Here is a 55,257-nt window from a genome sequence, read left to right as displayed (position 1 = left end):
CACTTCCGGACGCAGGATGTAGTTGATGAAGGCATGGGCTTCTTCAACGTTCTGCGCGTCGCCCGGAATCGCCATCATGTCGAACCATACCGGTGCGCCTTCCTTCGGCAGGCGCCAGTCCACGGTGACCCGGCCGCCGGCCTGCTGGGCGCTGTTGGAAGCCTGCAGGAAGGTGCCCGAATAACCCACCGAGACGCAGACGTCGCCGTTGGCGATGTCGGTCATGTACTTGGAGGAATGGAAGTAGCTGATGTAGGGGCGGATCTTCAGCATCAGCGCCTCGGCCTTGGCGTAGTCGCCCGGCTCGGGACTGTTCGGCGGCAAGCCCAGGTAGTGCAGTGCCAGCGGCAGGATCTCCGATGGCGAGTCGAGCAGGGTCACCCCGCACTGGGCCAGCTTGCTGATGTTTTCCTCGTTGAAGATCAGCTCCCAGCTGTCCAGCGGCGCCGCCTCGCCCAGCGCCTCGCGGACCTTGTCCGGGTTGTAGCCGATGAGGATGGTGCCGAACATGTAGGGCACCGCGTGCTCGTTGCCCGGGTCGTTGGCCTGCAGAGTCTTCATCAGTTGCTCGTCGAGGTGCTTCCAGTTCGGCAGCAGCGAGCGGTCGAGCTTCTGGAACACTCCGGCCTGGACCTGACGGGCGAGAAACATGTTCGAAGGCACCACCAGGTCATAGCCGGAATTGCCTGACAGCAGCTTGGCTTCCAGCGCTTCGTTGGTGTCGAAGATGTCGTAGGTGAGGCTGATGCCCGTCTCGTCCTGGAAATTCTTCAGGGTTTCCGGGGTGATGTAGTCGTACCAGTTGTAGACGCGCAGCTGACGCTCCTGGGCCTGGAGGCTGCCACCGAGCAGGGACGCGCCGCAGATCGCGGCCCCCAGCAGGTATTTCAACTTCTTCATGAGTCTCTCCGTTGCGACGCGAAGGCGCCTTGAAATCCTTCCAGCACGTTCACCGCGTTGACGCCGATTTCCGCCACCGCATAGCCCCCCTCCATGACAAACAAAGTGGGCGCACCGAGTCGGGCGATACGTTCGCCCATGCGCAGGTAGTCAGGGCTATCGAGCCTGAATTGCGAGATCGGGTCGTCCTTGAAGGTGTCGACGCCGAGCGACACCACCAGGACATCCGGGGCGTAGCGCTCGATCTGCCGGCAGGCAGCCTCCAGCGCCGCGCTCCAGACGTCCCAGGCGCTACCGGCCGGTAGCGGCAGGTTGAAGTTGTGGCCCTCTCCTGCACCCTCGCCGGTCTCGTCGGTATAGCCGAGAAAAAACGGGAACTCGGCGCGCGGATCGCCGTGGATGGAGGTGAACAGCACATCGTCGCGACGGTAGAAGATCGACTGGGTGCCGTTGCCGTGGTGGTAGTCGACATCAAGGATGGCGACCCGTGCGCAGCCCTGGTCGAGAAAGGCCTGGGCCGCAATGGCGGCGTTGTTCAGGTAGCAGTAGCCGCCCATCAGGTCGGCACCGGCGTGATGGCCCGGAGGGCGACAGAGGGCGAAGGCGCTGGTGGCGCCGTCGGCGATCGCCTGCTGGCCGCTGAGGGCAACCTGCGCGGCGCCATAGACGGCCTGCCAGGTGCCGGCTGTGATGGGGGCGCCCGCATCGAAACTGTAATAGCCGAGTTGGCCGTGCAGGCTCTCCGGGCGCACGCCCCTGAGACTGCGCGCCGGCCAGGTGAAGGGCAGCAGATCGGCGCTGTTGCCGGCCGCTGACCAGCGCGCCCAGGCGCCCTTCAGAAAGGCCAGGTAATCGTCGGTGTGGCTTCGCAGCAGCGGGGCCAGGCCGAAGTCGGCCGGCTCGCGCACCTCTCCAAGACGCCGCTGACGAACCCGCGCCAGTACCTGGTCGGCTCGCGCCGGCATCTCGAAGCAGGGTTTGAGCTCGCCGTCGATCAGCTCGCAGCGGCCATGGTGCAGACGATGCTCCTCACTGTAGAAGGTCAGCATGCACCGATGCTCCGCAGGTTGCGGTAGCGCTCATCGCAGGGGGCTGGGGCGCTGCGCCCGGGATGGGTCGGACGAGAGGGCGCCGGGTAGGTGCGCCGGCGGGACAGGGCGGCATGAATCGTCATCAACAGGGTCGGCATCGAAACGGCTCGCGAGACGGAAAATTCCTCTAAAGCAAGATAAATGCCTGACACGCAAAGCCCGGCATCGCCTACTTTGCGCCGTTGGTCCCTCTCACAACGCCCCTCACTGGTGCTCCCGTGCCTCGAACCTGCCGGCTGGCAGACATTTCAGTGCAGCCTTGGCGAGATTCGACGGGTCTGTTTATGCTGGGGTATCAGACAGTTTCGGGAGTGCAATCATGGCGTCGCAAGTACGTATCGCGCTGGTTCAGATGGCCATCGACGAGGGCGACTGCGGGCTCAATCTGGCGAGGATCGAGGCGGAGATCGCTGCGCTGGGCCCGCTGCACGACCTGCTGGTGTTTCCGGAGACGAGCACCAGCGGCTTCGCCAGCCGCGCCGAGGTGGAGGCCTGCGCCGAGCCTCTGGACGGTCCGCTGGTACAACGCCTGCGCGAACTGGCCCAGCTGTACTGCACCAGCCTGGCCATCGGTCTGCCGATCTGCGAGGGCGGGGCGCTGTACAATTGCGCGGTGCTGATCGATCCGGAGGGGGTGCGCCTGGTCTATCGCAAGACCCACCTGTGGGGCGACGATCGCGCCATCTTCGAGCCGGGCCATGAACTGCGAGTCTGCCAGTGGCGCGGGATCGGTGTCGGCCTGCTGATCTGCTTCGATATCGAGTTTCCCGAGCCGGCACGTGCCCTGGCGGAGATGGGTGCGCAACTGCTGCTGGTCTGCAACGGCAACATGGCGCCCTACGGTTATGTGCACCGCACCGCCGGCAGCGCCCGGGCCCAGGAAAACCAGGTGTTCGTGGCCATGTGCAACCGGGCCGGACAGGGCCGCCGTGATCGCTTCGACGGGGAAAGCATGGTGATCGACCCCTTCGGCAAGGTGCTGGGCTGTCTCCAGGATCAGCCCGGCCACCTGTCGCTGTGCCTGGACCTGGACGATCTGCAGCGCAGCCGGGCAACCTACGACTACCTGAAGGAACGCCGCCTGAGCCTGGCCGAGCCAAACCTGCAAGGCTGTCTGCGCCTTCCCGGCTCACCGGTGTGACCCAGGCGGGCGGGCGGTTGTCATCTACTTCATCGCCTTGAATGGCCCGTAGAGATCTTCATCATGACCGACCCCAAGCCCCCCCACCCGGCCGACGAGGCCCTCGACAGCATCGTCGCCGGCTTCAAGCGTTTCCGCAGCGAAGTCTTTCCCGCCCAGATCGAGCTGTTCAAGAAGCTCGCCACCGCGCAGAACCCGCGCGCCATGTTCATCACCTGCGCGGATTCGCGCATCGTGCCCGAGCTCATCACCCAGAGCTCGCCGGGCGACCTCTTCGTGACCCGCAACGTGGGCAACGTGGTGCCACCCTATGGCCAGATGAACGGCGGCGTATCCACCGCCATCGAGTACGCCGTGGTGGCCCTGGGCGTGCGCCACATCATTGTCTGCGGTCATTCCGACTGCGGCGCGATGAAAGCGGTGCTCGACCCGCAGTCGCTGGAGGGCATGCCCACGGTCAAGGGCTGGCTGCGCCATGCCGAAGTGGCGCGCACCGTGGTGGCGGCGAACTACGATACCTGCCATTGCGGTGGCAGCCACCTGGAACTGCTCACCGAGGAAAACGTGGTCGCGCAGCTCAATCACCTGCTCACCCACCCCTCGGTCGCCGCGCGGGTCGCCAGCGGCCTGCTGTTCATCCATGGCTGGGTCTACAACATCGAAACGAGCGAGATCAACGCCTACGACGCCGAGCGCGGGCGCTTCCTGCCCCTGGACGGGGACATCATCGCCATGGCCACCCCGCGCGCCCGTTATGGGCAATCGGCGGGCTGAGCACCCTTGCAGCGCTGTCGTTGGCACAGGCGTTATCGATGAAAGGAATTTTGGATTTCCTAGTTTGTCTATCGCATCGACATGCTAGAGCCATCGCTCTACGACCGCGCCAAGGAAGCTTAACGATATGCGCCTTCTCGTCACCGGCGGAGCCGGGTTCATCGGCTCCGCACTGATTCGCCACCTCATCGGGAATACCGATCATCAGGTTCTCAACCTGGACAAACTGACCTACGCCGGCAACCTCGAATCGCTCCGCGAGATCGAGGACAGCCCCCGGTATCGTTTCGTGCAAGCCGATATCGGCGACCGCGAACGGGTCAGCGAGGCGCTGTCGGAATTCGAGCCCGACGCGATCATGCACCTGGCGGCCGAATCCCATGTGGACCGCTCGATCGACGGGCCAGCCGAGTTCATCCAGACGAACATCCTTGGCACCTATCAGCTGCTCGAAGCCGCGCGAACCTACTGGCAGAACCTGCCGGCCGAGCGCAAGGCCGCCTTTCGCTTCCATCATATATCCACCGACGAGGTGTATGGGGACCTGCACGGCGTCGACGACCTCTTCACCGAGACCACGCCCTACGCGCCGAGCTCGCCCTATTCGGCCAGCAAGGCGTCGTCCGATCATCTGGTTCGCGCCTGGCACCGCACCTACGGCCTGCCGGTGCTGGTGACCAACTGCTCGAACAACTACGGACCCTACCACTTCCCGGAAAAACTGATTCCGCTGGTGATCCTCAATGCCCTGGAAGGCAAGCCACTGCCGGTGTACGGCGATGGCCTGCAAGTGCGCGACTGGCTGTTCGTCGAGGACCATGCCCGCGCGCTGCTGAAGGTCTGCAGCGAGGGCGCCGTGGGTGAGACCTACAACATCGGTGGCCACAACGAGCAGAAGAACATCGACGTGGTGCGCGGAATCTGTTCGCTGCTCGAAGACCTGGCACCGCAGAAGCCTGCCGGGGTCGACCGTTACGAGGACCTGATCACCTTTGTCCGTGATCGCCCGGGCCACGACCTGCGCTACGCCATCGACGCCGGCAAGATCCAGCGCGAGCTGGGCTGGGTGCCGGAAGAAACCTTCCAGAGCGGGCTGCGCAAGACCGTGCGGTGGTATCTGGAAAACCTCGAGTGGTGCCGCCGGGTTCAGGACGGTAGTTATCAACGTGAACGCCTGGGCGCGCTGGAGGCACTGGCATGAAGGGAATCATTCTCGCCGGAGGATCCGGCACCCGCCTGCACCCCATTACCCTCGGCGTTTCCAAGCAGCTCCTGCCGATCTACGACAAGCCGATGATCTACTACCCGGTGTCCGTGCTGATGCTCGCCGGCATTCGCGACATCCTGGTCATCTCGACCCCGACCGATCTGCCGCAGTACAAGAGCCTGCTGGGTGACGGCAGTCAGTTCGGGGTGAACCTGAGCTACGCCGAGCAGCCCTCGCCGGATGGTCTCGCCCAGGCCTTTCTCATCGGTGAAGACTTCATCGGCGACGACTCGGTGTGCCTGATCCTCGGCGACAACATTTTCCATGGCCAGCACTTCACCGAGAAACTGCAACGCGCCGCCTGCCAGGACAGTGGTGCCACGGTGTTCGGCTACTGGGTCCGCGACCCCGAGCGCTTCGGCGTGATCGACTTCGACGAACAGGGCACGGCGCTGTCCATCGAGGAAAAGCCAAAGAACCCGAAGTCCAGCTATGCCGTGACCGGGCTGTACTTCTACGACAACGATGTGGTGGAGATCGCCAAGTCGATCAAGCCCTCGCCACGTGGCGAGCTGGAGATCACCGACGTCAACATGGCCTACCTCCGGCGCGGCGACCTGCGCGTCGAGCGCTTCGGCCGCGGCTTCGCCTGGCTCGACACCGGGACCCACGACAGCCTGCTGGAAGCCTCCCAGTATGTTCAGACCATCGAGCACCGCCAGGGGCTGAAGGTCGCCTGCCTGGAGGAGATCGCCTTCCAGAACGGCTGGATCAGCCGCGAGCAGGTGCTGCGCTGCGCCGACGCGCTGGGCAAGACCGGCTACGGCCAGTATCTGTTCAAGATTGCGGGTGAGCACGCATGAATATCATCGAAACCGGCATTCCGGACGTGCTGATCATCGAACCGAAGGTGTTCGGTGACGAGCGCGGCTTCTTCTTTGAGAGCTTCAACGCCGCCGCCTTCGAAGAGGCGACCGGCCTCGAGCGGCAGTTCGTGCAGGACAACCACTCCAGGTCCCAGCGCGGGGTACTGCGCGGCCTGCACTACCAGATCGGCCAACCACAGGGGAAACTGGTGCGTGCGGTGGTGGGCGAGGTGTTCGACGTCGCCGTCGACCTGCGCCAGAGCTCGCCCAGCTTTGGCCGCTGGGTCGGCGTTCACCTGACTGCCGACAACCACCGCATGCTCTGGGTACCCGAAGGATTCGCCCATGGCTTCCTGGTGCTCAGCGAATACGCCGAGTTTCTCTACAAGACCACCGACTACTACGCGCCTTCGCAGGAGCGCTCGCTCTTGTGGAACGACCCGGCGCTGGGCATCGACTGGCCAATCAGCAGCCCGCCCAGGCTCTCGGCAAAAGACGAAGCGGGCGTTCTCCTGAGCGATGCGGAGCTCTATCCATGAGAATCCTCATCACCGGCAGTCACGGTCAGTTGTCAAGGGAACTGCAACTGGAGCTTGCCGGGGATGGGCAAATCGTCGTACTGGGCAGCCAGGAGCTGAATCTCCTCTACCCTGATCGCATCCGCCAGCAGGTGCGCCAGCTGAAACCGGATCTGATCATCAATGCTGCCGCCTACACAGCGGTGGACAAGGCCGAAAGCGAGGTGGAGCAGGCCATCGCGATCAACGGACACGCCCCCGGCATCCTCGCCGAGGAAGCCAGGCGCCTGGGCGTGCCCCTGATCCATTACTCCACCGATTACGTCTTCGACGGCAACAAGCGCACGCCCTACTGCGAAGACGACCAGCCCTCCCCGCTGAGTGTCTATGGCAGCAGCAAGCTCGCCGGCGAGCGGGCGATCCAGGCAGTCGGGGGCCAGGGCCTGATCCTGCGGACCAGCTGGGTCTATTCGCTGCACGGCCGCAACTTCCTGCTCACCATGCGCAGGCTGATGCAGGAACGAAAGCACCTGACGGTGGTGGACGATGAAATAGGCGCGCCTACCTGGGCCGGCACCATCGCCAGCGTCACTGCAAGCATGATCCGCACCTGGCGCCGCGAGGGGCGCCCGCTGAGCGGGCTCTACCACCTCACCGCCGCCGGCTACACCTCCTGGTACGGCTTCGCCTCGCTGATCGGCAAGACGCTGGACCAGCAGTTGGGGCCGCTGGATCTCGAACTCGGGCCGATCGCCTCGGCGGACTACCCCACCGCCGCGCGCCGGCCGCTCAATTCCCGGTTGAACTGCGACAAGCTCCAGCGGGAGTGGGGCGTGCAGTTGCCGGAATGGGAGGTCGGCCTGGCGCTATGCCTGGGGACACCGCGTGACAACGGCAGCTCGCTGTTCAGTGGAATGACCTGCAGCGCCTGACGTCGGCGCTGCGGCTCGCCCACCCCGCTTGCAGGCATAATGCGCCATCCACAGGCGCATCCCATGACTCGACCGAAGCTTTCCCGCCGTCAACCCTGGCGCACCCTCGCCCTGCTGTCGCTGTTGCTGCTGCCGCTGCTGTGGCCGCTCAAGCACCTGGCCGAACGCTACTACACCGACCAGTTGCTGGAGCAGAACCGCCAGACCCTCGACCTCTACGTTGCCAACCTGCTCGGCACGCTGCACCGCTACGAGGTGCTGCCGGCCATCCTCGGCGACCTGCCAGTGCTGCGACGCGCCCTTGAGGCACCGCACCCCGGGGCGGTCGACCAGGCCAACCGACTGCTCGAAGAGCTGCGCGCGCGAACCGGCGCTGACGTGCTCTATCTGATGAGTCCGCAAGGCATCACCCTGGCAGCGTCCAACTGGCAGGACGCCGACAGCTTCGTCAATCGTGACTTCGCCTTTCGCCCCTATTTTCGCCAGGCCATGCGCGGCGAACTGGGTCGTTTCTTCGGCCTCGGGACCACCTCGGGAAAACGCGGCTACTACTTCAGCGCGGCGGTTCGCGACGGCCAGGCGGTGCTCGGGGCGATCGTGGTCAAGGTCGATCTGGACCACACCGAAACGCTCTGGGGCAACACGCCCGAGCAGCTGCTGGTCACCGACGCGAACGGCGTGGTGATCCTGACCTCGCATCCGGAATGGCGCTATCACGCCGTTCGCGAACTCGACAGCGAGGAGCGTGAGCGCATCATCCAGGACCGCCCCTACACCACCACGTCGCCGCGACGCCTTTCGCTGGACCTGCGCAGCTGGCTGATCCAGAGCCGCGAACTGCGCGAGACGGACTGGACGGTACGCATCCTGGCGCCCACGATACTGGTCGAACGCCCGGTGCGCACGGTGCTGGCCATCGGTGGCGCTACCCTGCTGGTGCTGCTGCTGTGGCTCGGCCTGCTCCTGCAACGACGGCGCCACCTGATCGAACGCATGGCCCTGGATGCCCGCGCCCGGGAAGAACTCGAAGGCCGGGTGCAAGCCCGAACCCACGAGCTGGAAACCCTCAACAGCCGCCTCAAGGGCGCGGTGCTCGAACGCGAGCAGGCCCAGCAGGAACTGGTCCGCGCCCAGGACGAATTGCTCCAGGCCGGCAAGTTGTCGGTGCTGGGAACCATGTCGGCAAGCATCAGCCATGAACTGAACCAGCCCCTGGCGGCGATGCGCAGCTACGCCGACAACGCTGGCGTGCTGCTCGATCACAACCGCCTCAAAGAGGCCCGCGGCAACTTACAGCAGATCAGCGCACTGACCACCCGCATGGCCTCGATCATCAGTCACCTTCGCGCCTTCGCCCGTCGAGACCAGCGTGGCGCCGAGCGGGTGGCGCTGCAGCCGGCGCTGGAAGACGCCCTGTCGCTGATTGCCCGGCGCCGCCAGGCGATGGGCGTGGAACTGATCCGCGATGTCCCGGAGGCGACCCTCTGGGTGCAGGCCGGCGAAACCCGCCTGCGCCAGATTCTCACCAACCTCTTGAGCAACGCCCTGGACGCGCTGGGCGACATCGCCTCGCCGAGGCGACTGCACATCGCCGCCGGACTGTTCGAGGACGGCGTGCGGGTGAGCCTGCGCGACAACGGCCCAGGCTTCGGCAGAGATGCCCTGGGCCGCGCCCGCGAGCCCTTCTTCACCACCAAGGCTTCCGCCGAGGGTCTGGGACTGGGGCTGGCCATCTGCGATACCCTTGTCAGCGCCCTGGGCGGCGAACTACGGCTGGGCAACCATCCCGAGGGCGGCGCCTGCGTCGAACTGCTGCTGCAAGGCGCGGCGCCCGGCACCGCCTACCCCAACGAGGACTACCTGCCATGACCCGGCCGCTCGACCACCAGACCCAGGTGCTGTTGATCGACGACGACCCCCACCTGCGCCGGGCGCTGGCCCAGACGCTGGACCTGGCTGGCCTCAAGGTCACCGACCTGGGCGATGCCCGGGGTGTGGCCGAGCGTCTGACGCCCGATTGGCCGGGAGTGGTGGTCAGCGATATCCGCATGCCAGGTCTCGACGGGCTGGAGCTGCTCGCAGAGATCCGCGCGCGCGATACCGAGCTGCCGGTCATGCTGATCACCGGTCATGGCGATGTACCCCTGGCGGTACAGGCAATGCGCGCCGGGGCCTACGACTTCCTGGAAAAACCCTTTGCCAGCGACGCCCTGCTGGACAGCGTGCGCCGCGCACTGGAGGTCCGCCGACTGGTAGTGGAGAACCGCAGCCTGCGCCTGGCGCTGGCGGACCGCCAGCAACTGGCATCGCGGCTGCTCGGGCAATCGCCCGGCGCGGGCCGTCTGCGCGATCAGATCGCCGCCCTCGCGGCGACCCAGGCCGATGTGCTGATCCTCGGCGAAACGGGCGCTGGCAAGGAGGTGGTCGCACGCGCCCTGCATGATCTTTCCAGCCGGCGCAATGGTCCCTTCGTGGCGATCAATGCCGGTGCCCTGGCCGAGTCGGTGGTGGAGAGCGAGTTGTTCGGGCACGAGCCGGGCGCCTTTACCGGCGCGCAGAAACGCCGCATCGGCAAGTTCGAATACGCCAGTGGCGGCACCCTGTTCCTCGACGAGATCGAGAGCATGAGCCTCGACGTGCAGGTCAAGCTGCTGCGCCTGCTGCAGGAGCGCGTGGTCGAACGCCTGGGCGGAAACGGCCTGATTCCGCTGGATATCCGCGTCGTCGCCGCGACCAAGGAAGATCTGCGCCAGGCCGCCGACCAGGGGCGCTTTCGCGCCGACCTCTACTACCGCCTGAACGTCGCCCCCCTGCGTATTCCGCCCCTGCGCGAACGCAGCGAGGACATCCTGCCGCTGTTCCAGCATTTCGCCGAGGCGGGCGCCGCACGCCATGGCCTGCCGCCACGGGCCAGCACCGCCGTGGAGCGGGCATCGCTGCTCAGGCACAACTGGCCGGGTAACGTGCGCGAACTGCAGAACGCGGCCGAGCGCTTCGCCCTGGGCCTGGAACTCGGCCTGGACGTCGCGCTCGGGGCGCCGGTCGCCGGCATGCCTGCCAGCGCCAACGCCGGTTCGCTGAGCGAACAGGTCGAAGCCTACGAACGAGCGCTCATCGCAGCCGCCCTGGACGGCCCTCGCAGTTCGGTGCGCAGCGTGGCCGAAGCGCTTGGGCTGCCCCGGCGGACACTGCACGACAAGCTGCGCAAGTACGGTCTGGCCCTCCCAGATGGCGGATGCTCGCCAGACGAAGCGGAATAACTGGCGAACCTTCGCCAGCCTCGCTCGCGAACAGCGGCAGGGCCTGGCATTTCCGCGCCCTCCGCGCCTCCGGTCCGCAAGGCCTGCCGCTCTGGCATGGCGTCCACGGCCTGCCCCGGTGATCCGCAAGCGGCTCCTCTACGACCTTCGTCTTAGCCCCCGCAATAGCTGGCATAGCGCTTGCTCTCTCGAAAGCAGCACAAGCGAATTGGGCACTGCCGTCTTTTATGCCCGCCTCTCCTGTGCCTCTCTGCCGATCGCCGCGCGATCCATTCAAAACAAGAGGAACACCGCATGTTCAAGCTGACTGCCAAGGCCATCGCCTGCGCGCTCTCCCTCAGTATTGCCGGGCTGGCCCATGCCGCCGAGTCTGCGACTGCCCCGATTGTCATCAAGTTCGCCCACGTGGTCGCCGAGAACACGCCCAAGGGCCAGGGCGCGCTGATGTTCAAGCAGCTTGCCGAAGAGCGCCTGCCCGGCCAGGTGCGGGTGGAGGTCTACCCGAACTCCTCGCTGTTCGGTGACGGCAAGGAGATGGAAGCACTGCTGCTCGGTGATGTGCAGCTGATCGCCCCCTCGCTGGCCAAGTTCGAGCACTACGCCAAGGCCATCCAGGTCTTCGACTTGCCATTCCTGTTCGACGACATGGCGGCGGTCGACCGCTTCCAGCAAGCCGAAGCCGGCCAGAAGCTGCTGCGCTCGATGGAAGACAAGAACATCACCGGCCTCGCCTACTGGCACAACGGCCTGAAGCAGCTGTCGGCCAACAAGCCGCTGCTCGAGCCCAAGGACGCACGTGGCCTGAAGTTCCGCGTGCAGGCCTCGGCCGTACTCGAAGAGCAGTTCAAGGCCGTGCGCGCCAACCCGCGCAAGATGAGCTTCGCCGAGGTCTATCAGGGCCTGCAGACCGGCGTGGTCAACGGTGCCGAGAACCCCTACTCGAACATCTACTCGCAGAAGATGCACGAGGTTCAGAGCCACATCACCGAGTCCAACCACGGCCTCCTGGATTACATGGTGATCACCAACACCAAATTCTGGAACGGCCTGCCGACTGACGTGCGCACCGAGCTGAAAACCATCCTCGACGAAGTCACCGTATCGGTGAACCAACAGGCCGACGCCCTCAACGAAGAGGCCAAGCAGGCCATCCTCGCCGACGGCAAGACCGAAATCCTCAACCTGTCGGCCGAGCAACGCGGTCTGTGGCGCGAAGCGATGCAGCCGGTCTGGAGGAAGTTCGAAGGCGAGATCGGCGCCGACGTGATCAAGGCCGCCGAAGCCGCCAACCAGGGTAACTAACGCCTCCGCAGGCCTTCGGGGCAGCCCCGGAGGCCTGCGAGCCCGGGCCAGCACACGCCCGGTTCGGTCCGCCGGCCGCCAGCTCGGTTCGTGGCCAGGACGCTGTCCTCACCGCCCCGTCTTTCAAGCTCTACCCTCGGGAGAATCCAACCATGAACGCCTTCCGGCGCGTCTGGGAGCATTTCGAGGAGGCCTTCATCGCCTTCCTCCTGGCTGCCATGACGCTGGTGACCTTTGTCTACGTCATTCTCAATAACGCCTACACGATGTTCTACGCGCTTGGCGATCGTTTCGAAGGCGCCAGCGGCCTGTTCTTCTCCATTGGCGACTTCATCATCGATCTGGCGCATGCCATGACCTGGAGCAACGCCCTGACCAAGGCGCTGTTCGCCTGGCTGCTGTTCTTCGGCATCGCCTATGGCGTGCGCACCGCCGGTCACATCGGCGTCGACGCCTTGGTCAAGCTTGCCCCGCGCTCGGTGCAGAAGGCCATCGGCATCATTGCCGTGCTCTGCTGCCTGGCCTATGCCGGCCTGATGGGCGTGGCCAGCTTCGACTGGATGAAGACGCTGTTGATCGTCGACATCGGCGCCGAAGACCTCGGTCACCTGGGCATCAAGCAATGGCACATCGCAGTGATCGTGCCCTTCGGCTTCGCCATGGTGTTCATCCGTTTCCTGGAAATTCTCGTGCGCATCCTGCGCAACCAGCAAACCGGCCTCGGCCTGGCCGATGAAGCCGGCGAAGCCATGAAGCTGACCGAGCACGAGGAGAAAAAATAAAATGACGATCCTTTTCCTCTTTCTTGCCCTGTTCGTGCTGATGTTCATCGGCGTGCCCATCGCCGTATCCCTCGGTCTGGCCGGCTCGCTGACCATCATGCTGTTCAGCCCCGACTCGGTGCGCTCGCTGGCGATCAAGCTGTTCGAGACCTCCGAGCACTACACCCTGTTGGCGATTCCGTTCTTCCTGCTCGCCGGCGCCTTCATGACCACCGGTGGCGTGGCCCGCCGTCTGATCGACTTTGCCAACGCCTGCGTCGGCCATATCCGTGGCGGTCTGGCGATCGGCGCGGTGCTGGCGTGCATGCTGTTCGCCGCGCTGTCCGGATCGTCGCCAGCCACCGTGGCCGCGGTCGGCTCGATCGCCATCGCCGGCATGGTCCGCTCCGGCTATCCGCAGGCCTTCGGCGCCGGCATCGTCTGTAACGCCGGCACCCTGGGCATCCTGATACCGCCTTCGGTGGTCATGGTGGTGTACGCCGCGGCGACCGAGACCTCGGTGGGCAAGCTGTTCATGGCCGGGGTGATACCGGGCCTGATGCTGGGCACCGCGCTGATGATCGGCATCTACATCTATGCGGTGAAAAAGAACCTGCCGGCCATGCCACGCGCGTCCTTTCGCGAGTGGCTGTCCGCGGCACGCAAGGCGCTCTGGGGCCTTCTGCTGATGGTGATCATCCTCGGCGGCATCTACTCCGGCATGTTCACGCCCACCGAGGCGGCGGCCGTGGCGGCGGTGTACTCCGGGGCGATCGCGCTGTTCGTCTACAAGGACCTGACCTGGCGCGAATGTCCGAAGGTGCTGCTGGAGTCGTCGAAGCTCTCCATCATGCTGATGTTCATCATCGCCAACGCCATGCTCTTCGCCCATGTGCTGACCACCGAACAGATCCCGCAGCAGATCACCGCCTGGGTCATCGAGGCCGGCCTGCAGCCCTGGATGTTCCTGCTGGTGGTGAACATCGTGCTGTTGATTGCCGGCGCCTTCATGGAGCCTTCGGCGATCATCCTGATCCTGGCGCCGATCCTCTTCCCCATCGCCATCCAGCTCGGCATCGACCCGATCCACCTGGGCGTGATCATGGTGGTGAACATGGAGATCGGGCTGATCACGCCACCGGTGGGCCTGAATCTGTTCGTCACCTCGGCGGTGACCGGCATGTCGGTGCCCCAGGTGATCCGCGCGGCACTGCCCTGGCTGCTGATGCTGCTCAGCTTCCTGATGGTCATCACCTACGTACCGGCCGTGTCCCTGGCGCTGCCGAACTGGCTCGGCATGTAACCATCATCTAGTGTCCTTTACCCGGCTTCGGCCGGGTTTTTTTTGTTTCACGATGACTCCAGCCCGGCACTTCGCTGGACTACGCCAAGGCTCGATACAGCAGGTTTATCAATAGCTTAGGCGAGTTCAACATATGCCGGTGCTTTCCGAAACTTGACCCGGCTTCCCCTCGCGTGGCTCCCATGCGGCTCTTGGAAACCGGGGTTTCTGAGGAGTCATCATGGCAAGAATCAAACTCACCAAGTCTGCAGTCGATGCGGCAAAGCCCCAGGCGCAGGCCGTCGAACTCCGGGACACCGTGGTGCCCGGCTTCCTGTGCAAGATCACCCCGGCGGGCCGCAAGGTGTTCATGCTCCAATACCGCACGAATGCCGGCGAGCGCCGCAAGCCCGCCCTGGGCCAGTACGGGGAGCTGACCGTCGAGCAGGCCCGCGTCATGGCGCAGGAGTGGCTGGCTGAGGTTCGCCGAGGCGGCGATCCGAGCGCGGCCAAGAACGCTGCTCGTAAGGCACCTACCATGAAGGAGTATTGCCACACCTTCATGGAAGACTATTCCAAGCAACGCAACAAGCCCAGCACCCAGCGCGGCTACTGGGGCGTCATCAACCGCTGCATCATCCCTATCCTAGGCCGGATGAAGGTGCAGGACGTGAAGCGCCCGGACATCGCGGCGCTGATGAAGAAGCTGGCCTACAAGCCGGCCGAAGCGAACCGAACCTTCGGCGTGCTGCGCAAGATGTTCAACTTGGCTGAAGTGTGGGGCTACCGGCCTGACGGCACCAACCCGTGCCGGCACGTCCCGATGTTTCCGGCCGGCAAGGTGACCCGCCTCATCAACGACGAGGAAATGGTGCGCCTGTTCCGTCACCTTGAGCATTTGGAGGCTGAAGGGCTTGAGAACTACGCCATCCCGCTGGCGATCCGCCTGCAATTCGAGTTCGCCGCCCGCCGTTCCGAAATTGTCTCGCTCGAATGGGAATGGATTGATCTGGAGAAGCGGCGCGTGGTCTGGCCCGATAGCAAGACTGGCGGCATCTCCAAGCCCATGAGCGAGGAAGCCTATCGTCTGTTCTCGACGGCACCCCGCCGGGAACGCTGCCCCTATGTCCTGCCGTCGCCCAACGACTCGGACAAGCACATGACTTATGGCGAGTATTACGGCGGCTGGAAGCGTGCGCTCAAGGCGGCTAGCGTGCCGCACGTCGGCACGCACGGCATCCGGCACCGCTCGACCACGGACATTGCCAACTCGGGCATTCCGGTCAAGGTCGGCATGGCACTGACGGCGCACAAGACCGTGGCGATGTTCATGCGCTACGTCCATACCGAGGATGACCCCGTGCGCAAGGCCGCCGAACTAGTGGCGAGCCGCCGCAAGTCGATTATCGGCACCCGCCAGGAACCGGAACAGGTGGCCACATGACCGGCGGCGAGCATCCTTCCCTGTCGGCTCCGATTGTCGTGACGGCGACACGACAATCGAGTGGGCTACCCCTTCAGCCTTGGCGCCATATCTGGGACTGGAAAACTATACCCGTATCGGGTATAGTTTGGAGGTCAAGATGACGCGCATCCTCAAACGAAAGGACTTTGCGCGGTGGCAAGCGGGCGAGAAGTTACCCGATGACGCTTTGTGCAAGGCGGTCAAGGAGATGGAAAGCGGTCTAATCGACGCGGACTTGGGTGGCTTCCTCTACAAGAAGCGGGTGGCCCGCCCCGGTGGTGGCAAAAGCGGCGGCTACCGCACACTGGTATCGGCCAGGATCGGCAGCCGCTACGTGTTCCTGCATGGGTTCCCGAAGAACGACAAGGCGAATATCACGCAGGACGAGAAGAAGGCGCTGCAATTCGCCGGCAAGGCGTTCTTGCAACTGTCCGGGGAAACGTTATCGAAGGCGTTGCAGTCGGGCGTGTTACTGGAGGTGCATTGTGAGCAAGATCATTGAATCCCTGCGTGACGACCTGACCACGCTTCATGAAGTGGGTGCGATTAGCAAGGTGACGATGCGCGAGTTCGACGCGATCTGCCCGCTGCCAGTGCGGGAGTTTGGCGCCGAGGACATTAGGCGCCTACGGGAGAAGCTGAAATTCAGCCAGCCGGTGTTCGCGCATCACCTGCACACCTCGGCCTCGACCGTGCGCAAGTGGGAGCAAGGTGAAACCCGACCCGCTGGCCCGGCGCTGAAGCTGCTCAACATCATCGCCGACAAGGGGCTCCGGGCGATCCTTTGATTGATCTGCGTTTTCTGCCATAACCACGCAATTTCAGTTACGATCTTTTACGCTATCAAAACGTCGATGGAGGTGACAGATGGCAGAGAAAAGGAACGTGTTTATCAGCCATGTACATAAGGACGATCATGGGCTCCAAAAGCTCAAAGATCTGCTGGCTCCGAAAGGGATGGATGTAAGGGACTCCTCCATCCATACAGGGAAGTTCAACAACGCCACGGATGAGCACTACATCAAGACGCAGATTCTGGCCCCAGCGATAAACTGGGCGGGCATATTTATTTGCTACGTCTCACCCCAGACGAAAGATAGCGACTGGGTGACCTGGGAAATCGAATATGCAGCCAAGCAAGGCAAACGTATTGTTGGCATCTGGGAGCATGGTGAGAAGGAATGCGACATTCCTGAGGCACTGAAAGAATACGCCGATGCCTTGGTCGGCTGGAATGGTGACTCAATCATTGATGCGATCAACGGAAAAGATACATGGGAAAAACCCGACGGTGGCGCCTGTGATCCGGTTCCTCTGAAAAGGCATCCCTGCTGATGGCACGTATCCACTCTTACGTGGTGCGGTACGACAGTGGTTTCGCACCCAATCCCTTTTACGAATACTGCACGCTTGCAACCTGCAAGCCAAATATCCGCAAGGGCGCTGACATCGGTGATTGGGTGGTAGGCAGTGGCAGCAATGATCGAAGTGTTCGGCGAGGCGGGTATCTGGTTTATGCAATGCAAGTCACCGAAACGATGACATTTGATGAATATGGGGCAGATCCACGGTTTGAATCTAAAAAGCCCTATCGCAGCGGTAGTCGGAAACAAAGTTGCGGGGACAATATCTACTTCAGAGCCGCACCAGCGGCCGCCTGGCAGCAACGAGATTCCTTTCACTCTCGCCCCGATGGTTCACTTAATCCCGATCACGTCACTCGCGACACGGGTGTAAACAGGGTTCTCATCAGCAATGACTTCGTGTACTTCGGAGGAGAGGGGCCGGAGTTCCCGGAAGAGCTAAAAGACCAGCAAGGCCGGTCTCTATGCAAAACAGGAATAGGCCTAACTACTTTTGACGATCCAAAACTGATTGCGAACCTAGAGCAATGGGTTCGTAGCTTTGGGCTGAATGGATATCAGGGCGCTCCATTCGAATGGCTGACGCTTCGGAGGTAACCGATGCACAAGGAAGGTTCTCTGCTGCTTTCGGACTACGCTTCGGAAATTGCAGCTACGGATGTACTCAGTCCAACCGATTTCAATCCTGTCCTTCAAGGGCTTTATGGGGAAGTCGGTGGAATAATGTCTACTGCCAAAAAACATGTCCGGGAAAAATCTGCGTACCCTGGTTTCAGAAGGGCGGCGGAAGAAGAATTCGGCGATACGCTTTGGTATTTGGCTGCGATCTGCCGGCGCATGCAAGCTCCACTTGAAGATATCTTTGCCGAGGCGGCGAATCACGGGAACTTCAAGAACATAGGGGCAGCAAGCGACATAGCCGAAGGTGCATTGGCTTACATCGCCATGCCTGTGGCGGCCCCTGCGTCGTTGGACATTACCTTGGTACGCTTGGGGCAAGCTGCCGCAGCTCTGCTCGGAAGTGGGCCTGCGCGCAATGACGTGGTCACCTTCGCGCGAGCCTATCTCGATGCAATCCATGCCGCAGAGTTGGCGTTCTCGGACGTAGCGCGGGGTAACCTCCGGAAAGCTAGGGGTGCATTCTTGGAGCCACAGGCGGTTGACCTGATTGGCCTTGATTTCGATAGCGAGTTTGGAATCGAGGAGCAACTTCCTAGAGAATTCAAGATCCGAGTCAATCAACGCGGTAGCGGCAAAAGCTATCTCCAATGGAATGGCGTATTCATAGGTGATCCCCTGACCGACAACATCGCTGACCGAGATGGCTACCGATTTCATGATGTTTTCCATTTTGCATATGCAGCCATCTTGCATTGGTCACCTGTAATACGGGCATTGATCAAGCACAAGCGAAAGAGCCAGTCCAAATATGATGAAGAGCAAGACAGTGGTCGGGCAATCGTCGTTGAAGAAGGGCTTACGGCTTGGATTTTTTCCAGAGCCAAGGAATTGAACTTCTTCGAGAACCAAGAGAAGGTTTCCCTTGGGATTCTAAAAACCATTGATCAGTTCGTGAGTGGCTACGAGGTGGAGAAGTGTCCGCTGAAGCTCTGGGAAAAAGCCATCTTGGACGGATACACTGTTTTCCGTCAAGTAAAGGAAAATCAAGGTGGCTGGATCATTGGCAATCGAGAACAACGCACCATCAAATATTTGCCACTTGAGTCTACAAAATGAAACTACACCCTTTTGTCGAGGCAGTTTCTTCGCTGCAATTCGACGACTGCTTCAATCCCTATTCAGATCGATGTGAAGTTCATGATCGTCGAGACGCGCCGCACCGGCGCGCTGCCGCGCTTTCCGCTTTGCTGCGTTGTGCCACAGAGGAGCCTGTAGACGCGATATGGATCGGGCGAGATCTAGGATATCGTGGAGGGCGTCGAACCGGACTAGCCCTGACTGACGATGTTCACATGAACCAGCACGCCAGGCGTTGGAATGTTGATCTGGCCGCAGAGCGGCCGACCGTAGGGAATGCTGTAGCCGAGCGAACCGCGGCGGTCATATGGGGCATGCTGGAGCACATTGATGCTCGCATCTTTCTCTGGAATGTTTTCCCACTTCATCCTCATGAATCAGGGGATCCGTTCACCAACCGGCAGCACAATGCCCGTGAAAGGCGAGCTGGTGAAGAACTGTTGCAACAGCTCATTGCGCTGCTCCATCCCTCGCGCATCGTCGCCATCGGAAACGATGCTGCCGCAGCCGCTCATCGCGTCACAGATTGCGTACCCGTAATCTGCGTGAGGCATCCGAGCTACGGGGGGCAGACGCAGTTTCAAGGGCAAATCTCTGAACTCTATGGACACCCCATGAAGACTGGAGCGCTGTTCTGACGGAATGGCGGCTTAGCGAGCGGCTACCGCCCCTTCTATCCAACTCGCCAGGTTTTCACTGATGTAGTTATAGACTGCGCTACTGGTGACGCCCTGTGGATCGTAGGTGCGCACGACGCTGGATAGCTTTCTACCATCATTTAGAGTGAACAACTCGAAAGGATTGGCCCCAGCGACTGACGATTGCTGATTGTGATCCAGTAGCCTGTGGATTCTTATCCCCAAAAGCCCCTTTCCGCTGTTCCAAGACTGTTCAATCTCATACCGAATCCAGGGGCGATTTGCCGTTTCAGCACCGACTAGAACGATTGTGCAGCTTCGGCCCTGAAGTTGGCCGTCGATCCAGCGCTTGATCGCTGCATCACCGCCTCGCTTTACTTCTTCCCACTTGTTGTCGCTTGCAGGCTGGTTTCCCTCCACCATGCCAATGTTGCGAATCTTGGAGGCGCGCCAGCTATCGCGCTGATAGTGGAAACTGTAGAAAACTTTCCGCGGCATTGTAGTTCCGTGATTTAGCTTTATGGCAGAGCTATGGGCAGCGAACTAGTTAGAAATGCCATTCGTAGCTGCAGTCAAGTGAGCATGGAAGAGTCGCGCGAAATCTACGTCGACAAGGTCGGCGTCGGAGAAATAGCCGTGCTCCTTGGCGAGATTCAGTGCAGCTCCTCCTGGTGAGGGCACTGGCAGCACTTTGGAGGTGGGATGGAATCGCCTAAAAATATCATGCTCGATTTCTACCCCCTCCATCCCGCCGATGAATACAGCAGCGACCAAGTCCTCACGTGAAAGCATTGTTTCTCGCATGAACAGCAAGCTTGCATCCCTGTCATCAGGCACCGCATCGGTGAAGACGACGTTCTGAAAACGCTTGTTTTCTTCGGGGTAACGATCCTCAAAAAACTTGCTCTGGTACAGCACCACGGATTGCGAGTAATCCATCCCCAAGTCTTCGCAAATGCTCCAAATCATAGGTGTGATCGCCGGATGGCCGCCCCACACGATCTTGTGCTGCCGAACGACAGCCACAACCAACTCTCGCACCGCACATTGGATGAGAAATGGATTGGCGGTCTCGTGATACGTGCCCCGGTCAACAAGTGGGACGCTGGCAGAGAGAAAAATTGCGCTCATGCTTCAGGCCTCCCAATCTGCAAATTGCCAACCAGCCTCGCTGGCCTTGACCCATCGAGCCGAGTGGATATGCTGCCCCAGCCAGTCCAAATGCCCCAGCCAGCGAGGATGCAAACCGACGTGATCGTATACAACGGCAACCGATTGATCCGGCGAATTGCTGGATGCGTCATGCAGTGTTGTCGATGTGGGAACACCGACCGTCGGGTAGACGACCACGTTCCGGCCATCGGGTAGCTGGATATGAACAGCCTTGTTGGCTCCCACTCCGATGACCTGGCCACCGATCGTTTGAACCGCATTGCGTATATTGCTCACGAGATTGACGGAGCGAACCGCATGGCTTTGACTACGAACTTCCTCAAGTTGCAGGCAGATGCGTTCCACAGCGTCTTCAGCGATGTGCCCAGTAGCCTGATCAACTTCTTCTGGTAACAGTTCTGCTCGACTGGCTGTTGCCGTGCGGGCAGAAGGCGTGGCGTCTGGCCAGCCTACCCGCAAGACGCTTATACCTTTTGCCAGAGCCCTTCCGAACTCTGCGCTAGTCCAGCGGCTTTCAAAGTAACCTGGCGTATCGAGCATCAAGAGAACATCGGAATCGCAAAGGCGATGCCACAGCATTGTCTGAAAGTCCTCCGCAGGAGGAATACCGTGTGTATCGAGGAACACATCGAAGAGTCGCGCAGATAGAGCGTCGAACAGTTGCAAGGCCGCTTCTCGGGCTTCTCCTCGGCGATAGCTGACAAATACCCGGCGCTGCCGGGGCAGCAACCCGGCGCATTCCAATAGCGCGGTCGCGACACGTTGCGCCCCGCCGGAGGTGTATGCCAGGCAATTGAGTGGCTGCAAAGTTTGTGGGATCTCTGCGCTGACCCGATTGACTTCAGAGGCAACTGGCAACAGCGGAATGCCGCGCTCCAACAGCTTTGCCACATTGGCAAGGGGCGGATGTTCGCCCCCGAAGAAGACCGCAGCGGACGACCGTTGCTGATCTGGGTCGAATACTTCGGGACAAACCTCCCATCCGACCTCATGACCCAATCGCAAGTTGAACATGCCCACAGCGCTTCCAACGATCGCTTCAAGCTCAGACACTTGAGCACCGGTTGGAGAACCAAGGATCGCAAGTTGATAAAGGGCAGGCATGCTCTTCCTTGTAATTTCAACTATGGCAATGAAATTTGTGTGCCTTGCTATAGGCGCAAAGAACAATTCCCAACATTTACCTTTCCATCTTAATGATTGCAGCCGCTCATGTCTGCCAACGGACGCCGATCCTCCATTCTAGGATTTTCCGGTCGGCTCATTCTGCTGTTCTCGCGGATGAGGGCATAGCAATTCTCCGGAAAGAGTAGCCGATTTCGAGCGTCCCCCGGCCAAGAAGGCATCGCCGGGTCGCGCTGTCGTGCTTCGCATCGAGCCTCGCTGCGCGAGTCTCGCCCCTTCGGGCTTCCATCGCTGACGCCTTCGGCCCGGCTTCCAGCTTCGGGCCTGCGCGCTTCGCTTGCGTGCGGTCGGCACGCAGGGATGGCCGTTGCCTTGTCCAGCCGTCTCCCCTGACTTCATCACCTTACCCGCGACCGTAGCCCGCTCCCGTGTGCCGTCAAGGCGCGCTGGGCCGTGTCCTCGGCTGCGCCTGCGGGCCGCACCAACCCTGCGCTTGGCTCCTTGACGGCCCCCGTCCGCGCGCTCCTTTGGCCGCGGGCGATGAACTCAGGAAAGACGGTGGCAACAGGGCCAACCGGGTTCCTCGTGCCGACCGCACCGAACAGCCGAAAGGCTGGGCTCCGAATCTAGGAATCCGGTGTGCGGTTTGAACAGCAAACCCTTTTCGTCAGGAGAAATGCAATGCAACTCGCATCCCGATTCGCTTCCCGTTCCCCGTCGCTGCGCAGCGATTACCCGCTGTCCGATGACCAAATCCGCCGTGTGGCCCCGTCCATCTTCGCGGACGCCCCGCACGAAAGCCGTTCCGAACGGTATGCCTATATCCCGACCGCTGCCGTGCTGGCGGAACTGCGCAAGGAAGGGTTTGAACCCTTTATGGCAGCACAGACCCGCGTGCGCCACGACGACCGCCGCGACTACACCAAGCACATGCTGCGCCTGCGCCACGCCAGCCAGATCAACGGCGCGGAAGCCTATGAAATCGTGCTGCTGAACTCGCATGACGGCACGAGCAGCTATCAGATGCTGGCCGGGATGTTCCGGTTTGTGTGCAGCAATGGCCTTGTCTGCGGCGACACGGTGGCCGATGTGCGCGTGCCCCACAAAGGCGACGTGGCCGGACACGTCATCGAAGGCGCTTACGAAGTGTTGAGCGGCTTCGCCCGGGTGAAGGAATCCCGCGATGCCATGCGCGCCCTCACCTTGAACGATGGCGAATCCGAAGTGTTCGCCCGTGCCGCGCTGGCCCTCAAGTACGACGACCCCGACAAGCCCGCGCCCATCACGGAATCGCAAATCCTGATGCCGCGCCGCCACGACGACCGCCGCCCGGACTTGTGGAGCGTGTTCAACCGCACGCAAGAAAACCTGATCCAAGGCGGCCTGCGCGGGCGCAGCGCCAACGGACGCCGCCAGCAGACCCGTCCGGTGCAGGGCATCGACCAAAACATCCGACTGAATCGCGCGCTTTGGCTGCTGGCCGATGGCCTGCGCCAGTTGAAAGCCTGAATCCCCACGCGGCAGGGGCAGGCAGCAGCCCTTGCCGCTTCCTTCGCTGCTGCATCCCAACCGCTAGGAGTTATCACCATGAACGCCGTTACCCAAATCGAAACCCGTGTCATCGAAACCGCCGCGCCGCTGGAAGTGGCCGACCCGACCAAGAACCTGATTTTGGTTCCGCTCTCGCAGTTGCTGCCGCGCCGCTCCAAGCGTAACGCGCGCACGACCCCGCGCCTGTCCATTCCCGAACTGGCCGCGAGCATCGCCCGCATCGGTCTGCTGCAAAACCTCATCGTCATTCTGTCCGCCGGTGGCGAGCAATACGAAGTGGTGGCGGGCGACCGCCGACTGACCGCCTTGAAACTGCTGGCGAAGAAAAATCGCATCGCCACCGACTATGAAGTGCCGTGCCTGCTGGTGCCCGATGCTTCAGCCCGTACCGTCAGCCTCGCAGAAAACCTGCTGCGCGAGCAGATGCACCCCGCCGACCAGTTTGAGGCGTTCGCCGCACTGGTCAAGGAAGGCCGCCCCATCGAAGACATTGCCGCCGACTTCGGCGTGTCCCCGCTGGTGGTGCAGCGCCGCTTGAAGCTTGCCCACATCGCGCCGCGCCTGATGGCCGACTACCGGGCCGGAGCCGTCACGCTGGAACAGTTGATGGCCCTGACCATCTCCGACGACCATGCCGCGCAGGAAGCTGCGTTCTACGGTGCGCCCGAATGGCAGCGTGGCGCGTCCGCGCTGCGCGAACGCCTGACCGAACGCGAAATCGATGCCACGCATCCGCTGGTGCGCTTCGCCGGGCTGGACACCTACACGGCGGCGGGCGGTGGCATCCGCCGCGACCTGTTCGCGGAAGGCGATGCCGGAACCTACCTGACCGATGCCGCGCTGCTGGAAACGCTGGTGCGCGGCAAGCTGGATGCGCTGGCCGGGGACGTGCGCGCCGAGGGTTGGGCGTGGGTGGAAGCCGTGCCGCACATGAGCTACGCCGAACGGCAGGCGTTCCAGAACGCACCGCGCCAGCGCCGCGAACCGAACGCCCGCGAAGCCCGCCGCATCGCCTCGCTGCAAACCCGCCTCGACAAGATCGACGCCGAACTGGAAGACGCCTACGACGCCGAGGACGAGGACAAGACCGAAGCGCTGGAACCGCGCCGCGAACAGGTTGCCGGGGAACTGCAAGCCGTGGAGGAAGCCTTGCAGGGCTACGCCCAGGACGTGCGCGCCGTGGCCGGTGCCATCGTCACCCTCGACCGCAGCGGCGAATCCGTGATTCATCGCGGGCTGCTGCGCGAAGCCGAAGCCAAGGCGCTGCGCACGCTGGAACGCTTGCGGCGGGGGTTCGGCAGTGCGGAAGGTGAAGCCGGGAACGACGACGAAGGCGAGGACACCGAGCAGCCCAAGGCCGCGAGCCTGTCCGACCGGTTGGCGCAGCGCTTGAGCGCGCACCGCACCGCCGCGCTGCAAATCGAAGTGGCCCGGCATCCGCACGTCGCGCTGGCCGCGCTGGTGCATGGCATGGTGCAGACCGTCTTGCAGGACAGCCACTACGGCCACGACCTGCCGCTAGGCGTGAGCCTGAAAGTGCAAGACCGGCTGGAAGGCATGGCCCCCGACTGGCCCGAATCGCCTGCCGCCGTAGCCCTGCGCGAGTTGCAGCAGGTCGCGGGTGAAGCGCTGCCGCAGGACGGCGCCGAACTGTTCGCCGCGCTGCTGGCGATGGAGCAAGGCGAACTAGTGCGTCTGCTGGCGGTATGCGTGGCGGCGACCGTGGACGTGGTGACGCCTCGCGCCACGGCGCACCAGGCGGGCGCGGAACTGGCGCAGGCCGTGGGGCTGGATATGGCCGCATGGTGGCAGCCGACCGCCGAGGGCTATTTCCGCCACATCGCCAAGCCGGTGATTCTGGAAGCTGTGGGCGAGTTCGCGCCGTCGCACGCTACCCGGCTGGCGAAGTTGAAGAAGGCCGACATTGCCAGCGAGGCGGAACGGCTGGCCGATGGCACGGGCTGGATGCCCGCCGTGTTCAAGAGCGGACACGACACGGAGCCGCAGGAAGACGCGCAGGACGTGGATGCGTCGGAAGATGCCGCCGACGAAGTGGAGGCCCACGCACTCGCCGCGTGAGGGTGCAGCATGGCCCCGGCGTAATGCGCCGGGGCTTCTGCCCAAAAATCTGGCGCGGCAGGTTTGCCACGCCAGATGACACGTCCAGAACAACTCGTCGCACCCCGCCGCCTTCGACTAGGCGGCGGTGCGGGCTTGGCCTCCCGGCTGCCGAGCGCTATGATGAAAAACACAGCCGCGTCACGCTGAACCTACTGCCGGGTTAAACGACGTTCTTTCAGCTTTACCTAGTTTATTGACCGTGCCCATTCCTTCGGTCGATGCGTAATCGGCAGACATCGGCCATGCACACAGGAATTTGGCATGTCTGTATCTACTTACTTTGTTTCCGAAGCCGCTGTCCGCAACCTCAAACAGCGGGCCGAGCGTCGCGTGAGTGGCGTCCGTTCCGCGCACATGAGCGAGGTCGTGGCCGCTGCGCTTGGGTTCAGGACTCATGCGGCGCTGCGCGCAGCACTCGACGGTCGCGCAACCGCCGAGGCCAGCAAACCGAGCAACGCGCGTGCGGTACAGCGGCTGCGACAACTGGGCTACAACCCGCCCGAGGATCTGCACCTGTTGCCGGAGTTGGATCGCTCCTACTCGCCGTTCAAGACCTATCCGTTGCGCAAGCAGCGTGGGGGGCGCTGGAATGGTTGGCGCAACCTGATGGTTGCGGCGATCAACGCCGGCTTGGAACAGCGCATGTTCGGACTGTCGCCAGGCGAGGACTGGTGGCCGGGCGCCGATCCGAAGAACAACGGCGGCGAGCGCGGCCAGTATCGCTTCACCTTCGACGGAGACTTGTCTGCGGTGGCCGTGGTATCGGCGATCAGCGGCGACGAGTTGTCGATCCACGTGTTGCTCGACCCCCGCAACGAGGAGGTCGAGGCCGACTTTAATGACGGTCTCAATGATGGTACGGCGTGCGCGCACGGCTGGCTGGAACGCCGGCTCGGTGCGTGGATACAGGATGGCGGCGAGGAGTTCTCGTGCAAGCGCGCCATGCAGGCGCGGGTGGCTGCGGTGAAGATCAAACCGCACGGCTATGCCGACCAGGGCAGCTTCATCATGTAGCTGGATGGTTCTGGCCGGCCGGTTTGGGTGGCAGGTATAGGGCGTGGCGGTGCTTACGCGCCGCAGGGCTCTCGGGCTGCGCCCCATGCCGGCGATGCCGTCACGGCCATTCGGCTTCAATTCCTCACGTCTACGCGCCTACGTCGCTGCGCGCTCCGCTTGCGGTGAAGATGGAGCCCGCCGCAATGGACGTGGCGCGGGCTGCTATGCCCTGGCTTGCTGCGGCAGGTTGTGCCAAAGCGTGCCGTCCTCGACGCTGGCGGTTCGCGCCTGTACGTCACGAAGGACGGCTCACCGACACGCCACCCGGCTTCGCTATGGAGCATCCACGCCACGCCTCAACCACGTCGTCGCAATCTGCGGCAAGGAGCGTTCTCGCTCGTCGTTGGGGTATTGGCCTTGCCAGTGTCAGGGCGCAAGCCGGTGAAGCCGTCATGCGGGGATGCCGAGTCGGCCACGTCTCCATTCGGGAGCGGGCGGCCTGTGCGTCCTTGGCTTGTCGTGAATCCTGGCGAGGGAACGGCTGTGCCTTGGGCTTCATGGCCGCAACCTTCCAGCGAAAACAATTTCCCCTGCGCTGCGCGCATTCCTCGCGGGACAAATTCTTTTCGCTTCCAGGCTCTTCACGGTGTTGCGACCGCTGCGCGGTGCGGCCAGCCCATCCCCCGCCGGCCGGATCACAACAAGGACGCACTGGCGCGACCTTGTTCAACCCGAAAGGAGAAACATCATGGCTAACATCGGCACCTTCACCGCAGAGAAAGACGGCTTCACCGGCCAGCTCCGCACCCTGACCCTGAACGTCAAGGTCAAGCTGATTCCCAACGACAAGGGCGACACCGAGAACGCCCCCGACTTCCGCCTTCAGGCGGCCGGCCACGACATCGGCGCGGCGTGGAAGAAGACAAGCGAAGCCGGGCGGCCCTACGTGTCCGTATCCCTCGACGATCCTTCGTTCCCGGCGACGGTCTATGCCCGCCTGATCGAGAACGAGGACGGCACGCACGACCTGATCTGGTCGCGCAACAAGCCCAAGGCGGCCTGACGGCCGCCCACCGCGCCCCGCCCATCGCGGCGGGGTGCTTACGTTGACATCATGCGCAGTATTCGATCAATCGGTGAGATAGCTTTCGTCCATCTCGGGATCAACCTCAAATCTCTCCGTTCCGAGATAGATAAGACCCACTTCTTTTGGAAGGGCATCTAGTCTGTCGATCACTGCATTGATCCGAGCACATTGCTCGGCATTGATATAGAAGCGATGGTCGTCTAACCAATTCCGAGAGTCATGATAGTTGTCGAGCGTTGCTGCCTCAAGCGCTGCGACACGTTGTTCGATTCTTGAACGACTGGCCAATCGTTTAATTGGCGGAATGATATCGATCGTTCGATCGTCCGACACGACGATCGCAAGCCTTCGAGTGCTGCCCGTCTGTACGTAGCGCACGCCCGAGTTATACCGAGACCCCCTTGATGGCGTGCATTGATCGGTCGCTTCACCGTCAAGAATGATCCCGATAGCGTGACAAAATCCAGCGGGATCGAGCAATATTGTTCCGTCGATACCACTGACACATCGAAGTAGCGATTCGGTGAGCCTGATTGGCACGATGTTGGTACCCTGTTTACGGAGCCGGTGCGCCTCATTGGCCGCGTCTTCCGCAACGACAATCATGCTGCCATGCTCTTGATTTATCTGGGTCAGCAATAGGTTCCACAAGTGCAGGCCGTTCTCTTGCGATGACAGCGGAAATAACCTCGCATAGTTTGCGAGGAAGGCAGTCTTGTCGAAGGGTTCCTGCGGAAGTTTGGGCACCGCATAGTGACTGCGAAGCAGTGCCTGGCTACCGCAGTACAACTCCCAATGATAGTGATCTATAAAGGCAACCGTGAACGCATCTTGTGCACTGGAATCATGCGAATCCTTCAATCGCCCAAGTCCGAATATGTACTGACTATTTGCGATGATTCCGACACCTGTGGTCGCCATCTGCAAGACTTTCCGAACCCATCGTGGCTCACGAAAGGGGACCGGCTCAACGAACTTTGCCAGGAACTCAACCGCGTCGTTGTCAGGATCAACGAGAATGAGCTGCCCAATGCCTTTCACCCCCTCGTACATGAGAGAGGAGACAAGATTCAAGGCATCGAAAAGATCGGTGTGAATGTACCGTTGCTCGATCGATAGCCCAGGCGTGTGCAGAAAGTCCTTGGCAGCAATCCGGGCGATTTCCTCAGCATCTCTCATGCTGCGATGGGTAAATCGCCCGGGGTCTGGGTTATGCAACTCCTCAGTAGCCTCATGAAGAACTGCATACATCGCTGCATGTATCAGGCTGCGAAATCCATTTCCTTGTTGCCCCTTGTCGATAGGCTTTGAGAGCAAGGGAGGGAACTGCGTGAAAGTGGTGTTTGGAATCTGTATGACTGGGGTGACGTAATAGTCGTCTATGCGCCTGACCTCCCCGCAAAACGATGTCACGTTGTGTTCTGTATCAAAAGCTTCGAGTGCCTTGCCAACCGATGTCCGTACTGAGTCGCGGCGCATCCACTCTGGCTTGTCGCGCATGCTTGGCTCATCGCCAAAAAACATGTTCTGCAACCGATGACTCTGGTAATTCGATTCAACCGAATCCAGCAAGCCTTCAAATAAAGATAGTTGCCACTTACCGTCTTCTGGCTCTACGCATACCTGGTTCGCATTTTCGCTACCAGGGCGGCGTGCCCCAACAAGCAGCACTTCTGCATCAGCCGGAGCACCCAATTTCTTCAGCACATTTCGCGCCAGAATCTGGATGTGAACCCTGTAGCTTGCTTGATATCCCCACATGAAAAGGTAAATGATACTACCTGCCACCTCAATTCCTCCTGCCCGCTGACCGTCGTGCCCCAAGACTGATGTTTTCGACCTACTTCACCATTCATTCCACATCTTGATGGCAGCCCCGATAAACGCTTCCGCGTCAGCTTTCTCCCATGAGGTATGCGTACCTTCCCAAAGCAAGTAATACTGCTCATTGGCGCATAGCAGCTTGTCCTTATCTGCTTCTGTCTGAATCCAATTCATGGCATTGACAAAGCAATCGGCATAGCTAATTCCGAACTTTTCGTTTGGCACGTTGTAGAGCAAACCTTCTAGGTAGTACGAAGGAGCTATTCCAGCCTTCAAGGCGCTGTCAGCAACGAGTTTACTTCTAAGGTTCTTCAGTACGCGAACCATGGGCTTCAGCCATTTATTGCTGCCCTGATGTTTCCGGGTGAGGTTTTCTGAATGCTGCTTAGGATAATTGGCGATTTGTTCGCCAGCCCCATTAAAGAAACAGATGCCTTCATCGTAGTGCGAGTCGTAAGTGCCCTTGAATTTCCAATAACGACGAAATTGCATTGACGCGATAACGTCTGCCTTGCGCCTATTTCCATTTGCCTCTACGGCGATGGCCTTATCTCCAGCCTTCACATCTGAACCAAAACGGTCAGTAAGGGCCTTCAGAACATCCTGCCTGTACTGGTCATATGAATAGGTGGCTGGAACGAAGGCGTGATCGTATGCCTCCTTGTCCTCTGGGGAGAGCTGTGTGAGATCGCTGTAGTAGACATCGTCAAGCCGTATGACCACATCAACATCACTTTCCGCATAGATGTTGGTGTCATTTCCATAAGAGCCCTGAAGGAATACCTTGAAGTTCTTCCCGTGATACGCAGCACTTGCACTCTCTAGCGCGTTCTTTATAGTGCTGTAAGTTGAGGCGGACTGCGTGATAGATCCTTGATGGGACCATGTTTCGAGCTGCGATTCAGGTATTCCCATACTGCGCCTCCCTCATGTCAAAAACTCCCGTAGTTGTATCTCACGAGCTGCAAATGACTCGCTACCACGCTGTCGAAGGATATTCAGCTTTTCCAGGTTGTGCTCCAGCAGGTCGGTCGCCATTTCTGGTCGTTCGAATGTGTCGCTGATCCGAATTGTCGGGATATCCTTGAACAGAATGTCGCGCAGCTGATCCATCGATTGTGTATTAATCTCAAGGGTCTTTTGAAGCAATTGGACGGCGAGCCATTTCTTGGCAATTCGCATCAGCAGTCCCGGCTTGGGGTCAGGGTAAATGCCGACGCCGACATTTACGACCCGGATATCCTTATGATCCTTTTTTAGAGCGACAGTCGCGTCTGCAACTGCAAACAGGGTGGGATTGTTTGCACAGTAGCCGCCATCGATCAGTTCAATCTTGTCGCCAGCTGCGGTGACTACTACCTTCCTTTCGAAGAACGGATAGGCCGAGCAAGACGCTTGTACAGCGTCAGCGATGCTGACCCCGAATCCGGGACTGAAGGTTCCCTTGCGGCCATGGGCCTGCGCAATGCTCCCCTTGAAGATCATGGGTCGTTCGGTCATCCAACGGGTGGCAACGATACCGATCCCCGTCATGACATCTTCAAAAGTCTTGTCTCGGAAGACTTCCTTCGCCAAATCTTGAAGCGCCGCTGTTCTCGCCGTAGCCGACCGGCTGGACATAACTCGCGGCACGTGTGCGGTGTAGAGCGCGTGTATTTGATCTATTTCGTATCCCAGCGCGATGAGTGCGGCAATGATTGCCCCGGTACTCGTGCCGAATACAAGATCGAACCTCTTGTATAACGGGCACCCAAGCATGGCCTCAATTTCCTTGAGAACGCCCAGCGTGTAAAAGCCCTTCGCGCCACCGCCATCAAGTGCAAGAACACGGCATATATCGTCTTTAGCATACTCAGTGACGAGCGATGATGGCGAAGCGGAGTCAGTCGTCATTCCTTTTGTTCTCCTTGTTCGCCACGATGGCGTCCAACTCGTGCTGGACCCTGTCTAGAAGCTGGCTGATTTCGCGCTGTTCGGTACCGGCATAAGCAAGTGTCAGCAACGTGAGCGGATGCACTTCCATGACCTCGCACAGCTCGGTCAGCTTTTGTACTGTCGGGCTTTTTAGGTCGCGTTCCAGCGAACTCAAATAGGTGCGACTGGACACGTCGGAGAACGCTTCCTGGCTCAAGCCGCGCGATTTCCTGACAATCCGTATTGCTGCCGCTAATGAGTGCTTTGCCGCCACCTGTGGTTTCCCCCTAAAGCCAAGATGACACCCGATTGCACTCTATAGGGCTACAATCTATAGTGTTCATTTGTGAACTATCGGCTCGTCTTCGTGCTTTTTCGGAAATCCGCATCCGTGTCTTTCCTGACCCACGCAATTCCGCTTCTGCGCATCCGTGCAGGTACGGATTCGACGGCTTGTGCCTTCGTGCTTATGTGCAAAAGCACGCATCCGCTTCACCGCTTCCGTGCTTTGGCAGAAAGGCGCATCTCTGCATCGTCAGATTCGTAGGAGTGCTAGCCATGACCCAGCCGCTTGTCACCGATGAACAGCGGGCACAACTGCTCGCCGTTGGCGCATGCCGCGCCGACGGCCGGAGCATCGACCCGATGCCGGCGGTGCGATTGTTCACTCCTGACGCGCACGCCACCAGGCTGCTGGCCGCGCTCGACCCGGCCGATGGATACGGCATGGGGACTGATCGACCTGGGAATAGGCATGCCCGGCCTGGGCTATGTGAAGCTGTCCGATCTGGCGTCCATCGTCGGGCCGCGCAAGCAGCCGGTGATGCGCGATCGCTACTTCCAGCCCGTGCGGCTGCTGTCGGGGTACCTGCGGCTGGCCGAGGAAAACGGCTCGATCACCGACTGAGCAGTCCCAGCCAACGACGGCTCATTCTGACTATTTCAGTCTCACCCAAGACGTGGGCGGTCTGAATCCACACTCTTGCACCGAAGCGGTGCGCTTCTGATGCAAACAGTCATGATCTTTGGCGCGGGCTGCTGCACGGTGCTCCACGCTGCGCACCATTTTTGTGGCGGCGCAGCCGTCGCATTCAGACGATTTCCGCAATGCCCTGGAGCGAATCAGTCTTGACACCAACAGTTACAGCGTACCCCGTCATCGGCACGGGCAAAGCCCACGTCGTATAGATCGTCGTGCAGGCCCTTGATTTCGATGACGACTTGATGGCGACTCGATAGCTCCCACACGGCGGAGTCCGTGGCGACGTTCCTGCTGAATGACAGGAGGTTGCGTCATGGCTGACCCGAGCGCCGAACACTGGTATCCGACCGCCGCGTATCTCTACACGCTGCATCTCGACGGCCCCGCGCTGGCGTGGGAATACCTGCGCCGCCACCCCGACTACCGCCGCGACTGGCTGCGCCGACGCCGCCGGCCGGAGGCGGCGCACGCCTGGGGGCTTCGCCTGCTGGAAGATCCCGCCCTGGACGCGCGCGACGCGCATCCGGCCTGGTTCCCTGACCACGATGCTGTCGTGCAACTCTATCCCGATGCCGACCCGCCACCCGATGCGGTGGCCTTCGCGTTCTGGCGCATTCCCGGCCAGAAGCATCTGATCCACGATGGCAAGCGCCTGGTGCTGCTGACATGTTGGCCGGGCTGCAGCCTGCGCTTCGCGCTGGCACCCGACCTGAGCGATGGCATGGCCTACTCCTATGCCATCCGCGCCTGCGCCACACGGTGCGTCCACTATCAGGCACTGGCGGCCGAGTTGGACAAGCTGGCCATCGCTGGCGACACCTTACCCGCGGGAACGGCACGGCCACGGCCGACACTCGCCACATTGCTGGAGTTGAACACGCTCCAGGCGCTCGACGGCACCCTGGCGGGCGCATCCTTGCGCGAAGTGGCCGAAGGACTGTTCGGTGCCGATGCAGTCGCAGACGACTGGTACGCCGATAGCGCCTTGCGCGCCCGCGTGCGGCGACTGGTGCGCCGGGGCGATGCGCTGATGCGCGGCGGCTACCGCCGCCTTGCACAGCTTCCGCTCGTTGCACAGGGACGCGCTGCATCCCATGCAAAACGTCCCTGAGCAGGAAGCCTTGCTTTCTTGAAAGTGCCTCTATCCGGCTGCGTGGTGTGGCCGGGCTTGATGGAGGTACATCCCATGCGACCCGCTCCCTTGCGGCCTGCCGCCGCTGCTGTCGCTGCGCCCGTGCAGCCCCAACGCTACCTGACCAACGACGAAGCCGCCGAATACCTGCGGCTGTCGCCGCGCACGCTGGAGAAACAGCGCGTGATCGGCGGCGGCCCGAAGTTCCGCAAGTTCGGCCGCCGCGTCATGTACGCCGTGAGCGATCTCGATGCCTGGGCCGACCAGCGCAGCTACGAGGCCACGTCCGACCCGGAATATGCCGAGCGTCACGCGGGCGACTACCGTGATGGCCGCTGATCGTCGGCTCGCCGGTGGCCATCGTCATGTCCAGTCCATCGCTGCCGTCGGGGCAGCGATCGCCGCAGCGGGAACAGCTCGACCTGTTCCGCGCGCTGCCGGGCGACGGCATGGCGCCGCGCGACAGCCAGGACTTGATGGCCTTTCCGTTCTTCTCGCTGGCGAAGTCGCGGCGCGTCGCGCCCATCGACTTCCGCAGTGGCAACGTCACCATCCGCGTGGAAGGCACGGCCGAGCACGGCATCGCCACGATATGGGATGCCGACGTGTTGATATGGGCGGCCTCGCAAATCGTGGAGGCACGCGACGCAGGCATTCGCCCGTCGCGCTGGATACACGCCACGCCCTACGAAATCCTGCGCTTCATCGGGCGCGGCACGTCCCTCAACGACTACCAGCGCCTGAAAGCCGCGCTCGACCGGCTGCAATCGACCAGCGTGGCAACGTCCATCCGCGAAACCACCGGGCGGCGCTTGCATCGCTTCTCGTGGATCAACGAATGGAAGGAACTGGCCGACGCCAGCGGCGTGCCACTGGGCATCCAACTGATCCTGCCCGACTGGTTCTATGCCGGCGTGCTCGACGCCGCCCTGGTGCTGACCATCGACCCGGCCTATTTCCGCTTGAAGGGTGGCATCGAACGCTGGCTGTACCGCCTCGTGCGCAAGCACGGCGGGCGGCAGGAACACGGCTGGCAATTCGACTTCCGGCATCTGCACCGCAAGTCGGGCAGCGCGGCGCGCTTCTCGGACTTCGCCTACGACCTGCGCGTCCTGGTGGCGCGGCAGTCGCTGCCCGGCTACGTCCTGGGCATCGAGTCGATGCCAGACGAAAGGCTGCAACTGCTGACCTTCCGGCCCGTGCCGTTCACGGCACGGGGATAACTGCGGGAAAACCTGTGAACGGCCTCGTGCTATCAGGAGTACCGGGTATCGTGCTATCGGGAGTACGCCTATCGTGCTATCAGGAGTACGAAAACGCCGCAAAGCCAATAACGGCGCGGGTTTGCGTCCCCTCTAACTTACCTAACTATAAATCTCTAACTTTTAGTAGAAGCGCGCCGATTCAGTGGACAACCACCGAACGACACGGCGAACGGCGTTTCGCACGGCAGGCAAAGCCTGGCTTTCCAGCGTGGAGGGCCACGCAATGATCGTCGCCTTGCTCAACCAGAAAGGCGGCGTCGGCAAGACCACGCTCGCCACGCACATCGCCGGCGAACTGGCGATGCGCGGGCAGTCGGTCATCCTGCTGGATGCTGACCCGCAAGGTTCATCGCTGGACTGGACGCAACGCAGAAGCCAGCAAGGCTTGCCACGGCTGTTCAGCGCCGTGGGCCTGGCCCGCGAAACGCTGCACCAGGAAGCGCCAGAACTCGCCCGCCGCGCAGATCACGTCATCATCGACGGGCCGCCGCGCATCGCCGCCTTGGCGCGCTCCGCGTTGCTGGCGGCCGGGCGCGTGCTGATCCCCGTGCAGCCCAGCCCCTACGACCTGTGGGCCAGCGCCGAGATGGTCGCGCTGATCCGCGAAGCCCAGGTATTCAGGCCAGCGCTGCGCGCGGCCTTCGTCATCAACCGGCGCGTCAGCACCACCATCATCGGCCGCGAGGCGCGGCAATCGCTGGCCGAACAGCCGCTGCCGGCGCTGCGCGCCGAGGTGCGCCAGCGCATCGTCTTCGCCGACAGCGTGGCCGCTGGCCGGCTCGCCCGCGAGACGGCGCCAGACAGCGCCGCCGCACGCGAAATCGCCGCGCTCACCGATGAACTGCTGCGGTGGCCGACATGAGCGGCCCGCGCAGCAAGCGCGTCGGCATCGGCGCACGTCCGCCCGCGAATCCGCACGCCGAGGCGTGGATTCGCCAGGGCGATGCCGATGCGCTCAACAAAGGCGACCTTTACACGGCTCGCCTGACGCTCGACGTGACGCCCGCGCTGCGCGCGCGCATCAAGATCGCCGCCTTCGGCCAGGGCGTGACCGTGACCGAACTGCTGCGCGGCCTGCTGGAGCGGGAGTTTCCCGACAAGCGCCCGGAGAACCTGCCATGAACGCATCCGCCTTGCCTGCCGCTCACGCGGCGACGGCTGCACCGGCTGCTGCGCCGCCGCCTTCGCTTTCGACGCTCGCCGGCCAGGCTGGCAACGTGCCGCTGACTCACGTATCGCTCGCCTACATCGAACCGCGCTTCAAGCTCTACCTGCGTTTCGGCGAACCGGCGCGCACGCTGCGGCTCGACCGCTGGCGGCGCTGCGCGGTGTTCCTGCCGCGTGCAATGTTCTGCCGCGTGCGCTGGGAAGCAAACGACTACGGCACGATCCGCTGGCAGCTCATGGTGATGCAAGCCGCCACGCCGCTGGACGACATGCAGCGCATTCCCGGCGTGCGGCCGGGCGCACGCCTGCTGCTGCACGCCGAAGGCGAGAACGCGGTGCGTGCCGTGCTGGAATGCATCGACGGCATCGACGCGCAGGGCATCGCCGCCATTGACGTGTCGCCCGCGTACTGGCGCACGCTGGGCAACCGTCTGGCGGCCCGCCTGCCTCTGCCCGAATACAACGCCGAGCGGCACACCGCCTGGCTGGCTGGAAGGGCGCTGCCATGACGACCCAATCCAACACCACATGCACGCACGAAGCCACGCCGCATCCTCGCTCGCGCCTGCGCGTTCGCATCGTGCTGGCGGGCTCCGCCGCCGTCGGCCTTGCTGCGCTGACCTGGGCGGCGTTCGTGCAACCGCTGCCGCGCCTGACCTACAACCCGTCCGACAGCGTGCCGGTCGGCTGGTATCGCGTGCAGCCGCTTGACTATCGGGCCGCCTCACTTCCACGTCGGCTGGAAGTAGGCAGCATCGTTCTGACCCGCTTGCCTGCCGACGCTGCCGCGCTCGCTGCGCAGCGCGGCTACCTGCCGGCTCACGTCCCGCTGCTCAAACGTGTGGGCGCGGTCGCGCCGCAACACGTCTGCCTCGTCGCCGGGCAGGTACGCATCGACGGCATGCCTTCGGCCGCCGCGCTACCTGCCGACCGGCTGGGCCGGCCGCTGCCATCCTTGCAGCTTTGCCGCCGCCTCGAACCGGGCGAGCTGTTCCTGTTGAGCGTGACCAATCCGGCATCGTTCGACAGCCGCTATTACGGCCCGGTCAGCGCGTCCGCCGTGATCGGCGTCGCGCATCTGGTCTGGCTGGAGACGCGCCCATGAAGGCCGCCGATTCGCTGCACGTTGCCGTGCATCTCATCCTGCCATCGGGCATGCCGTTCCGGCTGCTGCCGCCGTGTCGTCGCGCGTGCAGCGCGGGCGCATTCGCGCCGCGTCTCGCGCAACATCCGGCGCAGCCATCCAGCGTGCAGGCGTCTTGCCTCGAACGCGCCCGGCCTGCGGCCATTGGCGCGTTCGCCGGCGGGCTGACTGCAAGCAGCACAGCGCCGCCGGGCCGCCGACGCCCGGAGCGACAGCGAAGGGCAAAGGCGGAAGGCAAGACAAAAGGACGCGGCACCGGGCCGCGTCGAAAGCCAGTCTGCACATGGGGGTGGCGCGGCACGGAGCGGCTTCGCCGCCGTGCCGCGTGGGGCGCGAGGCCCGCGCCAATGCAGGCATGTCCGCGTGCTTCGCACGACAGGACACGCCAGAGCTTGCAGGGAACGCGGCCATGACCGACCGCCGAGACGACGATTTCCGCGTGCGCCCCAGCGCCCCGAAGAACCAGGGCAAGGGCCAGGGCCAGAGCTTCGTTTCCAAGGTGCTCAAGCAGGCGGGCAAGGCCAGCGGCGGCAAGTCCTCGATGCGCCACTCCGCAGGCAGTGGCAGCGGCGCACGAGCCGGCCAGCGGCCCGGCTCACGGCTTGGGCGCGGCCACACGGCGGCGCGTTTCGCCGGGGCGAAGCTGACCCCCATGTCGCGGCGCGTGACCATCAAGACGCTGCTGGTCAACCAGCGCAACGCCAGCCCGCAATCGCTCGCCAAGCATCTGCGCTACATCGAGCGCGACGGCGCGGGCCGCGATGGCGAACCGGGCCGGGCCTACGGGCCGCAGACCGACGAAGCCGACCTCGATGACTTCAAGGAGCGGGCCGCTGACGACCGGCATCATTTCCGTTTCATCGTCGCACCGGAGGACGGCGCCGAACTGGACGACCTGCGCACCTACACCAGGCATCTGGTGAACCGCATGGAAGCCGACCTGGGCACGCGGCTGGATTGGGTGGCGGTCGATCACTGGAACACCGACAACCCGCACACGCATTTGATCGTGCGCGGACGCGACGACATCGGCAAAGACCTCATCATCGCGGGCGACTACATCGCCCACGGCTTCCGTCACCGGGCCGCCGAGTTGGCGACGGAATGGCTTGGGCCGCGTACCGAACTGGAGATCCAGCAGACCTTGCAGCGCGAGGTGGAGCAAGAGCGGTGGACGAGCCTCGACCGCAGGTTGCAGTGCGAGGCCGGCGACGATGGCCGGGTGCAGATCGAACGCTTCAACGAACCCCGGCTGCAACGCCAGCGCCTGCTGCTGATCGGCCGCCTGCAACGCTTGCAGCGCCTGGGCCTGGCCGACGAGACGCAGCCCGGCACCTGGGCCGTCCATGCGGACGCGGAGAAGACCTTGCGCGCCCTGGGCGAGCGTGGCGACATCATCCGCACCATGCAGCGGGCCATGAGCGGCCAGCCGCGCGAGCTGGCGGTGTTCGAGCCGGGCGACGACGGCCGCACCATCGTCGGCCGCGTCGCTGCCAAGGGGCTGGCCGACGAACTGCACGACCGCGGCTATCTGGTCATCGAGGGCATTGACGGCAAGGCCCACTACGTTGCCTTAAACGCCCGCGACGAGCTGGCGAGCTACCCCACCGGCGCGGTGGTGGAGGTGCGCGGTTCCGCCGAGGTGCGGGCGGCCGACAAGAACATCGCCGCGCTGGCGAACGATGGCCTGTATCGCGCCGACCATCACCTGGCGATCGAGCAAGGCCGAGCCAAGGCCGGCCGCGACCCGCAGGAGGTCATCGCAGCCCATGTTCGCCGGCTGGAAGCCCTGCGCCGTGCCGGCATCGTGGAGCGAGTGGCCGAGGGCTTATGGAAGGTGCCGGACGACCTGGCCGAGCGTGGTCGCCAGTACGACGCGCAGCGGCTGGGCGGTGTGGCCGTGGAGCTGAAATCGCACCTGCCCATCGAACGGCAGGCGCGCGTCATCGGCGCGACCTGGCTGGATCAGCAGTTGATCGGCGGCGGCAAGGGGCTGGGCGACCTGGGCTTTGGTGGCGACACCAAGCAAGCCTTGCAGCAGCGCGCCGACTTCCTCGAAGAACAGGGGCTGGCCCAGCGGCGCGGCCAGCGCGTGATCCTCGCCCGCAACCTGCTGGGCACGCTGCGCAATCGGGAACTGGCGCAGTCCGCGCAGGACATTGCCGCCGAAACCGGCCTGGAGCATCGGCCCGTCACGAACGGGCAGCGCGTGGCCGGCATCTACCGGCGCTCCGTCATGCTCGCCAGCGGGCGCTACGCGATGCTCGATGACGGCAAGGGATTCAGCCTGGTGCCGTGGCGGCCGGTGATCGAACAGCGGCTGGGGCAGCAGATCGCCGCGACGGTGCGCGGCGACGGGGTGTCGTGGGAAGTTGGACGAGCACGCGGCCCCTCTATCGGCTGACCAGGCGTCGGGGTTTGGTCTTGGGCTTGTCCAGAGAAGCCGGAAACACACGAGCGCACAGGAAATCGACGAAGGCCCTGACCTTCGGCGAGGGATGCTTGCTGGCTGGCCAGAGCACGTGGAAAACGCCAGCGCGCTCTGCATGATCGGCCAGAACGGCGCGCAGCCGCCCATCCGCCAGAGGCTCCCTGATTGAGAACTCCGGCAGGTAGGCGATGCCCAAGCCCTGCAACGCAAAGCACACGCGCGTCTCGATGTTGTTGCAGATCATCGAGGTCGGCAGCGTCAGCTCGGGCTCACCCGCAGCGCGGCGCAACGCCCACAGCTCCAGCTTGCCGCTATTGGGGAAGCGGTAGTGCAGGCAGGTGTGCTCCAGCAGATCGGCAGGCACTTTGGGCGTACCTCGCCGCGCCAGATAGTCGGGCGAAGCGACAAGCATCGAGCGGAAGGAGCCAAGCCGGCGGGCGGACAGGCGCGAGTCGGTCGGATCGCCCGTTCTGACTACGGCATCGAAACCTTCCTCGATCACATCGACCAGCCGGTCGGTGAAATCCAGGTCCAGCTCGATTTCCGGGTACTCGCGCATGAACTCGCCGAGCACGGGCAGCACCAGTGAGCTGACCAGAGGCAAGCTGACTCGCAGGCGGCCACGCGGCGCAGCCGTCGCCTGCGACAGTTCCAGTTCCGCCGCCTCGATTTCGGCGAGGATGCGGCGACTGCGCTCCAGGAACAGCGTGCCTTCGGCCGTGAGCGTGACGCTGCGCGTGCTGCGGTGGAACAGGCGCACCCCCAGTTTTTCTTCCAGCCGCGCCACGCTCTTGCCGACGGCGGATGCCGACACGCCCAGCAGCCGACCGGCCGCAACGAAGCTGCGTGTTTCAGCCACTTGGACGAACACCACGAAGCCGTTGAGGCTATCCATCAGAGCACCTCTATTGCGGACATAAAGTTCCGCTCAAAAAGGAACTGTACCCTACTTTTTCTTTAATCGCAGGCTTTTTATCGTGACAGGTAAGTCCATTGATGAAAGGAATTACCCGTGGCGACTTCCGCAATTCCGCTACGCACCGGCGTCCCGCCAGCGCATCTGTCAGCTCGCATCCAGATCGCTGTTCAACAGGCGCTGGACCAGCGGCGTCTGGTCGGTGCGGTGGTGCTGGTGGCCCGCGATGGTGAGCTGATCCATCACCAGGCTGCCGGCTGGGCCGACCGTGAAAGCCGTCGGGCGATGACCGTGGACGCAGTCTTTCGTCTGGCGTCCGTGAGCAAGCCCATCGTCTCCACGGCAGCACTGGTATTGGTCGCTCAAGGGCGCCTCGACCTTGACGACAGCATCGACCGTTGGTTGCCCGAGTTCCGGCCGAATCTGGCTGACGGTCGTCCTGCGCGGATCACGGTACGGCAACTGCTCAGCCATACGGCCGGACTGGGCTATCGCTTCTTCGAGGCCGATGCGGATGGTCCCTATGCACGGGCCGACGTGTCGGATGGCATGGATGCGTCCGGTATCAGCCTGGGGGAGAACCTGCGTCGCATCGCCACCGTGCCGCTGCTGTACGAACCGGGCACGGCTTGGGGCTACTCGTTGGCAACCGACGTGCTGGGTGCCTTGATCGAGCAGGTGTATGGCGAGCCACTGGACGCGGCCGTGGGCCAGCTCGTGACTGGCCCGCTGGGCATGACGGATACCGGCTTTATCGCGCTGGATGCGCAGCGCGTGGCGACCGCCTATGTGAATGACGCGGCTCAGCCGCACCCACTGGCGGAAGGCGAAACGGTTTCGCCATTCGAGGGGACGGTCGGTATCCCCTACAGCCCTGCGCGCATCTTCGATCCGCAGGCATTTCCCTCTGGTGGCGCGGGCATGGCAGGCACGGCAGGCGACTTCCTGCGTCTGCTGGAAGCCTTGCGCCAAGGATGCGGCGTCCTGCTGCCCAGCGAACTGGTCGCGGAAATGGAGCGGGACCAGACGAAAGGCCGTGAACTGCCGGCTGCGCCGGGGTTCGGCTTCGGTCTGGGATTCTCGGTCCTGCGCGACCGGAAACTGGCGATGTCGCCCGAGTCCGAGGGGACTTGGCGTTGGGGCGGCGCCTACGGTCATTCATGGTTCGTGGACCGGGCGCAAGGGCTCAGCGTGGTCGCCTTCACCAACACCTTGTACGAAGGTATGTCCGGCCGCTTCGTCAACGATCTGCGTGATGCGGTCTATGGTGCGTTGGAGGTCGGGCGATGAATTCGGCCTCTACGAACAGCGAAATCCGTTCTCAGGAACGCAATGGCATTCCTTCGAGCGACCACGATCGCTTGCCTCTGGCCGCGCTGCTGGCGTTGGCTATGGCGGCCTTCATCACGATCCTGACCGAAGCGCTGCCTGCTGGCCTGCTACCACAGATGGCGCAAAGCTTGGCCGTCTCCGAGGCACTGGTCGGCCAACTCGTCACCATCTATGCGATTGGCTCGCTGGTTGCCGCCATTCCACTGACGACGGCGACGCAGGGTTGGCGGCGCCGGCCGTTGCTGCTGATCGCCATCAGCGGCTTCGCCGTCGTCAATACGGTGACAGCCTTCTCCGACAGCTACGCCGTCACACTCGTCGCCCGCTTCTTCGCCGGTGTATTTGCGGGGCTGCTTTGGGCGTTGGTGGCCGGCTATGCAGCCCGCATGGTGCCCGAGCACTTGAAGGGCCGCGCCATCGCGATCGCTATGGCGGGCACACCAATCGCGCTTTCGCTCGGCATTCCAGCCGGCACCTTCCTGGGCGCGGCCTTCGGCTGGCGCGTGACCTTCGGCCTCATGAGCGCGCTGACCGTGATTCTCGTGTTCTGGGTGATCGCAAAGGTGCCGGACTTCCCTGGACAGGCGCGCGGGAAGGGGTTTGCGCTCAGGACGGTTTTCACTCTGCCGGGAATTCGACCGGTTCTGTTCGTCACACTCGCCTATGTGCTGGCCCACAACATCCTCTACACCTACATTGCGCCCTTTCTCGTCCCAGCCGGCATCGCGGACCGGATCGATCTCGTCCTGCTGGTCTTTGGTGTAGCGGCGCTACTGGGCATCTGGATCGTCGGCGTTCTGATCGACCGCTGGTTGCGTGAATTGGTACTGGTCAGCACGGCGCTGTTCGCGCTTTCCGCGCTGGCACTCGGCATTGCCGGCACCACACCGGCCGTCGTCTATGCGTCCGTCGCCGTCTGGGGGCTGGCCTTTGGCGGCGCGGCAACGCTGTTCCAGACGGCTTCCGCCAAGACGGCGGGGGAAGCCACCGACGTGGCGCAATCCATGATCGTCACGGTCTGGAACATCGCCATTGCCGGTGGCGGAATCGTCGGCGGCATCCTGCTCGAAACTTTTGGCGTGTCCGCCTTCCCTTGGGGCGTACTGATCCTGCTCGTTGCCGCTCTGGCGATCGCCGGGGCTGCCGGTTCGCATGGATTCCCGTCATCGAAACGCGCGTCGGTCGCAGATCAACCCAACAACTTTCATGAAGGGTGAATCATGAACTGTTGTAAGCCAATCAAATGAACGACGGAGGCCGGCCTCATGGAACTGAGACATTTGCGCTGCTTCCTGGCCGTCGCCGAAGAACTCCACTTCGCCCGCGCAGCGGAGAAGCTGCACATCGAACAGTCGCCGCTGTCGCGCGCCATCAAGGAACTGGAGGAAGAACTGGGCGTGGTGCTGTTCGCCCGCACCACGCGCAGCACACGGCTTACCCGCGCGGGCAAGCTGTTCCTGGAACACGTGCCGCGCGTGTTTACCACCTTGCAGCAGGCACGAGATAGCGTGAAAGCGGCGGCCAATGGCTTCCACGGCCAGTTGCGCATCGCGTTGTCCGACGGCATCACGCCGTCGCGCCTGCCAGCCCTGTTGGCGCTGTGTCGGCAGGAAGAACCCGAAGTCGAAATCCGCCTGACCGAAGTGCCGCTGGCGCAGCAGATCAAGGGCCTGCACGACGATCTATACGACGTGGGCTTTGCCCGTGCCGATGAAGTCGGCGATGGCATCGTCGCCTTGCCCGTCTGGAACGATCCGCTGATGGTGGCCGTGCCCGCACGGCATCCCTTGCTGGCCCACAAACGCATCCCGCTCGAAGAACTACTGCGCTACCCGCTGGTGCTGTGTGATCAGCAGGCGTGCGAGGGCCATTCGCGGCAGGTGGATCGCGTGCTGCGCCGCGTGGACATGGAGCCGCTGGTGGCCGAGCGGGTAGCAACCTGCGACCTGATGATGGCGCTGGTATCGGCGGGCTTCGCCCTGGGCCTGACGGGGGCCGCGCACATCGAGGCCAGCCGGGAACAGGGTGTCGTCGCGCGGCCGTTGGTCGGCCGCTCGCCGATGCTCACGACCTACCTGCTGCGCGTGGATAGCGAACCTTCGGAAACGCTGGCCCGCTTCATCGAGCGCGTACAGGCCATCGAATTTCCCGAAGGCACCAGCCCTGCGCCAAGCCATATTCCCGATCCCACCGAGGAACCCCAGCCATGAAGAAGGCAATGCCGCTTTTGCTGGCCGTGGTACTGACCGCCTGCGGACAATCCGAAACTCCCAAGCAGGCCGGCATGCCAACCGTTGAAGAATTGGCATCCGATCCTGCACGCCTGAAAGAACTACGCCAACAGTGCAAGACGGATCGCGCCACGCTGGGCGACGTGCTGTGCAACCGGGTGGCCGAAGCTACGCGCAAGCGGTTCTATGGCGACGGCAAGGTGCCCTATACGCCGCCGGAGAATCCGCCCAAGTTCTGCCGTGGGCGGATGGCCGTCCTGCTGATGGATCAAGCCCAGTCCTGCGCGACCCGTTCGGCCAGGAAATCGAGCAGCACCCTGACCCTGGCCGGCACATGGCGGCCGGGGCCGACGAACACCGCATGGATGTCTTCCACGGCACCGCAGTCGTGGTTTTCCAGCAAGGGCACCAGCCGGCCGGCGGCAAGATCGGCTGCGACGTGGTAACGCGTCAGGCGGGCGACACCGGCCCCGGCCAGCACCATCTGGCGCATGCTCTCGCCATCGCCCAGGCGCAGGTCGCCCGACGGTGCGATGGCGATGTGCGCGCCATCACCGTCGATGAAGGGCCAGGCATCCACATGCCGGGCGTAGTTGAAGCCCAGGCGCCGGTACTGGTGCAGGTCTTCGGGCCGTTCGGGAGTGCCGGCGCGCCGCAGATAGTCCGGCGAGGCGACCACCACCAGGCCGCTGGCGCCGAGCCGGCGCTGGGTCAGACGCGAATCGGGCAGCGGCCCGGTGCGGATCGCCACGTCGCTGCGATCGTCCAGCAGATCGACCACGATGTCGCTCAGCGTCACGTCCAGTTGAACGTCCGGGAAGCGTTCCAGAAATTCCGACAGGCGCGGCAGCAGGTAATGGACGCCGAAGGCCACATGGCTGTTGATCCGCACGCGCCCGCGTGGCGATCCCACCTGTGCGGCCTCGTGCTCGGCGCAGTCGATGTCGTCGAGGATGCGCAGGCAGCGTTCATGGAAGGCGCTGCCTTCGGGCGTGAGTTGCAGCTTGCGTGTGGTGCGATGCAGCAGCTTTGTCCCCAGGCGCGTTTCCAGCCGATTGATGAGCTTGCTGACGGCAGAGGCCGTCATGCCCAACGGCTCGGCGGCCGCAGTGAAGCCTTCGGCGGCGACCACCGCGATGAACACTTCCATCTCGAAGGCGCGGTTGATGTTTTGCCGAGACATTCAAGGAATCCATTTCAATGATGAATTGAACTAAAGCATCTATTTCATCATAGCTGTTGCTCCTACGCTTCGGAAGGCTCGATCCAATTCATCTATTCTGGAGTGCTTGATGGCCGTTTCCACCCAGCGCGGCACCTTGCCCGCCTTGCTGTCCATGATGGTCGGTGGCTTCGCCATCGGCACCACCGAATACGCAAGCGTCGGCGTGCTGCCGCAGATCGCCGACGATTTCGGCGTTAACCTGGCGCGGGCCGGTCTGGTCGTTAGCGGCTATGCGCTGGGCGTCAGCTTCGGATCGCCGATCCTCGCGGCTCTGACGGGAAACCTGTCGCGCAAGACGCTGATGCTGGCGGTCATGGCCTTGTTCGTCCTGGCCAATGCGGCTGCGGCGTTGAGCGCGAGCTATACGTTTCTCATCGTCGCGCGCATCGTGTCGGCCTTGCCGCATGGCATCTTCTTCGGCGTCGGCGCAGCGATCGCCGCGAGTTTCGTGGCGGAAGACCAGCGCCTGGGCTGGCCGATGGCCTACTGGTTCGTCGCGGCCATCGGTCTGGTGTCGCTGCTGGCGATGGCGGCCACCTTGCCGCGCAGGATCGACATCGCGCCGACTTCCTTGCCGAACAAGGGCTGGCCGAACGGCGCGGGCAGCGCGTGATCCTCGCCCGCAATCTGCTGGGGACGCTGCGCGATCGGGAACTGGCGCAGGCCGCGAAGGACATTGCCGCCGACACTGGCCTGGAGCATCGGCCGGCAGCAGACGGGCAGCGCGTGGGCGGCATTTACCGGCGCAGCATCATGCTCGCCAGCGGTCGCTACGCGATGCTCGATGACGGCATGGGATTCAGCTTGGTGCCGTGGCGGCCGGTGATCGAACAGCGGCTGGGCCAGCAACTCGCCGCGACGGTACGCGGTGGCGGGGTGTCGTGGGAGATCGGGCGGCAGAGAGGCCTATCGGTGTCGTGAGCGATGAATGCATCTGCATCGCGTCGGCATTGTTTGCGAAGTGACAGGCCTCAGCGTTGCCGAGCGCTACGCTCAGCCAGCAATCCCGCCACTGCAAACCGCTTCAAATGCGCGGCCAGTTCTTCCACCGGCTGCGAGAGCAGCGCCTGGAATGGGTTGGGCGTATCGCGGTCGATCACCAGCAGCATCAGGCAGGGTGCCATGATGCTGACCACGCAGCGCGCCAGCGCCGGGTCGCCTGGGGGGATGCCGGTAATGTCGCCAAGTATGTCCGCAACCAGCCGGAATTTGGGCATCACGCCTTCGCCGATGAGGCTGGCGAAATGCGGCGAGGGTGCCAGGACTTCCCGTGCGCAGACACGGTTGTGCCAACCCTTGTCATCGAACAGGCTGGCCACCATGCCGTCGATGAAGGCTTCCAGCTTCTGCTGCGGTGACAGGACAGACTGCGCCAGCGCGGTCAAGTCCTCAAGGCTGACGAAATGCTTGTGACCTTCATGCAGGACGGCGCGATAGAGGCCATCGCGGTTGCCGAAGTGATAGTTGATCGCGGCCAGGTCGGTGCCTGCCGCTTCGCAGATGGCCTTGCTGGCCGCTCCGGCATAGCCGCATTCGGCGAACAGGCGGCCGGCGGCATCCAGCAGCTTGGCGCGGGTGCTATCGCCGTCTGTGCGTGGGGCGCGGCGGGGTTTGCTCATCGGCCGTTTATTGGGTGATTCATCGACATATTCGTAGTGTCACCTGAAAATAGTTCAAATTCAATTTGAATTTAAGCTATAGTGAGTCCATCACGCACTCGTCCAGGGAGTCCGATCATGAAAAAGCGGGTCATCGCAGGAGTCGTCGCATTGGCCCTCGTGGGGGCTGGAGCCTGGTGGATGACCCGTTCCACAGTACCCGGCGACGCGCTGGTGCTGTATGGCAATGTCGATGTCCGCCAGGTCTCGCTCGCCTTCGGCGGCAGCGAGCGCATCCACGAATTGCGCGCCGAGGAAGGCGACCGGGTGCAGCCCGGACAGGTGTTGGCCGTGCTCGACACCCGCACGCTCGCCTTGCAGGTAGAGCAAGCCCGCGCTGCGGTCGAAGCCCAGGAGCAAGCGCTGCTGCGCCTGCGCAACGGCTCTCGGCCGGAGGAAATCGGCCAGGCGCAGGCCCGTGCAGAGGCGGCGGCAGCCGATACGGTTCTCGCCCAACAGGAATTGAACCGTTTGCGCAACATCGCTCAGGACACCGATGGCCGCGCAGTCAGCCGACAGGAACTCGAACAGGCCGCCGCCCGGCTACGGGTGGCGCTTGCTCAAAAGCAGGATGCCAGCAAGGCGCTGGAACTGACACGACTGGGGCCACGGGACGAAGACATCGCGCAGGCCGAGGCGCTACTGCGCGCGACACGTGCGGAACTGGCGTTGCTGGAGCATCGTCTGGCGCAAGCCGAATTGAAGGCGCCTGCCGCCGCAGTGATCCGCTCGCGCTTGCTGGAGGTCGGCGACATGGCCTCGCCGCAGAAGCCGGTCTTCGCGTTGGCGCTGGCCGATCCGAAGTGGATACGTGCCTATATCACCGAACCGCAGTTGGGCCATGTGCGTGCCGGCATGCCGGCGCGGGTCAGCACCGACAGCCATCCCGATCAAGCCATCGACGGGACGGTGGGATATATCTCGTCGGTGGCCGAGTTCACCCCGAAATCGGTGCAGACCGAGGAGTTGCGCACCAGCCTGGTCTACGAGATTCGCGTGCGCGTTCAGGATACCGACGACCGCCTGCGCCTGGGTATGCCGGCCACCGTGACGCTGGCGCTCGACGCGCCGCGAGGCAGGCACCCATGACGGCGGCGCCGGTGGTACAGGCGCGTGGCCTGGTCAAATCGTTCAGCGGTGTCCCGGCGCTCGATGGCGTTGCACTGGACATCCCGGCCGGCCGCCTGACGGCGCTGGTCGGCCCCGACGGCGCGGGCAAGACCACGCTGCTGCGGCTGGTCGCCGGGCTGATGCGGCCGGGCGCGGGTTCGCTGCATGTGCTGGGCCTGGACGTGGCCGCGCAGCCGCAGGCGGTGCAGGACCGCATCGGCTACATGCCGCAGCGCTTCGGTCTCTACGAGGATCTGAGCGTGCAGGAAAACCTCGACCTGTACGCCGATCTGCACGGCGTGGCCCCGGCGCAGCGGCGCGAGCGTTTCGCGCGCCTGCTGGCGATGACCGACCTGGCCCGCTTCACCGGACGGCTTGCCGGCCAGCTCTCCGGCGGCATGAAGCAGAAGCTGGGGCTGGCCTGCACCCTGGTGCGCTCGCCCGATCTGTTGCTGCTGGACGAGCCCACCGTTGGCGTCGATCCGCTGTCGCGCCGCGAGCTGTGGCAGATCGTGCAGCAACTGGTGGCAGACGAACGGCTCAGCGTCGTCGTGAGCACCGCTTATCTGGACGAGGCCGAGCGCTGCGCCCAGGTGTTCGTGCTGCACCAGGGCAAGGTGCTGGCCGAAGGCCGCCCGCAATCGCTGTGCGAACCGGCGGAGGGGCTGTGCCGCATCGCCACGCCGCCCGCCGGCATGCCGGCCCGCACGTTGCAGGCCCGCTTGCTGGATGCGGCCGCCAGCATCATCGACGCGGTGCCAGAGGGTGGCGAGGTTCGCTTCATCCAGCGACCGGATGCCGACCCGGCACGCATCCATGCGCTGCTGGGGGACGCCGCATGCAAGACCGTCCCGGCGCGGCTGGAGGATGGTGTGCTCACCCTGTTGAGGGCGCAGCAGCCAACCGAGGTGCCACACCTGCCGGACGAGCGCGGCAGCGGCCATCCGCCAGAGCCTGACGACCAGGCGCCCGCCATCGAAGTCCGCGACCTGGTGCGCCGTTTCGGGGACTTCACGGCCGTCGCCAGCACCACCTTCAGCGTGCGGCGCGGGGAAATCTTCGGTCTGCTCGGCCCCAATGGCGCGGGCAAGACCACGACCTTCCGCATGCTCTGCGGCCTGCTGCCGGCCAGCAGCGGCCATCTGCGCGTGGCGGGCGTGGACCTGCGCACCACGCGGGCGGCAGCGCGGCGGCGCATCGGCTACGTGTCGCAGAAGTTCGCGCTCTACGGCAATCTTTCCGTCGCCGAGAACCTGGCGTTCTTCGGCGGCGCCTATGGCCTGTCGGGCGCGGCCTTGCGCGAGCGCATCGCCACGCTGCTGCAGCAGTACGACCTGACGCAACAGGCCCATGCGCGCAGCGGCGACCTGCCGGGCGGTTACAAGCAGCGACTGGCGATGGCCGCTGCGCTGCTGCATGTGCCGGACATCCTGTTCCTGGACGAACCCACCAGCGGCATCGACCCGCTGGCCCGGCGTGCGTTCTGGCGCCGCATCACCGCATTGGCGGCGGCGGGCACCACCATCGTCGTTACCACCCATTTCATGGAGGAAGCCGAATACTGCGACCGCATCGTGATCCAGGACGCGGGCACGCTGCTCGCCATCGGCACGCCGCACGACGTGCGCCAACGCGCGGGCGACGGCGGCGCGGCCGACATGAACGCGGCCTTCATCGCCGTCGTCGAGCAGGCGCGCGCACAGCTTCGGCATGTGGAAGCGGTGTCATGAGCGGACAGGCGCATGCATCGCACGGCAGCTTCCGCCGACGGCTTGCGGCGCTGACCCGCAAGGAGTTCCGCCAGTTGCTGCGCGATCCGAGCAACCTGGCCATCGGCATCGTGCTGCCCATCGTGCTGATCCTGATCTTCGGCTACGGGCTGTCGCTGGACACGCGCAACGCCCCCTTGGCCGTGGTGCTGGAAGATGCCTCGCCCACGGCGCGCGACGTGGTGGCGGGCCTGGCCGGTTCGCCCTATCTGTCGCCGACCTGGGTCAACACCTTTCCCGAGGCCGAGCAACTTCTGCGCGAACGCCGGGTCGATGGCATCGTGCGCGTGCCGGCCGACTTCTCCCGCCGGCTCGCAGCGGGTGATGGCCGGATTCAACTGCTGCTGCACGGCACCGACGCCAACAGTGCGGCCACGCTGGGGCGCTACGTCAACGGCGCCATCGCCCACTGGCAACAGCAGCAGGCCGACCGCCTGGGCCGGGCCGGTGCGCCGCCGGGCGTTCGGGTGGTCGAGCGCATGTGGTTCAACGCCGCCAACACCAGCACCTGGTATCTGGTGCCGGGGTTGATCGCACTGATCATGACCCTGGTGGGCGCCTTCCTGACGGCGCTGGTGGTGGCGCGGGAATGGGAGCGCGGCACGCTCGAAGCGCTGTTCGTCACGCCGGTGCGCTCGATGGAAATCCTGCTGGCCAAGCTCATCCCGTATTTCGCGGTCGGCATGCTCGGGCTGGCGCTGTGCCTGTTGGCGGCGCGGCTGCTGTTCCAGGTGCCGCTGCACGGTTCGCTGACCGTGCTGCTGGTCAGTTCGACGCTCTACCTGTTCGTGGCGCTGGGCATGGGCCTGCTGATCTCCGCCGCCACGCGCAACCAGTTCCTGGCCAGCCAGATCGTGGTGCTGGCCAGCTTCCTGCCGGCGCTGATGCTCTCGGGCTTCCTGTTCGACCTGCGCAACGTGCCCGCGCCGGTGCGGGTGGTGGGCTCCATCCTGCCGGCGACCTGGTTCATGGAACTGATCAAGACCTCGTTCCTGGCCGGCGACCACTGGCCGCTGATCGCGCGGAACTGGGCGGTGCTGGCCGGCTATGCCGTGCTCCTCTTCAACGCGGCACGACTGCGCACGCGCAAGCGCCTGGACTGACGGAGATGGAGACCTTCATCGCCTTCATCCGCCGCATCGGCTTTCTCTGCCGCAAGGAACTGCTGGCCATTCTTAAAGATCCGGCCAACCGGGTGATCCTGATCGCGCCGGTCCTGGTGCAGACCATGATGTTCGGCTACGGCGCCACCTACGACCTCAACCACGTCCCCTATGCGGTGCTCGACCAGAGCCGCAGCGCGGCGTCCACCGAGCTGATCGCCCGCTTCGACGCCGCCGGCGTGTTCCGGCATGTCGCCACGCTGCGCACGCCCGCCGAGATCGCGAAGGTCATCGACGGCAGCCAGGCCCTGATGGTGCTGCACATCGCACCCGACTTCGCCGAGCGTATCGCCGCAGGCCAGGACGCGCCAGCGCAACTGGTGCTCGACGGCCGCAACTCGACCACGGCGGGCATGGCGGCCGGGCACGTCGCCGCGCTGGTGGCTGACTACAACGCCCGCCTGCCGGGCGCCATGCTGTCCCCGGTACGGATCGAGACGCGGGCCTGGTTCAACCCGAACCTGGAGACGCGCTGGAATATCGTGCCGGGCCTGATCGCGGCGCTGAGCATGATCCAGACACTGATTCTGGCGGCGCTGTCGGTGGCGCGCGAGCGCGAACAGGGCACCTTCGACCAGTTACTGGTCACGCCGCTGACGCCCACCGACATTCTGATCGGCAAGGCGCTGCCGGCGGTGCTGGTCGGCGTGATCCAGGCCAGCCTGATCCTTGCCATCGCGCTGTTCTGGTTCCGCATCCCGATGGCGGGCGCAGTGTCCACGCTTTACCTCGGGCTGCTGGTGTTCACCACGGCCTGCGTGGGCATCGGCCTGTCGGTCTCCGCGCTGTCGGCCAACATGCAGCAGGCGATGGTCTACGCCTTCGTGCTGATGATGCCGCTGATCCTGCTCTCGGGCCTGATTACGCCGGTGCGCAACATGCCCGATGGCTTGCAGGTCGCCACCTACGCCAATCCGCTGCGCTTCGCCATCGATCTGGTGCGCCGCGTGTACCTGGAAGGCGCGGGTCTGGCCGACGTGGCCGCCGACTTCATTCCCATGCTGGCCGTGGCCGCCGTCACCTTGCCGCTGGCCGCGTGGCTGTTCCGCAACCGCTTTGCCTGACGGGAGCCATGCCATGATCTTCCTTTCCCTTCGCCCATTGGTTCCTAGCCTGCTGGCCCTGGCGCTGACCGGGTGCGCAGTCGGCCCCGACTTCAGACCCGCGCCCGTCCCAGCGCCGGATGATTGGTCTTCCTGGCGCAGCGGCGGGGCCGAGGTCGTTGGGCCGGCCGGCTCGCCAGGGTCGCCTTCGGCACAATGGTGGCGCGTCTTCGGCGACGCCACGCTAGACCACTTGCAGCAGCGTGCCCTGGAAGCCAGTCCCGACTTGCAGACTGCCGCGCTGCGCTATGCCCAGGCTCGCGTGCAACGCCAGACGGTGGCAGCACAGCGCGGGCCGGCTGTCGGGATCGAGGCCGGCGCATCCCGCCAGCGCACCAGCGAGTACGCCGCCAACTACCGCGTCCTGGATCAATTGGCTGGCGGCAACCGCGACGCCCTGGCCGAAGCGCTGGGCGAACCCTACACCTTCTATCAGGCTGGCTTCGACGCGAGCTGGGAACTAGACCTGTGGGGCCGCGTGCGGCGCTCGGTAGAAGCGGCCGATGCCGACATCGACGCCTCGGCCGCCTTGCTCGACGCCGCGCGCCTGAGCATCGCCAGTGAGCTGGCACGCAGCTACTTCGAGTTGCGCACCACACAGCGGCTGATCGGGTTGGCTCGCGACGATATCGAAGCATTGCAGGCCCGGCTCGAACTGATCCAGGCGCAGGTGCGCCACGGCCTGGGCAGCGACCTGGACACAGAAGGCCAGCGCACGCAACTGGCAGGGCTGCGTGCGCAGCTTCCTGGCCTGTTGGAACAGGAAGTTCAGGGCGTCAACCGTATCGGCCTGCTGTTGGGCACCCGGCCTGGAGAACTGCGGCAGATGCTGGCCGCATCCAAAGCGCCTGACGAGACGCAGCCCATGCCGGACTACGCCCTGGGCCTGCCATCCGAACTTGTACGCCGCCGACCGGATATCCGCGCCGCCGAGGCCCGGCTGCATCGGGCGACCGCCGAGATCGGTATTGCCCAAGCCAGCCTGTACCCCGGCATTCGCCTGGGCGCGCACTTTGGCTCCGAATCCTATGACAGCGGACGCTTCGGTGAATGGGGCACGCGCGCATGGTCGATCGGCCCCAGCCTGGATCTGCCCATCTTCGACAGCGGACGACGGCGCTCCACCGTCAGACTGCGCGAGTTGCAGCAGCAGGAAGCCGCCATCACCTGGCAGCAGACCGTGTTGAAGGCATGGCATGAAGTGGATGACGCTTTGAGCGGTTACGCCACCGAACAGCAGGCGCAGCGCCGGTGGCAGCAAAAGACGGATAGCAGTGCCCAAGCCTACGCCTGGGCGCAGGCCCGCTATCGCGGTGGCCTGGAGGATTTTGCAACCGTACTCGATGCCCAGCGCACTTGGTTGCAGGCCCGCCGCGAACAGGTTGCCAGCGACGGCCGCTTGCGGGAGCGGTTTGTCGCCATCCACAAGGCCATCGGCGGCGGCGATGTTGCAGGGCAGTAGCTCGCTGCCAAGGCTGATGTTCTGACAATGCAGAGGACACGATGGAACTAAGACACCTTCGCTGCTTCCTGGCCGTTGCCGAAGAACTGCACTTCGCCCGTGCGGCCGAGCGGCTGCATATCGAGCAATCGCCGCTATCGCGTGCCATAAAGGAACTGGAGGAAGAACTGGGCGTGGTGCTGTTCGCCCGTACCACGCGCAGCACGCGCCTAACCCGCGCGGGCAGGCTGTTTCTCGATCACGTCCCGCGCGTCTTCGCCGCCTTGCAGCAGGCGCGCGACAGCGTGAAGGCGGCCGCCAACGGTTTCCACGGCCAGTTGCGCATCGCGCTGTCCGACGGCATCACGCCATCGCGCTTGCCAGCCTTACTGGCACTGTGCCGGCAAGAGGAGCCAGAAGTCGAAATCCGCTTCTTCGAGGTGCCGCTGGCACAACAGATCAAGGGGCTGCATGACGATCTGTACGACGTGGGTTTTGCCCGTGCCGATGAGGTCGGCGATGGCATCGTCGCCTTGCCCGTCTGGAACGATCCTCTGATGGTAGCCGTGCCGGCACGGCATCCGTTGCTGGCCCACAAGCGCATTCCATTGGAAGAACTGCTGCGCTATCCGCTGGTGCTGTGCGATCCGCAGGCGTGCGAGGGTCATTGCCGGCAGGTTGATCGTGTGCTGCGCCGTTTGGACATGGAACCACTGGTCGCCGAACGGGTGGCATCCTGCGACCTGATGATGGCACTGGTTTCCGCAGGCTTTGCACTGGGCCTGACCGGCGCCGCACATATCGCGGCCAGCCAGGAACAGGGCGTCGTCGCGCGGCCGCTGGTCGGTCGCTCGCCGATGCTCACGACCTATTTGCTGCGCCTGGATGGCGAACCTTCGGAAACGCTGGTCCGTTTCGTCGAGCGCGTGCAGGCCATCGACTCCCCCGAAGTCGCCAGACCTGCGCCAGGTCATATTCCTGATCCCCCCGAGGAACCCAAATCATGAAGAAGGCAATGCCGCTCTTGCTGGCCGTGGTGCTGACTGCCTGCGGCCCATCCGAAACGCCCAAGCAGACGAACGTGCCGACCGTTGAAGAACTGGCGTCCGATCCTGTGCGCCTGAAAGAGCTGCGCCAACAGTGCAAGACCGATCGTGCCACGCTGGGCGACGCGCTGTGTAACCGGGTGGCCGAAGCCACGCGCAAGCGGTTCTATGGTGATGGCGATACGCCCTACACACCGCCGAAGGAGCCGCCCAATTTCTGATTGCGTTCGATCCGCCACGAAACTTCCATTTTTCTGCTCGACACGCCGCAACGCGCCTTCGCTTGCGGCGTTTTTCCTTGGCTCGATGCAGTTCTAATTCTTTCCAATTACTCGACCTTTCTTCCGATAACGGTCTTTGACCGGCACCGACCCGGCACTGATCCTCACGTCATGCGGCACGTCCTTGTGCCGTTCTCGAACGAGGAATCAGCGCAGGAAAATCGGAGGTCAGTCTATGCAAGGTCAGGGCGTGTTGTTCGGGCAGATCGCCGCCGTCTTCGGCATCGTGATCGCCGGTGTGTGGGGTGCCACGCAATGGACAGCCGCCGCATTGGGCTATCAGCTACGCCTTGGCTCGCCCTGGTTCGATTTCTTCGGCACGCCGGTTTACTACCCGTGGAAGCTGTTCGAGTGGTGGTTCTTCTTCGATGCCTACGCGCCGCATGTCTTCGACATAGGCGGCGCGATTGCGGGCGGCAGCGGCCTTCTGGCCGTGGTGGTCGCCATCGCCATGTCGGTATGGCGCTCGCGACAGTCGCGCCTCGTCACGACCTACGGCTCGGCGCGCTGGGCTGATACCGCCGACATCCGCAAGGCTGGGCTGACCCAACCGGCCGGGGTCTTCCTCGGCCTGCATCGCGACCAATACCTGCGCCACGAAGGCCCGGAACACGTCTTGACCTTTGCGCCGACCCGCAGCGGCAAAGGCGTCGGCCTGGTCGTGCCGACCTTATTGAGCTGGCCTGCATCCGTCGTCGTCCACGACATCAAAGGAGAAAACTGGACACTCACCGCAGGCTGGCGCTCGCGGTTCAGCCATTGCCTGCTGTTCAACCCCACCGATGCGAAGTCGGCAGCCTACAACCCGCTG

54 protein-coding genes and 4 pseudogenes (2 of these 58 only partly in view) are annotated in these 55,257 nt (G+C 63.5%); 46 read left to right on the top strand and 12 right to left on the bottom strand.

The window, feature by feature from the left end; all coding sequences use genetic code 11:
- Together ACFOMF_RS12090 and ACFOMF_RS12085 are read right to left on the bottom strand one after the other, a co-directional pair.
- Window positions 1–900: the 5' portion of a polyamine ABC transporter substrate-binding protein gene (locus tag ACFOMF_RS12090; protein WP_386365128.1), read on the bottom strand. Its footprint begins 201 nt before the window's first position; the window shows 900 of its 1,101 coding nt (coding positions 1–900); the start codon lies at window positions 898–900; its stop codon lies off the left edge, out of view.
- Window positions 897–1,949 carry a histone deacetylase family protein gene (locus ACFOMF_RS12085; protein WP_386365127.1) on the bottom strand — a complete coding sequence of 351 codons (1,053 nt, stop codon included), beginning with the start codon at window positions 1,947–1,949 and terminating at the stop codon, window positions 897–899. Before ACFOMF_RS12085 ends, ACFOMF_RS12090 begins: the two co-directional genes overlap by 4 nt.
- Before the next feature lie 361 nt (window positions 1,950–2,310).
- Here ACFOMF_RS12085 and ACFOMF_RS12080 point away from each other — a divergent pair, with 361 nt between their 5' ends.
- The 18 genes from ACFOMF_RS12080 to ACFOMF_RS11995 all read left to right on the top strand — a co-directional run bounded on the left by ACFOMF_RS12080 (window position 2,311) and on the right by ACFOMF_RS11995 (window position 19,259).
- Window positions 2,311–3,132, top strand: coding sequence for a carbon-nitrogen hydrolase family protein (locus ACFOMF_RS12080; RefSeq protein WP_386365125.1), 822 nt, complete (start codon window positions 2,311–2,313; stop codon window positions 3,130–3,132).
- 63 nt (window positions 3,133–3,195) lie between these two features.
- Window positions 3,196–3,906 carry a carbonic anhydrase gene (locus ACFOMF_RS12075; RefSeq protein WP_386365123.1) on the top strand — a complete coding sequence of 237 codons (711 nt, stop codon included), beginning with the start codon at window positions 3,196–3,198 and terminating at the stop codon, window positions 3,904–3,906.
- Between the two features lie 127 nt (window positions 3,907–4,033).
- Entirely contained in the window at window positions 4,034–5,107 is a 1,074-nt protein-coding gene (gene rfbB, locus ACFOMF_RS12070) for a dTDP-glucose 4,6-dehydratase (RefSeq protein WP_386365121.1), read from the top strand.
- Window positions 5,104–5,976: a glucose-1-phosphate thymidylyltransferase RfbA gene (rfbA, locus tag ACFOMF_RS12065; protein ID WP_386365120.1), complete on the top strand. Its 873-nt coding sequence runs from the start codon at window positions 5,104–5,106 to the stop codon at window positions 5,974–5,976. Before rfbB ends, rfbA begins: the two co-directional genes overlap by 4 nt.
- Entirely contained in the window at window positions 5,973–6,518 is a 546-nt protein-coding gene (gene rfbC / locus ACFOMF_RS12060) for a dTDP-4-dehydrorhamnose 3,5-epimerase (RefSeq protein ID WP_386365118.1), read from the top strand. Before rfbA ends, rfbC begins: the two co-directional genes overlap by 4 nt.
- A complete protein-coding gene (rfbD, locus tag ACFOMF_RS12055) occupies window positions 6,515–7,429 on the top strand; it encodes a dTDP-4-dehydrorhamnose reductase (RefSeq protein WP_386365116.1) in 915 nt (304 codons plus the stop codon). The genes rfbC and rfbD overlap by 4 nt, the downstream gene beginning before the upstream one ends.
- 63 nt (window positions 7,430–7,492) lie before the next feature.
- Window positions 7,493–9,298: a sensor histidine kinase gene (locus ACFOMF_RS12050; protein WP_386365114.1), complete on the top strand. Its 1,806-nt coding sequence runs from the start codon at window positions 7,493–7,495 to the stop codon at window positions 9,296–9,298.
- Window positions 9,295–10,689, top strand: a complete 1,395-nt coding sequence (locus ACFOMF_RS12045) for a sigma-54-dependent transcriptional regulator (protein ID WP_386365112.1) — start codon at window positions 9,295–9,297, stop codon at window positions 10,687–10,689. Before ACFOMF_RS12050 ends, ACFOMF_RS12045 begins: the two co-directional genes overlap by 4 nt.
- 294 nt (window positions 10,690–10,983) lie before the next feature.
- Window positions 10,984–11,991: a TRAP transporter substrate-binding protein gene (locus tag ACFOMF_RS12040; RefSeq protein ID WP_386365110.1), complete on the top strand. Its 1,008-nt coding sequence runs from the start codon at window positions 10,984–10,986 to the stop codon at window positions 11,989–11,991.
- A 152-nt stretch (window positions 11,992–12,143) separates the two neighbouring features.
- Entirely contained in the window at window positions 12,144–12,773 is a 630-nt protein-coding gene (locus tag ACFOMF_RS12035; protein WP_386365108.1) for a TRAP transporter small permease, read from the top strand.
- 1 nt (window position 12,774) lies between these two features.
- Entirely contained in the window at window positions 12,775–14,055 is a 1,281-nt protein-coding gene (dctM, locus tag ACFOMF_RS12030) for a C4-dicarboxylate TRAP transporter large permease protein DctM (protein ID WP_386365106.1), read from the top strand.
- Window positions 14,056–14,275: 220 nt separating this feature from the next.
- Window positions 14,276–15,478, top strand: coding sequence for a tyrosine-type recombinase/integrase (locus tag ACFOMF_RS12025; protein WP_386365104.1), 1,203 nt, complete (start codon window positions 14,276–14,278; stop codon window positions 15,476–15,478).
- A gap of 139 nt (window positions 15,479–15,617) precedes the next feature.
- The gene (locus tag ACFOMF_RS12020; RefSeq protein ID WP_386365102.1) at window positions 15,618–16,001 is read left to right on the top strand and encodes a type II toxin-antitoxin system RelE/ParE family toxin; all 384 of its coding nucleotides are present in this window, start codon (window positions 15,618–15,620) and stop codon (window positions 15,999–16,001) included.
- Window positions 15,985–16,287, top strand: coding sequence for a helix-turn-helix domain-containing protein (locus ACFOMF_RS12015; RefSeq protein WP_386365100.1), 303 nt, complete (start codon window positions 15,985–15,987; stop codon window positions 16,285–16,287). Before ACFOMF_RS12020 ends, ACFOMF_RS12015 begins: the two co-directional genes overlap by 17 nt.
- A 79-nt stretch (window positions 16,288–16,366) precedes the next feature.
- Entirely contained in the window at window positions 16,367–16,834 is a 468-nt protein-coding gene (locus ACFOMF_RS12010; RefSeq protein ID WP_386365098.1) for a TIR domain-containing protein, read from the top strand.
- Window positions 16,834–17,460, top strand: a complete 627-nt coding sequence (locus ACFOMF_RS12005) for an Nmad2 family putative nucleotide modification protein (protein WP_386365096.1) — start codon at window positions 16,834–16,836, stop codon at window positions 17,458–17,460. Before ACFOMF_RS12010 ends, ACFOMF_RS12005 begins: the two co-directional genes overlap by 1 nt.
- Before the next feature lie 3 nt (window positions 17,461–17,463).
- Window positions 17,464–18,600, top strand: a complete 1,137-nt coding sequence (locus tag ACFOMF_RS12000) for a nucleoside triphosphate pyrophosphohydrolase family protein (RefSeq protein ID WP_386365094.1) — start codon at window positions 17,464–17,466, stop codon at window positions 18,598–18,600.
- A 236-nt stretch (window positions 18,601–18,836) separates the two neighbouring features.
- The gene (locus ACFOMF_RS11995; protein WP_386365092.1) at window positions 18,837–19,259 is read left to right on the top strand and encodes a uracil-DNA glycosylase; all 423 of its coding nucleotides are present in this window, start codon (window positions 18,837–18,839) and stop codon (window positions 19,257–19,259) included.
- Window positions 19,260–19,271: 12 nt separating this feature from the next.
- Here the strand turns inward: ACFOMF_RS11995 and ACFOMF_RS11990 are convergent, their stop codons facing one another.
- From ACFOMF_RS11990 to ACFOMF_RS11980, 3 genes are read right to left on the bottom strand one after another with little or no spacing between them, the layout of a single operon-like run.
- Window positions 19,272–19,757: a TIR domain-containing protein gene (locus tag ACFOMF_RS11990; RefSeq protein ID WP_386365090.1), complete on the bottom strand. Its 486-nt coding sequence runs from the start codon at window positions 19,755–19,757 to the stop codon at window positions 19,272–19,274.
- A 45-nt stretch (window positions 19,758–19,802) separates the two neighbouring features.
- On the bottom strand, window positions 19,803–20,390 hold the full coding sequence (locus ACFOMF_RS11985) for an SLOG domain-containing protein (RefSeq protein ID WP_386365088.1): 588 nt from the start codon (window positions 20,388–20,390) through the stop codon (window positions 19,803–19,805).
- Window positions 20,391–20,393: 3 nt separating this feature from the next.
- Entirely contained in the window at window positions 20,394–21,536 is a 1,143-nt protein-coding gene (locus tag ACFOMF_RS11980) for a toll/interleukin-1 receptor domain-containing protein (protein WP_386365085.1), read from the bottom strand.
- Between the two features lie 702 nt (window positions 21,537–22,238).
- Between ACFOMF_RS11980 and ACFOMF_RS11975 the strand changes: the two genes are divergently transcribed.
- The 4 genes from ACFOMF_RS11975 to ACFOMF_RS11960 all read left to right on the top strand — a co-directional run bounded on the left by ACFOMF_RS11975 (window position 22,239) and on the right by ACFOMF_RS11960 (window position 27,288).
- Entirely contained in the window at window positions 22,239–23,066 is an 828-nt protein-coding gene (locus ACFOMF_RS11975; RefSeq protein WP_386365083.1) for a DUF932 domain-containing protein, read from the top strand.
- Between the two features lie 78 nt (window positions 23,067–23,144).
- Window positions 23,145–25,187: a ParB/RepB/Spo0J family partition protein gene (locus ACFOMF_RS11970; protein ID WP_386365081.1), complete on the top strand. Its 2,043-nt coding sequence runs from the start codon at window positions 23,145–23,147 to the stop codon at window positions 25,185–25,187.
- 396 nt (window positions 25,188–25,583) lie between these two features.
- Window positions 25,584–26,243, top strand: a complete 660-nt coding sequence (locus tag ACFOMF_RS11965; RefSeq protein ID WP_386365079.1) for a hypothetical protein — start codon at window positions 25,584–25,586, stop codon at window positions 26,241–26,243.
- A gap of 730 nt (window positions 26,244–26,973) precedes the next feature.
- Window positions 26,974–27,288, top strand: coding sequence for a DUF736 domain-containing protein (locus ACFOMF_RS11960; protein ID WP_023087363.1), 315 nt, complete (start codon window positions 26,974–26,976; stop codon window positions 27,286–27,288).
- A 66-nt stretch (window positions 27,289–27,354) separates the two neighbouring features.
- On the opposite strand, the gene ACFOMF_RS11955 is transcribed toward ACFOMF_RS11960, so the two are convergent.
- Genes ACFOMF_RS11955 through ACFOMF_RS11940 form a run of 4 tightly spaced genes read right to left on the bottom strand, consistent with a single transcriptional unit; the run spans window position 27,355 to window position 31,267 of the window.
- The gene (locus ACFOMF_RS11955; protein ID WP_386365077.1) at window positions 27,355–29,100 is read right to left on the bottom strand and encodes a hypothetical protein; all 1,746 of its coding nucleotides are present in this window, start codon (window positions 29,098–29,100) and stop codon (window positions 27,355–27,357) included.
- A gap of 57 nt (window positions 29,101–29,157) precedes the next feature.
- Window positions 29,158–30,051, bottom strand: a complete 894-nt coding sequence (locus ACFOMF_RS11950; RefSeq protein WP_386365075.1) for a nucleotidyltransferase domain-containing protein — start codon at window positions 30,049–30,051, stop codon at window positions 29,158–29,160.
- A 12-nt stretch (window positions 30,052–30,063) separates the two neighbouring features.
- Window positions 30,064–31,029: a patatin-like phospholipase family protein gene (locus ACFOMF_RS11945; RefSeq protein ID WP_096075288.1), complete on the bottom strand. Its 966-nt coding sequence runs from the start codon at window positions 31,027–31,029 to the stop codon at window positions 30,064–30,066.
- Window positions 31,019–31,267 (bottom strand): helix-turn-helix domain-containing protein, encoded by a 249-nt coding sequence (locus ACFOMF_RS11940; RefSeq protein ID WP_221235731.1) that lies wholly within the window; start codon window positions 31,265–31,267, stop codon window positions 31,019–31,021. Before ACFOMF_RS11940 ends, ACFOMF_RS11945 begins: the two co-directional genes overlap by 11 nt.
- Before the next feature lie 341 nt (window positions 31,268–31,608).
- Here ACFOMF_RS11940 and ACFOMF_RS11935 point away from each other — a divergent pair.
- The 9 genes and pseudogenes from ACFOMF_RS11935 (at window position 31,609) to ACFOMF_RS11895 (ending at window position 39,144) form a co-directional block, all read left to right on the top strand.
- Window positions 31,609–31,957: pseudogene (locus ACFOMF_RS11935) on the top strand (DUF2958 domain-containing protein).
- A 388-nt stretch (window positions 31,958–32,345) separates the two neighbouring features.
- Window positions 32,346–33,143: a DUF2285 domain-containing protein gene (locus tag ACFOMF_RS11930; RefSeq protein WP_386365071.1), complete on the top strand. Its 798-nt coding sequence runs from the start codon at window positions 32,346–32,348 to the stop codon at window positions 33,141–33,143.
- A 90-nt stretch (window positions 33,144–33,233) separates the two neighbouring features.
- Window positions 33,234–33,503, top strand: a complete 270-nt coding sequence (locus tag ACFOMF_RS11925; protein ID WP_427197327.1) for a helix-turn-helix transcriptional regulator — start codon at window positions 33,234–33,236, stop codon at window positions 33,501–33,503.
- 26 nt (window positions 33,504–33,529) lie between these two features.
- Window positions 33,530–34,387, top strand: a complete 858-nt coding sequence (locus tag ACFOMF_RS11920) for a replication initiator protein A (protein ID WP_386365068.1) — start codon at window positions 33,530–33,532, stop codon at window positions 34,385–34,387.
- Window positions 34,388–34,652: 265 nt separating this feature from the next.
- Window positions 34,653–35,291, top strand: a complete 639-nt coding sequence (gene parA / locus ACFOMF_RS11915; RefSeq protein WP_386365066.1) for a ParA family partition ATPase — start codon at window positions 34,653–34,655, stop codon at window positions 35,289–35,291.
- Window positions 35,288–35,551, top strand: coding sequence for a chromosome partitioning protein ParB (locus tag ACFOMF_RS11910; protein ID WP_386365064.1), 264 nt, complete (start codon window positions 35,288–35,290; stop codon window positions 35,549–35,551). The genes parA and ACFOMF_RS11910 overlap by 4 nt, the downstream gene beginning before the upstream one ends.
- Window positions 35,548–36,105 carry a DUF2840 domain-containing protein gene (locus ACFOMF_RS11905; RefSeq protein ID WP_386365062.1) on the top strand — a complete coding sequence of 186 codons (558 nt, stop codon included), beginning with the start codon at window positions 35,548–35,550 and terminating at the stop codon, window positions 36,103–36,105. The genes ACFOMF_RS11910 and ACFOMF_RS11905 overlap by 4 nt, the downstream gene beginning before the upstream one ends.
- Window positions 36,102–36,701 (top strand): S26 family signal peptidase, encoded by a 600-nt coding sequence (locus ACFOMF_RS11900; RefSeq protein ID WP_386365060.1) that lies wholly within the window; start codon window positions 36,102–36,104, stop codon window positions 36,699–36,701. Before ACFOMF_RS11905 ends, ACFOMF_RS11900 begins: the two co-directional genes overlap by 4 nt.
- Before the next feature lie 448 nt (window positions 36,702–37,149).
- Window positions 37,150–39,144, top strand: coding sequence for a DUF3363 domain-containing protein (locus tag ACFOMF_RS11895; protein ID WP_386365058.1), 1,995 nt, complete (start codon window positions 37,150–37,152; stop codon window positions 39,142–39,144).
- Here the strand turns inward: ACFOMF_RS11895 and ACFOMF_RS11890 are convergent.
- On the bottom strand, window positions 39,134–40,066 hold the full coding sequence (locus ACFOMF_RS11890; protein WP_386365056.1) for a LysR family transcriptional regulator: 933 nt from the start codon (window positions 40,064–40,066) through the stop codon (window positions 39,134–39,136). The two genes, ACFOMF_RS11895 and ACFOMF_RS11890, sit on opposite strands and share 11 nt — an antisense overlap.
- 117 nt (window positions 40,067–40,183) lie before the next feature.
- Here ACFOMF_RS11890 and ACFOMF_RS11885 point away from each other — a divergent pair, with 117 nt between their 5' ends.
- The 4 genes and pseudogenes from ACFOMF_RS11885 to ACFOMF_RS11870 all read left to right on the top strand — a co-directional run.
- Entirely contained in the window at window positions 40,184–41,377 is a 1,194-nt protein-coding gene (locus ACFOMF_RS11885) for a serine hydrolase domain-containing protein (protein WP_386365053.1), read from the top strand.
- 101 nt (window positions 41,378–41,478) lie between these two features.
- On the top strand, window positions 41,479–42,636 hold the full coding sequence (locus ACFOMF_RS11880; RefSeq protein ID WP_386365823.1) for an MFS transporter: 1,158 nt from the start codon (window positions 41,479–41,481) through the stop codon (window positions 42,634–42,636).
- Between the two features lie 48 nt (window positions 42,637–42,684).
- Window positions 42,685–43,629, top strand: a complete 945-nt coding sequence (locus tag ACFOMF_RS11875; RefSeq protein ID WP_386365051.1) for a LysR family transcriptional regulator — start codon at window positions 42,685–42,687, stop codon at window positions 43,627–43,629.
- A pseudogene (locus ACFOMF_RS11870) lies at window positions 43,626–43,886 on the top strand (EexN family lipoprotein); the annotation flags it as partial. The gene ACFOMF_RS11875 and the pseudogene ACFOMF_RS11870, both read left to right, overlap by 4 nt.
- 32 nt (window positions 43,887–43,918) lie before the next feature.
- Here ACFOMF_RS11870 and ACFOMF_RS11865 read toward each other — a convergent pair.
- Window positions 43,919–44,833, bottom strand: coding sequence for a LysR family transcriptional regulator (locus ACFOMF_RS11865; RefSeq protein WP_386365049.1), 915 nt, complete (start codon window positions 44,831–44,833; stop codon window positions 43,919–43,921).
- Between the two features lie 109 nt (window positions 44,834–44,942).
- Here ACFOMF_RS11865 and ACFOMF_RS11860 point away from each other — a divergent pair, with 109 nt between their 5' ends.
- Complete coding sequence (locus ACFOMF_RS11860; protein ID WP_386365048.1) at window positions 44,943–45,488, top strand: MFS transporter; 546 nt, start codon at window positions 44,943–44,945, stop codon at window positions 45,486–45,488.
- Window positions 45,431–45,796: pseudogene (locus ACFOMF_RS11855) on the top strand (DUF3363 domain-containing protein); the annotation flags it as partial. The gene ACFOMF_RS11860 and the pseudogene ACFOMF_RS11855, both read left to right, overlap by 58 nt.
- A 50-nt stretch (window positions 45,797–45,846) precedes the next feature.
- On the opposite strand, the gene ACFOMF_RS11850 reads toward ACFOMF_RS11855, so the two are convergent.
- Complete coding sequence (locus ACFOMF_RS11850; protein WP_386365046.1) at window positions 45,847–46,494, bottom strand: TetR/AcrR family transcriptional regulator; 648 nt, start codon at window positions 46,492–46,494, stop codon at window positions 45,847–45,849.
- A gap of 117 nt (window positions 46,495–46,611) precedes the next feature.
- Here ACFOMF_RS11850 and ACFOMF_RS11845 point away from each other — a divergent pair, with 117 nt between their 5' ends.
- The 9 genes and pseudogenes from ACFOMF_RS11845 to ACFOMF_RS11810 form a co-directional block, all read left to right on the top strand.
- Window positions 46,612–47,622 (top strand): HlyD family efflux transporter periplasmic adaptor subunit, encoded by a 1,011-nt coding sequence (locus ACFOMF_RS11845; RefSeq protein ID WP_386365044.1) that lies wholly within the window; start codon window positions 46,612–46,614, stop codon window positions 47,620–47,622.
- Window positions 47,619–48,101, top strand: a pseudogene (locus ACFOMF_RS18400) (ABC transporter ATP-binding protein); the annotation flags it as partial. The gene ACFOMF_RS11845 and the pseudogene ACFOMF_RS18400, both read left to right, overlap by 4 nt.
- A 237-nt stretch (window positions 48,102–48,338) precedes the next feature.
- Complete coding sequence (locus tag ACFOMF_RS18395; protein WP_449342991.1) at window positions 48,339–49,373, top strand: ABC transporter ATP-binding protein; 1,035 nt, start codon at window positions 48,339–48,341, stop codon at window positions 49,371–49,373.
- The gene (locus tag ACFOMF_RS11835; RefSeq protein WP_386365040.1) at window positions 49,370–50,515 is read left to right on the top strand and encodes an ABC transporter permease; all 1,146 of its coding nucleotides are present in this window, start codon (window positions 49,370–49,372) and stop codon (window positions 50,513–50,515) included. The genes ACFOMF_RS18395 and ACFOMF_RS11835 overlap by 4 nt, the downstream gene beginning before the upstream one ends.
- Before the next feature lie 5 nt (window positions 50,516–50,520).
- Complete coding sequence (locus ACFOMF_RS11830; protein WP_386365038.1) at window positions 50,521–51,639, top strand: ABC transporter permease; 1,119 nt, start codon at window positions 50,521–50,523, stop codon at window positions 51,637–51,639.
- Between the two features lie 13 nt (window positions 51,640–51,652).
- Window positions 51,653–53,140, top strand: a complete 1,488-nt coding sequence (locus ACFOMF_RS11825; RefSeq protein ID WP_386365036.1) for an efflux transporter outer membrane subunit — start codon at window positions 51,653–51,655, stop codon at window positions 53,138–53,140.
- A 41-nt stretch (window positions 53,141–53,181) separates the two neighbouring features.
- The gene (locus ACFOMF_RS11820; protein ID WP_386365034.1) at window positions 53,182–54,126 is read left to right on the top strand and encodes a LysR family transcriptional regulator; all 945 of its coding nucleotides are present in this window, start codon (window positions 53,182–53,184) and stop codon (window positions 54,124–54,126) included.
- Entirely contained in the window at window positions 54,123–54,386 is a 264-nt protein-coding gene (locus ACFOMF_RS11815) for an EexN family lipoprotein (RefSeq protein ID WP_043550057.1), read from the top strand. The genes ACFOMF_RS11820 and ACFOMF_RS11815 overlap by 4 nt, the downstream gene beginning before the upstream one ends.
- A gap of 235 nt (window positions 54,387–54,621) precedes the next feature.
- Window positions 54,622–55,257, top strand: the 5' portion of a protein-coding gene (locus ACFOMF_RS11810; RefSeq protein WP_386365032.1) for a conjugal transfer protein TraG. Its footprint extends 1,365 nt past the window's final position; 636 of the gene's 2,001 nt are visible here — the first part of the coding sequence; the start codon lies at window positions 54,622–54,624; its stop codon lies beyond the right edge, outside the window.

Source organism: Stutzerimonas tarimensis, from assembly GCF_042648805.1.
GTDB lineage: Bacteria > Pseudomonadota > Gammaproteobacteria > Pseudomonadales > Pseudomonadaceae > Azomonas > Azomonas tarimensis.
The sequence above is the reverse complement of the archived record's forward strand: the minus strand, read 5'-3'. Positions and strand labels throughout refer to the sequence as shown.

Excerpts from the sequence above, each read along its gene's own strand:
- ACFOMF_RS12045 (WP_386365112.1), top strand. The coding sequence starts at position 9,295 with ATGACCCGGCCGCTCGACCACCAGACCCAGGTGCTGTTGATCGACGAC.
- ACFOMF_RS11835 (WP_386365040.1), top strand. The coding sequence starts at position 49,370 with ATGAGCGGACAGGCGCATGCATCGCACGGCAGCTTCCGCCGACGGCTT.
- ACFOMF_RS11895 (WP_386365058.1), top strand. The coding sequence starts at position 37,150 with ATGACCGACCGCCGAGACGACGATTTCCGCGTGCGCCCCAGCGCCCCG.
- ACFOMF_RS12035 (WP_386365108.1), top strand. The coding sequence starts at position 12,144 with ATGAACGCCTTCCGGCGCGTCTGGGAGCATTTCGAGGAGGCCTTCATC.
- rfbA (WP_386365120.1), top strand. The coding sequence starts at position 5,104 with ATGAAGGGAATCATTCTCGCCGGAGGATCCGGCACCCGCCTGCACCCC.
- ACFOMF_RS12080 (WP_386365125.1), top strand. The coding sequence starts at position 2,311 with ATGGCGTCGCAAGTACGTATCGCGCTGGTTCAGATGGCCATCGACGAG.
- ACFOMF_RS11900 (WP_386365060.1), top strand. The coding sequence starts at position 36,102 with ATGACGACCCAATCCAACACCACATGCACGCACGAAGCCACGCCGCAT.
- ACFOMF_RS11970 (WP_386365081.1), top strand. The coding sequence starts at position 23,145 with ATGAACGCCGTTACCCAAATCGAAACCCGTGTCATCGAAACCGCCGCG.
- ACFOMF_RS12000 (WP_386365094.1), top strand. The coding sequence starts at position 17,464 with ATGCACAAGGAAGGTTCTCTGCTGCTTTCGGACTACGCTTCGGAAATT.
- ACFOMF_RS11830 (WP_386365038.1), top strand. The coding sequence starts at position 50,521 with ATGGAGACCTTCATCGCCTTCATCCGCCGCATCGGCTTTCTCTGCCGC.
- rfbC (WP_386365118.1), top strand. The coding sequence starts at position 5,973 with ATGAATATCATCGAAACCGGCATTCCGGACGTGCTGATCATCGAACCG.
- ACFOMF_RS11985 (WP_386365088.1), bottom strand. The coding sequence starts at position 20,390 with ATGAGCGCAATTTTTCTCTCTGCCAGCGTCCCACTTGTTGACCGGGGC.
- ACFOMF_RS12025 (WP_386365104.1), top strand. The coding sequence starts at position 14,276 with ATGGCAAGAATCAAACTCACCAAGTCTGCAGTCGATGCGGCAAAGCCC.
- ACFOMF_RS12050 (WP_386365114.1), top strand. The coding sequence starts at position 7,493 with ATGACTCGACCGAAGCTTTCCCGCCGTCAACCCTGGCGCACCCTCGCC.
- ACFOMF_RS11865 (WP_386365049.1), bottom strand. The coding sequence starts at position 44,833 with ATGTCTCGGCAAAACATCAACCGCGCCTTCGAGATGGAAGTGTTCATC.
- ACFOMF_RS11945 (WP_096075288.1), bottom strand. The coding sequence starts at position 31,029 with ATGACGACTGACTCCGCTTCGCCATCATCGCTCGTCACTGAGTATGCT.
- ACFOMF_RS11850 (WP_386365046.1), bottom strand. The coding sequence starts at position 46,494 with ATGAGCAAACCCCGCCGCGCCCCACGCACAGACGGCGATAGCACCCGC.
- ACFOMF_RS11825 (WP_386365036.1), top strand. The coding sequence starts at position 51,653 with ATGATCTTCCTTTCCCTTCGCCCATTGGTTCCTAGCCTGCTGGCCCTG.
- ACFOMF_RS12075 (WP_386365123.1), top strand. The coding sequence starts at position 3,196 with ATGACCGACCCCAAGCCCCCCCACCCGGCCGACGAGGCCCTCGACAGC.
- ACFOMF_RS11845 (WP_386365044.1), top strand. The coding sequence starts at position 46,612 with ATGAAAAAGCGGGTCATCGCAGGAGTCGTCGCATTGGCCCTCGTGGGG.
- ACFOMF_RS11820 (WP_386365034.1), top strand. The coding sequence starts at position 53,182 with ATGGAACTAAGACACCTTCGCTGCTTCCTGGCCGTTGCCGAAGAACTG.
- ACFOMF_RS12005 (WP_386365096.1), top strand. The coding sequence starts at position 16,834 with ATGGCACGTATCCACTCTTACGTGGTGCGGTACGACAGTGGTTTCGCA.
- ACFOMF_RS11875 (WP_386365051.1), top strand. The coding sequence starts at position 42,685 with ATGGAACTGAGACATTTGCGCTGCTTCCTGGCCGTCGCCGAAGAACTC.
- ACFOMF_RS18395 (WP_449342991.1), top strand. The coding sequence starts at position 48,339 with ATGCCGGCCCGCACGTTGCAGGCCCGCTTGCTGGATGCGGCCGCCAGC.
- rfbB (WP_386365121.1), top strand. The coding sequence starts at position 4,034 with ATGCGCCTTCTCGTCACCGGCGGAGCCGGGTTCATCGGCTCCGCACTG.
- ACFOMF_RS11860 (WP_386365048.1), top strand. The coding sequence starts at position 44,943 with ATGGCCGTTTCCACCCAGCGCGGCACCTTGCCCGCCTTGCTGTCCATG.
- ACFOMF_RS11960 (WP_023087363.1), top strand. The coding sequence starts at position 26,974 with ATGGCTAACATCGGCACCTTCACCGCAGAGAAAGACGGCTTCACCGGC.
- ACFOMF_RS11990 (WP_386365090.1), bottom strand. The coding sequence starts at position 19,757 with ATGCCGCGGAAAGTTTTCTACAGTTTCCACTATCAGCGCGATAGCTGG.
- ACFOMF_RS11920 (WP_386365068.1), top strand. The coding sequence starts at position 33,530 with ATGTCCAGTCCATCGCTGCCGTCGGGGCAGCGATCGCCGCAGCGGGAA.
- ACFOMF_RS11905 (WP_386365062.1), top strand. The coding sequence starts at position 35,548 with ATGAACGCATCCGCCTTGCCTGCCGCTCACGCGGCGACGGCTGCACCG.
- rfbD (WP_386365116.1), top strand. The coding sequence starts at position 6,515 with ATGAGAATCCTCATCACCGGCAGTCACGGTCAGTTGTCAAGGGAACTG.
- ACFOMF_RS12020 (WP_386365102.1), top strand. The coding sequence starts at position 15,618 with ATGACGCGCATCCTCAAACGAAAGGACTTTGCGCGGTGGCAAGCGGGC.
- ACFOMF_RS11890 (WP_386365056.1), bottom strand. The coding sequence starts at position 40,066 with ATGGATAGCCTCAACGGCTTCGTGGTGTTCGTCCAAGTGGCTGAAACA.
- ACFOMF_RS11880 (WP_386365823.1), top strand. The coding sequence starts at position 41,479 with ATGGCGGCCTTCATCACGATCCTGACCGAAGCGCTGCCTGCTGGCCTG.
- ACFOMF_RS11910 (WP_386365064.1), top strand. The coding sequence starts at position 35,288 with ATGAGCGGCCCGCGCAGCAAGCGCGTCGGCATCGGCGCACGTCCGCCC.
- ACFOMF_RS12010 (WP_386365098.1), top strand. The coding sequence starts at position 16,367 with ATGGCAGAGAAAAGGAACGTGTTTATCAGCCATGTACATAAGGACGAT.
- ACFOMF_RS12040 (WP_386365110.1), top strand. The coding sequence starts at position 10,984 with ATGTTCAAGCTGACTGCCAAGGCCATCGCCTGCGCGCTCTCCCTCAGT.
- ACFOMF_RS11950 (WP_386365075.1), bottom strand. The coding sequence starts at position 30,051 with ATGGGAATACCTGAATCGCAGCTCGAAACATGGTCCCATCAAGGATCT.
- ACFOMF_RS12085 (WP_386365127.1), bottom strand. The coding sequence starts at position 1,949 with ATGCTGACCTTCTACAGTGAGGAGCATCGTCTGCACCATGGCCGCTGC.
- ACFOMF_RS11965 (WP_386365079.1), top strand. The coding sequence starts at position 25,584 with ATGAGCGAGGTCGTGGCCGCTGCGCTTGGGTTCAGGACTCATGCGGCG.
- dctM (WP_386365106.1), top strand. The coding sequence starts at position 12,775 with ATGACGATCCTTTTCCTCTTTCTTGCCCTGTTCGTGCTGATGTTCATC.
- ACFOMF_RS11930 (WP_386365071.1), top strand. The coding sequence starts at position 32,346 with ATGGCTGACCCGAGCGCCGAACACTGGTATCCGACCGCCGCGTATCTC.
- ACFOMF_RS11980 (WP_386365085.1), bottom strand. The coding sequence starts at position 21,536 with ATGCCTGCCCTTTATCAACTTGCGATCCTTGGTTCTCCAACCGGTGCT.
- parA (WP_386365066.1), top strand. The coding sequence starts at position 34,653 with ATGATCGTCGCCTTGCTCAACCAGAAAGGCGGCGTCGGCAAGACCACG.
- ACFOMF_RS11995 (WP_386365092.1), top strand. The coding sequence starts at position 18,837 with ATGAACCAGCACGCCAGGCGTTGGAATGTTGATCTGGCCGCAGAGCGG.
- ACFOMF_RS11815 (WP_043550057.1), top strand. The coding sequence starts at position 54,123 with ATGAAGAAGGCAATGCCGCTCTTGCTGGCCGTGGTGCTGACTGCCTGC.
- ACFOMF_RS11975 (WP_386365083.1), top strand. The coding sequence starts at position 22,239 with ATGCAACTCGCATCCCGATTCGCTTCCCGTTCCCCGTCGCTGCGCAGC.